The 41,988-nt window shown below is 40.2% G+C and carries 33 protein-coding genes, 1 pseudogene and 1 riboswitch; of the genes and pseudogenes, 4 read left to right on the forward strand and 30 right to left on the reverse strand.

Annotated features, from left to right (window positions below; genetic code table 11):
- Positions 1 to 309 precede the first annotated feature (309 nt).
- From uxuA to Hs30E_RS03025, 5 genes are all read right to left on the reverse strand, one after another.
- Positions 310 to 1,386 carry a mannonate dehydratase gene (gene uxuA / locus Hs30E_RS03005; RefSeq protein WP_172207841.1) on the reverse strand — a complete coding sequence of 359 codons (1,077 nt, stop codon included), beginning with the start codon at positions 1,384 to 1,386 and terminating at the stop codon, positions 310 to 312.
- A gap of 18 nt (positions 1,387 to 1,404) precedes the next feature.
- Complete coding sequence (locus tag Hs30E_RS03010; RefSeq protein ID WP_228461978.1) at positions 1,405 to 3,057, reverse strand: mannitol dehydrogenase family protein; 1,653 nt, start codon at positions 3,055 to 3,057, stop codon at positions 1,405 to 1,407.
- A gap of 67 nt (positions 3,058 to 3,124) precedes the next feature.
- On the reverse strand, positions 3,125 to 4,189 hold the full coding sequence (locus tag Hs30E_RS03015; RefSeq protein WP_172207842.1) for a Gfo/Idh/MocA family protein: 1,065 nt from the start codon (positions 4,187 to 4,189) through the stop codon (positions 3,125 to 3,127).
- Between the two features lie 17 nt (positions 4,190 to 4,206).
- Positions 4,207 to 5,619 (reverse strand): glucuronate isomerase, encoded by a 1,413-nt coding sequence (gene uxaC, locus Hs30E_RS03020; RefSeq protein WP_172207843.1) that lies wholly within the window; start codon positions 5,617 to 5,619, stop codon positions 4,207 to 4,209.
- Between the two features lie 51 nt (positions 5,620 to 5,670).
- Complete coding sequence (locus Hs30E_RS03025) at positions 5,671 to 6,765, reverse strand: Gfo/Idh/MocA family protein (protein ID WP_172207844.1); 1,095 nt, start codon at positions 6,763 to 6,765, stop codon at positions 5,671 to 5,673.
- Positions 6,766 to 7,094: 329 nt separating this feature from the next.
- Between Hs30E_RS03025 and Hs30E_RS03030 the strand changes: the two genes are divergently transcribed.
- Positions 7,095 to 8,270, forward strand: coding sequence for an ROK family protein (locus Hs30E_RS03030; protein ID WP_172207845.1), 1,176 nt, complete (start codon positions 7,095 to 7,097; stop codon positions 8,268 to 8,270).
- Between the two features lie 42 nt (positions 8,271 to 8,312).
- Here the strand turns inward: Hs30E_RS03030 and Hs30E_RS03035 are convergent, their stop codons facing one another.
- Both Hs30E_RS03035 and Hs30E_RS03040 read right to left on the reverse strand, forming a co-directional pair.
- Positions 8,313 to 9,506 (reverse strand): iron-containing alcohol dehydrogenase, encoded by a 1,194-nt coding sequence (locus Hs30E_RS03035; RefSeq protein ID WP_172207847.1) that lies wholly within the window; start codon positions 9,504 to 9,506, stop codon positions 8,313 to 8,315.
- Positions 9,507 to 9,778: 272 nt separating this feature from the next.
- Positions 9,779 to 9,877, reverse strand: coding sequence for a type I toxin-antitoxin system Fst family toxin (locus Hs30E_RS03040; RefSeq protein WP_172207848.1), 99 nt, complete (start codon positions 9,875 to 9,877; stop codon positions 9,779 to 9,781).
- Positions 9,878 to 9,924: 47 nt separating this feature from the next.
- A riboswitch (TPP riboswitch) is annotated at positions 9,925 to 10,026 on the forward strand.
- 174 nt (positions 10,027 to 10,200) lie between these two features.
- Here Hs30E_RS03040 and thiT point away from each other — a divergent pair.
- A complete protein-coding gene (gene thiT / locus Hs30E_RS03045) occupies positions 10,201 to 10,770 on the forward strand; it encodes an energy-coupled thiamine transporter ThiT (protein WP_172207849.1) in 570 nt (189 codons plus the stop codon).
- 9 nt (positions 10,771 to 10,779) lie between these two features.
- On the forward strand, positions 10,780 to 11,076 hold the full coding sequence (locus tag Hs30E_RS03050; RefSeq protein WP_172207850.1) for a thiamine-binding protein: 297 nt from the start codon (positions 10,780 to 10,782) through the stop codon (positions 11,074 to 11,076).
- A 146-nt stretch (positions 11,077 to 11,222) separates the two neighbouring features.
- Here Hs30E_RS03050 and Hs30E_RS03055 read toward each other — a convergent pair whose 3' ends face one another.
- The 21 genes from Hs30E_RS03055 to Hs30E_RS03155 form a co-directional block, all read right to left on the reverse strand.
- Positions 11,223 to 12,224 carry a sugar ABC transporter substrate-binding protein gene (locus Hs30E_RS03055; RefSeq protein ID WP_172207851.1) on the reverse strand — a complete coding sequence of 334 codons (1,002 nt, stop codon included), beginning with the start codon at positions 12,222 to 12,224 and terminating at the stop codon, positions 11,223 to 11,225.
- A 59-nt stretch (positions 12,225 to 12,283) separates the two neighbouring features.
- On the reverse strand, positions 12,284 to 13,249 hold the full coding sequence (locus Hs30E_RS03060; protein WP_172207852.1) for an ABC transporter permease: 966 nt from the start codon (positions 13,247 to 13,249) through the stop codon (positions 12,284 to 12,286).
- On the reverse strand, positions 13,249 to 14,739 hold the full coding sequence (locus Hs30E_RS03065) for a sugar ABC transporter ATP-binding protein (RefSeq protein WP_172207853.1): 1,491 nt from the start codon (positions 14,737 to 14,739) through the stop codon (positions 13,249 to 13,251). Before Hs30E_RS03065 ends, Hs30E_RS03060 begins: the two co-directional genes overlap by 1 nt.
- A gap of 84 nt (positions 14,740 to 14,823) precedes the next feature.
- Positions 14,824 to 16,491: a glycoside hydrolase family 43 protein gene (locus tag Hs30E_RS03070; RefSeq protein ID WP_172207854.1), complete on the reverse strand. Its 1,668-nt coding sequence runs from the start codon at positions 16,489 to 16,491 to the stop codon at positions 14,824 to 14,826.
- 108 nt (positions 16,492 to 16,599) lie between these two features.
- Positions 16,600 to 17,910, reverse strand: a complete 1,311-nt coding sequence (gene xylA, locus Hs30E_RS03075; protein ID WP_172207855.1) for a xylose isomerase — start codon at positions 17,908 to 17,910, stop codon at positions 16,600 to 16,602.
- A gap of 206 nt (positions 17,911 to 18,116) precedes the next feature.
- Positions 18,117 to 20,195 carry a glycoside hydrolase family 3 C-terminal domain-containing protein gene (locus Hs30E_RS03080; protein ID WP_172207856.1) on the reverse strand — a complete coding sequence of 693 codons (2,079 nt, stop codon included), beginning with the start codon at positions 20,193 to 20,195 and terminating at the stop codon, positions 18,117 to 18,119.
- Between the two features lie 19 nt (positions 20,196 to 20,214).
- On the reverse strand, positions 20,215 to 21,039 hold the full coding sequence (locus Hs30E_RS03085; protein ID WP_172207891.1) for a polysaccharide deacetylase family protein: 825 nt from the start codon (positions 21,037 to 21,039) through the stop codon (positions 20,215 to 20,217).
- A 173-nt stretch (positions 21,040 to 21,212) separates the two neighbouring features.
- Entirely contained in the window at positions 21,213 to 23,171 is a 1,959-nt protein-coding gene (locus tag Hs30E_RS03090; RefSeq protein WP_172207858.1) for an alpha-glucuronidase, read from the reverse strand.
- A gap of 93 nt (positions 23,172 to 23,264) precedes the next feature.
- Positions 23,265 to 24,389 (reverse strand): GDSL-type esterase/lipase family protein, encoded by a 1,125-nt coding sequence (locus Hs30E_RS03095; RefSeq protein ID WP_172207859.1) that lies wholly within the window; start codon positions 24,387 to 24,389, stop codon positions 23,265 to 23,267.
- Between the two features lie 45 nt (positions 24,390 to 24,434).
- Positions 24,435 to 25,874, reverse strand: coding sequence for a glycoside hydrolase family 43 protein (locus Hs30E_RS03100; protein WP_172207861.1), 1,440 nt, complete (start codon positions 25,872 to 25,874; stop codon positions 24,435 to 24,437).
- The gene (locus Hs30E_RS03105) at positions 25,874 to 26,572 is read right to left on the reverse strand and encodes a YesL family protein (RefSeq protein ID WP_172207862.1); all 699 of its coding nucleotides are present in this window, start codon (positions 26,570 to 26,572) and stop codon (positions 25,874 to 25,876) included. Before Hs30E_RS03105 ends, Hs30E_RS03100 begins: the two co-directional genes overlap by 1 nt.
- Before the next feature lie 245 nt (positions 26,573 to 26,817).
- On the reverse strand, positions 26,818 to 28,491 hold the full coding sequence (locus Hs30E_RS03110) for an ABC transporter substrate-binding protein (protein ID WP_172207865.1): 1,674 nt from the start codon (positions 28,489 to 28,491) through the stop codon (positions 26,818 to 26,820).
- Between the two features lie 54 nt (positions 28,492 to 28,545).
- Positions 28,546 to 29,409 (reverse strand): carbohydrate ABC transporter permease, encoded by an 864-nt coding sequence (locus tag Hs30E_RS03115; protein ID WP_172207866.1) that lies wholly within the window; start codon positions 29,407 to 29,409, stop codon positions 28,546 to 28,548.
- A gap of 16 nt (positions 29,410 to 29,425) precedes the next feature.
- The gene (locus Hs30E_RS03120) at positions 29,426 to 30,394 is read right to left on the reverse strand and encodes an ABC transporter permease (RefSeq protein WP_172207868.1); all 969 of its coding nucleotides are present in this window, start codon (positions 30,392 to 30,394) and stop codon (positions 29,426 to 29,428) included.
- Between the two features lie 94 nt (positions 30,395 to 30,488).
- Positions 30,489 to 31,799 (reverse strand): xylose isomerase, encoded by a 1,311-nt coding sequence (gene xylA, locus Hs30E_RS03125; protein ID WP_172207869.1) that lies wholly within the window; start codon positions 31,797 to 31,799, stop codon positions 30,489 to 30,491.
- Positions 31,800 to 32,229: 430 nt separating this feature from the next.
- On the reverse strand, positions 32,230 to 33,414 hold the full coding sequence (locus Hs30E_RS03130) for an ROK family protein (RefSeq protein ID WP_172207872.1): 1,185 nt from the start codon (positions 33,412 to 33,414) through the stop codon (positions 32,230 to 32,232).
- 131 nt (positions 33,415 to 33,545) lie between these two features.
- Entirely contained in the window at positions 33,546 to 34,220 is a 675-nt protein-coding gene (locus Hs30E_RS03135; protein ID WP_172207874.1) for a ThuA domain-containing protein, read from the reverse strand.
- Positions 34,221 to 35,225 carry an aldose epimerase family protein gene (locus Hs30E_RS03140; protein WP_172207877.1) on the reverse strand — a complete coding sequence of 335 codons (1,005 nt, stop codon included), beginning with the start codon at positions 35,223 to 35,225 and terminating at the stop codon, positions 34,221 to 34,223.
- A gap of 143 nt (positions 35,226 to 35,368) precedes the next feature.
- The gene (locus tag Hs30E_RS03145) at positions 35,369 to 37,723 is read right to left on the reverse strand and encodes a phosphoketolase family protein (RefSeq protein ID WP_172207879.1); all 2,355 of its coding nucleotides are present in this window, start codon (positions 37,721 to 37,723) and stop codon (positions 35,369 to 35,371) included.
- Positions 37,724 to 37,755: 32 nt separating this feature from the next.
- A complete protein-coding gene (gene xylB, locus Hs30E_RS03150; protein ID WP_172207881.1) occupies positions 37,756 to 39,252 on the reverse strand; it encodes a xylulokinase in 1,497 nt (498 codons plus the stop codon).
- 230 nt (positions 39,253 to 39,482) lie between these two features.
- Positions 39,483 to 39,929, reverse strand: coding sequence for a hypothetical protein (locus Hs30E_RS03155; protein WP_172207883.1), 447 nt, complete (start codon positions 39,927 to 39,929; stop codon positions 39,483 to 39,485).
- Between the two features lie 233 nt (positions 39,930 to 40,162).
- On the opposite strand from Hs30E_RS03155, the pseudogene Hs30E_RS11090 reads away from it, so the two are divergent.
- Positions 40,163 to 40,366: pseudogene (locus Hs30E_RS11090) on the forward strand (IS5/IS1182 family transposase); the annotation flags it as partial.
- Between the two features lie 66 nt (positions 40,367 to 40,432).
- On the opposite strand, the gene Hs30E_RS03160 reads toward Hs30E_RS11090, so the two are convergent.
- Both Hs30E_RS03160 and Hs30E_RS03165 read right to left on the reverse strand, forming a co-directional pair.
- The gene (locus Hs30E_RS03160; RefSeq protein WP_172207885.1) at positions 40,433 to 40,873 is read right to left on the reverse strand and encodes a hypothetical protein; all 441 of its coding nucleotides are present in this window, start codon (positions 40,871 to 40,873) and stop codon (positions 40,433 to 40,435) included.
- A gap of 1 nt (position 40,874) precedes the next feature.
- Positions 40,875 to 41,711 (reverse strand): hypothetical protein, encoded by an 837-nt coding sequence (locus Hs30E_RS03165; RefSeq protein WP_172207887.1) that lies wholly within the window; start codon positions 41,709 to 41,711, stop codon positions 40,875 to 40,877.
- Between the last annotated feature and the right edge of the window lie 277 nt (positions 41,712 to 41,988).

Genomic DNA, 41,988 nt, shown 5'->3' on the forward strand with positions numbered 1-41,988 from the left:
CTTGTGCACTTAGTCGCTGGTTGAGTTAGCTTAACGTTAAGTTCAAAGTGACGATCAACTTGAATAGGGGAAGTATCTGAATATAACCAGTCTTTTTCTTGTAAATGATACTTACTTAGGATATAATCAAACATGTCTTTCCTTTCTTTTGTGTTGCTTAATAACTCACATTATAGAAGGAAGGATTTTTTTTTGCAAAAAAAATCGTCTGGGAATTTTTCCCACACGATTTATTATAGAACCCAAAAAATGCCTTACCCGTCGATAAAACATTTCTCATGATAAAAAATTGAATTTTTTTAAACTAATCTAGTTCACTTGCCGTTTCTCTAAGGCTTCCCAAAGACCAGTCAAATACATCGCACCAAGCGCACGATCATACAAGCCATAGCCTGGACGACCAACTTCGCCCCAAATCATCCGCCCATGGTCAGGACGAATATAGCCGTCAAAGCCATTGTCATATAAGGCTTCCATGATTTTAAACATATCATGCGAGCCATATGGCGAATAATGCGCTGATTCATAACAATCTTTACCCTCGCCAATAAATTTGACGTTGCGAACATGGGCAAAAGGAATGCGGTCACGTTTAGCAAACTCAGCAACAATCGCCACCAAATCATTGTCAGGATCTTCGCCGATTGAACCTGTACAAAAAGTGATACCATTATACGGCGAATCTACCGCATTGCAGATAAAATCCAAGTCCTCACGATTTTTGACAATGCGTGGCAAACCGAAAATCGAATACGGCGGATCATCTGGATGAATCCCCATTTTGATGTCAACCTCTTCACAAACAGGAATGATTTGTTCCAAGAAATACTTGAGATTGGCACGCAAATCATCCTCTGTCACCTCTTGATAAAGGTCAATGAGCTTGGTAACATCAGCTAAACGTTCAGGTTCCCAACCTGGTAAAATAGTTCCTTCATTTTTAGACAGCACATCTTGTGCGACCTCAGCAGCCGATTTTTGCACACCTTCAAGAAAGAAAGCCATGGTATTTGAACCATCTTCAAGTTGGTAAGCCATTTCTGTTTTCATCCAATCAAAAACAGGCATGAAATTATAACAAATGACTTTAATACCGATTTTGGCAAGTCTGCGAATCGTTTCCTTATAATTTTCAATATATTTATCACGTGACGGTAAACCAAGTTTGATGTCCTCGTGAATATTGACCGACTCGATTACTTCGAGTTCTAGCCCTGCCGCAACAACATCAGCTTTGAGCGCTTGAATCTTGTCCTCAGGCCAAACTTCGCCAACTGGCACATCAAATAATGCACCAACAACACCTGTCATACCAGGAACTTGGCGGATATTTTCAATTTTAATCGGGTCATCATTTTTGCCGTACCAACGCATAGTCATTTTCATTTTATCATTTCCTACTTTCTATTTTTGAATATCTTTGGCGTGTGTAGCTAAGGTCGCTTGCAAAACTTTCCTCACGCTACCTGTTTCTTTGATAAGTTGCGCAAAGAAGTTTTCAATCTTGTCAGCCAGACCAATGTCAACTAAATCGAGTCCAAATATCAAGTCGTTTCGCAAAATAGGTTGCAAAATTTGGTGCAAGTCAACATTTTCCGAACCCAACTTAACCGTTGACAACTGCGCTTGTAACTCAGGTAAGAGCGGGTCAGGACTGACTTCAAAGGTAACGCCATTATCATCAAGCGCAAGCAGATACCGACACCAAGCCGCAATCGTAAGCGGTATAAATGTCAAGTCACGAACATCCTTATCAGGTGCAGCAACATAAGCTTTCAAGGTCTCACCAAAACGAATACCGATTTTTTGTGAGGTATCCGTTGCGATCCGCTCTGGCATATCTGGAATATTTGGATTGGCAAAACGTTTATAAATAACTTCGTTGATAAATTGCTCAGGTTGGATAATCTCAGGATTTTCAACGACTGGCAAGCCCTCAATAAACCCAACTTGCTCAATAAGTTTCAGTAAATCTTCGTCTTCGACTTCCTTGTAAATGCGATCAAAACCAAGCAGACAGCCAAAAATCGCAAGCGTTGTATGAAGCGGATTGAGACAAGTACATACTTTCATCAGGTCAGCTTTGTTAATCGTCTCACGATTGCCAAGTAAAACACCACTTGCTTTTTCAAGCGCAGGACGACCATTTGGAAACTTATCCTCAATCGCTAGATAATGTACTTCTTCTGTATTGACAAACGCCGACAACACCATTTTTTGCTTGTCCGTTACAAACGGTTTCATCTTTTCAATGCCTGAATTTTCAAGCTGTTCAGCGATTTCTCCATTTGGCAATGGTGTAATGCGGTCAATCATTGAAAATGGGAAAGAGATTTTTGTGTCATCCGACAAATAAGCAACAAAATCGGCTGACACATGCCCTGCTTTATACCAGCCTTGGGCAATTTCCAAAATGGCTGCTTTCAAACGATCACCATTGTGCGAAAAATTATCAGTTGAGACCATGGCAAGCGGTGTTTGATTGGCATTAAAACGCTCTAAAAGCAAATAAGTCAGTTTAGACATGGTATTAGCCAATTGGTCAAACTCTGGTCCGACTTTGAGGTCTGAGACGACTTGCGCTAGCAATTCTCCCGCCGAATCTTTGACCGCATACCCTTTTTCAGTAATCGTCAAGGTCACAAGTTGCAAACTCTCCGCCTTAAAAATAGTCACCAAACTTGCCACGTCTGTAACATTATTTTTATGAAAATAAAGTGCCTCAGCTGTTGCTGCAACGAGTGTTTTTTCAAAACTGCCGTCCGTTTTCATCTCAACAGTCAACGAACGATTGTCAAAATCATGATAAACACTATCAATCAAGTCCTCGCCAAATGTTTCAACAACAACAATGCCTGTCTTTAAATCGCCAGAATTTAGCAAATCTTGCGCAACCTGAGCATGAAAACAACGGTAGAGATTCCCACCACCAAAATGCACCCACTCTGGATTTTTCAGCGTTTCTGCCCGCATTTCCGCCACATCATATGTTGGCACGACAATATTTTTGTCTTTGAACACTTCTGGCTTATTCAAATAATCATCTGTAATCTTCACTTTTTTCTCCTCGTATTGAACTTCAAGCTAACTTTCTAGGAAAGTTTGCGCCTAGGGCGTATCGCTTTTAAGCATCGTGGTTTATTTGATAATATTTATTAAATGTTGCCATATCTAACGGCAAGTCAACCCAAGACTTCTGCCAAGTTGACAGCCACATCCCATTGACTAATTCGACACTTTTGGTTGCACCAAAAACATCTGAAATCAATGGTTCTTGACTTTTTCCTGTAATATGTGCAACAAAATCAGCTAGCAACAAATCGCGGTCAATTGACCATTGGTTCTCTTCTAATACAATAGGTATTTCCCGACATCCTAGCGCCGTTGTCAGCCAAATTTTCCCCAAACCATCAAGCACAATCGTGCCCTTTTCACCAATAATTTCCAAACGATCTTGCGAAAACGGTTCATTGACACTCGCAATAAATGTGCCTTGGCTACCATTTGGATAGACAAAAGTCGCTGTCACTTCGTCCTCAACTTCAATCTGACGATAAGCGCCAAAGCGACAATTTGCGAAAATACGACTCGGCATGCCAAACAGATATTGCCATAAATCAAGCTGATGAATCGTCTGATTGAGCAGAACACCGCCGCCGTCAAGCGCCCAAGTCCCCCGCCAAGCTGTATCATTATAGTAAGCAGCATCACGATAATACTGTAAAATTTGCCAATGAATCCGCTGAATTTCGCCAATTTCCTGATATGCAAGTAACTTTTTGATTGCCTGAAACGTCGGGTGTACACGCTCTTGATATTGCACGCTGAAAATCAAATCGCTCTGTGTCACCTCAGAAACAAGTGGCAACAAGTCGGCAAGTTTAACACCTAAAGGTTTCTCAACAAAAACATGCTTACCTTGTCGTAAAGCTAATTTTGCAAGCGCAACGTGAGTCATATGTGGTGTCGCAATTAAAACGGCATCAACCTCAGAACTAGCGCATAATGCTTCAGCTGTCAAATAAATTTTCAAGTCAGGAAAGACGGCTTGTTGCGCTTTCACTACCGTTTCGTCTCTGATTGTAACAGCCGTTACAATTGCATCTTCAACCAATCCCGCCTGAATTTCTTCAAAATATTGCCGACCAATTGTCCCAAGACCGATAATACCAATACGAACAGTTGTCATATTACCCCTAGCCACTCTCAGTCAAGCTGATCAAGTTTAAAATAAGCCTTAGCATTATAAAAACTAATGTCTTGAATCATCTGTTTCAACAATGCCTCATCATCTGGATAAAAACCTTTTTCCGTCTTTTCAGCCATATAATTAGCCAAAATTCGACGGAAATAATCATGCCGTGAATAGCTCAAAAAGCTCCGAGAATCTGTTAGCATACCAACAAAATTCATGAGTAACCCATTGTCAGCCAAACTCTCCATTTGACGCGTCATGCCACGATACGTATCATTGAACCACCACCCTGCCCCAAACTGCACACGGCTCTTGATACCGTCGTCATTCATCTGGAAATTAGCACAAGTCGTGACTAGCATATCATTCTGCGCAGGATTCGTGTTATAAATAATCGTTCTCGGCAGTTCATTAGTCTTATCAAGCGCATCCAGTAAGCGATTCAGCTGAATCGCCAAATCAGCTTGATCATAAATTGAGTCGCCACCTGTATCAGCTCCCGTCAACTCAAACAAACGCGTATTGGCAATACGAACCGCACCAAAATGTAGCTGCATTACCCAATCATAACGTTTATAAAGTTTGCCAAGCGCAACCATTATCTGACCTTGCCATTGCGCGATTTCATGATTGGTCAATGTTTGATTCGCCATCGCCTTTTGGAAAATGTTGTCTAGTTCATCAGGTGTCGCTTCTGCATAAACCAAAGCTGTAAAACCATGGTCACTCACACGTCCCCCAACCGCCGTAAAATATGCCAAACGACCATCTAAAAAGTTTACCAAATCAGCAAAACCTGAGATAATATCTCCTGAAAATTCTGAAATTTTTTCAATATAAGGTACAAAGCCAACCTTTTCAATCGCAATAACGGGGTCAGGACGGAAACTCGGCGCAACTGTGCAAGGAAAACCTGCTGCTGCAATCTGTTTATGATAACGCAAATCACTCAAAATATCGTCAGTCGTCCCGATATACTTGACATTTGAGTCAAGAATCAGAGACTGCGCCGTTACCTCATGCACCGCCAAATAATGATTACATGCGTCATAAATTTGCTTAGCACTTTCAGCATTGAGCAAATCAGTCACACCAAAATAGCGTTTCAGCTCCAAATGTGTCCAATGATACAAGGGATTACCGAGCGAACGCTCAACCGTCTGCGCCCAAGCATAGAACTTTTCCCAATCACTACCAGAATCCGTGATATTTTTTTCAGGAATACCACACGCCCGCATGGCACGCCATTTGTAATGGTCACCACTCAACCAAAGCGCTGTAATTGACGTAAAACGAACATTTTCAGCGATTTCTTGCGGTTCTAAATGACAATGATAATCAATAATCGGCAATTTTTCAGCATAATTATGGAATAAGTTTTTTGCCAAATCATTTGCTAACAAAAAATTTTCATGAATAAACATTCTGCCTCCTTTATAATATGTACGAAAATTTAGTGATTTATCACAAACAAATCATTCGTAATCTTTTAACAATTCACTTGTCCAAGGCTGCGGTTGCGTATGAACTGCTTGTTGCGTCTCAATCGACTCTTCAATCAACAGTGTTAAATAAAAATCTTGCGCTGCTTGAGCAAAAGAATAGAACGCTTTACCACCACGACAATAATCAGCCATTTGCCTTAGACAAGTCGCAAGCGCAATCTCATCATCTGATAACACGGTCTCTTGATAAGGATTTTGGTAGAGCCAATCGCCCGCCAAAATAAGCCCCTTGAAACCAACACCCTCCATATTCTCATATTCGCCTTTGTTAATACGCTGAACATGTGAAATAATCGGTGTTTTAAAATCTTTCAGATAACGCAAGTCCTTATCATTTAACTCACCACGATCGCCCTTAACTTGAATATGTTGGGATCGGATAAAACTACGATGTTGATCGTCTTCAAAGTTGTAAATTCCTGTTTTGCCTTGCCCAAAATTAAAGGTCGCAAGTGTCTGATTATAAACTTGAAAACGCTCTAACAAAGCTAGCCCACTACGCTCAAAACCTGGCTGACCCGTGACTTGAAAACGCTGTGCCAAAATCGTCGTCTCATGTCCTGAAACATTGAGAAATTTACGCATTAGAGCAATCGCATGGTAATTATTAGTCAATGACACCAAGGCTAGTTGCGGATGACCGATTTTACCTTTGGCAATGACGGACAGACGTGCAGCCATATCAGGTCTAAGATGATACTGCTCAGCAACCTGATACTTAGCATTTTGAGGCATATTTGCCGCCAAATAAAGTAAGTCATCCAAACTGCTACCTGCTGGCGTTTCTGATAAAACAGGCAAACCCGTTTTCAATACCTCAACTGCGACCTTTGCTGCCACCGTATGTGGCACACAAATCACAACAAAATCAGGCTGCCCAGCTAACAAAGCCCTATCCAGACTTTCGACACAATTAAACCCCCAACTCGCATAGTAAGTTTGTTGCTTAGGGTCAACTGTGACAATCGCCGTAATTTCAAAGCGATTGGGCATTTTTTGCGCCAATCTCATATAAAACTCGCCTCGCCAACCGCCACCAATTAAGATAAATTGCGCTTTCTTCATGTCTAATACCTATATTCCCACTTCTTTTCTCATCTCCAAGTAAGTTGGTACTCCAAACTTACTAACCTTTATAGTTATATTGTAACCGTTTTCCAGTGATTTTGCAAGTCATTTTTAAGAAAATACAAGTATTTTAATATTGAACTGATTTATCTTGAAAATAACAGCTGTTTAAACACCATTTTTAGAAAATAGTTCCGATATTTCAGGTGGATAAATTTTAGTTAATGACAGCATACAAACTAATGTTTAAATTTCAACTTTTTTCTGTTATAATATAGTCAGCTAACCATAAAAATAGTTCTAAAAACTTAGAATGAGGATATTGTGTGAAAACTGATAAATTTAAAGTTCGGGAACAGAATGTCTCGCTTGTGTTACAGGAAATTATCAAGTCAAACGGCATTTCTCGCATTCAACTTGCCAAAATTACTGCCTTGAACAAAACTTCGATTACTTCTATTACCTCCGACTTGCTAGACAGGAAGATTGTCCTTGAAAAAGGGACTGGTGAGGGTGGTATGAGCGGCGGCAGAAAGCCTATCATGATTCATTTTAATGAAAAAGCGGGAATTTGTCTGCTTTTGAATATTGATGCTGGTTATCTGGCATGCACGGCAAGCTATTTGGATCGGCAGATTATTTTTCAAAAACAGCAGACCGATGTCAATATTACCAAAGATAACGTACTTGAGATGATTACTGATAAAATTGAGCAAATGATTGCGCATTTACCAAGTACTGAGCTTGGTGTGATTGGACTTACGATTGCTATTCATGGCTCGGTCAATCATAATAAAATAACTTTCACACCACGCTCAAACATTGATCAGATTGACCTCTATCACATCTTGCAGAAAAAATACGACTTCGCCATTCACATCGAAAATGAGGCCAATCTTTCGGCGATTGGCGAGTATGCTTTTGCCTCGCCAAGCAACTATCTCATCAACCTCAGCGTGCGCAATGGTGTCCGCGCTGGCATTATCCAAAATGGTAAAATTGAAAAAGGGCGAAATGGTAACGCTGGAGAGGTCGGTCATACGATTATCAAGGCACAGGGTCTGCGTTGTATTTGTGGCAATTCGGGCTGTTTGGAGCAATATACCAGCTTGAATGCGATTTATCGCCGTTTTAGCGAGCTGAAAAACATGAATTTTGTCAATATGGTCATCATTCGTGAATATTTCCGCAGTGGCGACCCTGAAACGATTGCTTTCATTGCCGAAACCGTTGATATGCTCAATAACTGTATCAATACGCTCGTAATGATGTTCGATCCTGAAATTATCACACTCAATGGCGATTTGTTCAAGGAATTGCCTGAAATTAGCGAGATGATTACGGCGCAAGTTAAGAGTGCTTTCGCTAAAGATATGGTCATCCGCAATTCCTGTTTTCATGAACAAGCAACGATTTTAGGGGCGATTGCTTTGAATGTGCAACAGTATTTTGATATTCCAAATTTAAAATATAACCGTGATTACGATTCTTGTTTAATCTAATCCGACAAAAAACACTTGATATTTCAAGTGTTTTTTACTTTATTAAAATTCAATCATCTCAGCAAAACAAGCGCGGATGATTTGGGCAACATTTTCTTTTTCAAGTTCAACGAAAGCGCCATTTGACAAGCCACCATGAACGACGGCTTGCGCACTCATCTCATCAACCAATTCGTCAGTTTCAATGCCGACTTCTGGCAATGTCATTGGTATATCAAGCGATTTGAGAAACTCGTAAGTCGCTTTGACTGCTCTATGCGCAATTTCACTGTCATTTTCGCCTTCAAAATGCCAAACTTGACGACCATATTTGGCAAATTTACTAACTGTTGTCTCATCATTATCCAAACAATACTTCATCCAACGCGGTGTCAAAATCGCAAGTCCAATACCATGTGTAATGTCGTAATAAGCTGACAACTCATGTTCAATCGGATGACAGGTCCAACCACCAGCACGACCATTACCAGGAATACCATTAAGCGCAAGCGTTGATGCCCACAAAATATTAGCACGCGCGATATAATCATCAGGTGTTTTAAGAGCAATCGGTGCATTTTTGATGACTGCTTTCATCAACCCCTCGGCAATATTATCCTGAACATCCACACCGTCTGTTCGATTGAAATATTGCTCGAAAAGGTGACTCAAAATATCGGCAGCACCCGCAGCTGTCTGCCCAGTAGGCACTGTGAATGTATTTGTTGGGTCAAGAAACGATGCCTTGGGTAAGAGTTCCCAACCACTTGTCCCAAGTTTTTCATTGATTTCAGGGTTTGAAATCACAGCATTACGGTTCATTTCAGTACCCGTCGCAGCCAAGGTCAAGATGTCAATAATTGGTAATGCCTTGCCCATTTTACTGCCATCTTCGACCAAATCCCACGCATCGCCATCATAATAAACCGCACCCGCAATGACTTTCGCTGCATCCACAACCGAACCACCACCAACAGCTAAGATGACGTTCAGCTCATTTTCACGAACTAATTTAACACCCTCACGGACTGACGAAATTTTGGGATTGGGCTCAATACCAGTCAACTCAACAATATGAAAACCGTTTGATTTCAGCAAGTTGACAACATTATCATAAAGCCCAAAACGCTTGATAGAACCGCCACCATAAGCAAGCAATACACGCTTGCCATAAGCGCCAAGCACCTCTGGCAATTCATTAAGACGGTCTTTACCGAAACGGATGTCTGTTGGCACATACATTCTGAAATTATTCATTGATTTTTCTCCTTTATTTGAACGTCAAGCTAATTTTCTACGAAAGTTCGCGACTTCGTTGCCTCGCTTTCAGTATCATGGTTTTATCAGTAAGTTTGATAATCGAACAATCGATAATTCTATTATACTCTTTTTTTGAAAAAAGATATAGTTATAAAATCAAAAATGGAAAATAGGCAGAAAACTCAAAAATGCTATAATGGGTTTATAAACGTTTCAAACATCAGAAAGAGCTATTTTTCAAGCGTCTGATTGGTTAAGGCACGCCTAGTTTAGCGGTCTTTGCGATTCAACCAATAAGCAAAGACGGCAACAACAACTCCCGCAATAACGGAAATCGCAATTTCTTTTAACGTTTCAGATTTGTTCATTTACCGAATTAACTCTTGCAATTTTCAAAATATTACGATACAATAGGAGATGTTACTAGGGGTGCTCAATTTTGAGCTGAGATGTGCGTGTCACAATCCCTTTGAACCTGTGAGTTAGGACTCGCGTAGGGAAGTAATGAGTGAATCGAAATCTAATTTTTATGTAGCGCTGCGTAAAAATAACATATTTTGTAAATTCATCTACATTTCAAACGCTTTCTAGTCTCATTTTAGAAAGCGTTTTTTGGTTCTGTTTTGTAACATTAAAACATCGCAAACTTTCCTAGAAAGTTAGCTTGAAGTTCAAATAAAGGAGAACACACATGAACACTACAACAACAGCCAAAGTCACTGACATCCGCATTTGGATTGAGGGTGCATTTATGGCATCACTTGCTATGGCGCTCCAATTTATCCCGCACGGCATTGGCTTCTTCTCAATCTCTCTCGGCGCTGTCCCAATCGCCTTGTATGCACTGCGCCGTGGGACTGCTTCTGGCGCAATGGCTGGTCTCGTCTGGGGACTGCTCCATTTTGTCGTCGGAAAAGCTTGGTTTCTAAGCGTTCCTCAAGTTTTGATTGAGTACGTCTTTGCTTACCTCCTTTGCGGGGCAACTGGGCTTTTTGCAAATAAAATCAAGGCAGCTGCTGGTAATAAAAATAAAATCATACTCTATATTATTCTCGGTGCACTTGCTGGCAATATTGCTCGCTATTTCTTACATTTTATCGCTGGCGTGATTTTTTGGTCTGAATACGCTTGGAAGGGCTATGGTGCAGTGCTTTACTCAGTTATCATCAATGGGACAAACGGTCTTTTGACCGCCGCGTTGACAAGCATTGTCTTAATTCTCGTTTATTTGACCTATCCAAAACTATTTTCAACCAAGTAAGGAGCCCACATGAACGCAAGTATCGCTATCCAAATTCTTCCGAAAGTTACCGACACAGATGAGCTTATCCGCATTGTCGACGAGGTTATCGCCTACATCGCCTCAACTGGACTGACCTATCAAGTCGGTGCTTTTGAAACAGCTATTGAGGGCGATTATGAAGAATTGATGTCAGTTGTCAAGCATTGCCAAGAAGTCGCAATTAAGGCGGGAGCACCATCAGTCTCTGCCTATGTCAAGATTATTTACACTCCTGAATCGGATGTTTTGACGATTGATCAAAAAACCAAGAAACATCAACAATAACCACAACATAAACTCGCCAGATTTATAAGTCTGGTGAGTTTTTCATGCAAAAAAACGAGAGCTATCTCCCGATGACTCTCGTTTCTTGATAAAAATATTTTGGAGGATATTACGCAAACAAATGTTTATTTCATTTCAAATATCATTTATTTTTCTTTTTTCTCACCATAAGTGACAATTTCACCAGCTGGTACATAGTTTACATCAATCGGAATAACAGAATCAAGTTTTTCGCCTTTAATCGCTTTATCAAGGTTTGTGATAACTTGAACACCGATATTATAAGCGTCTTGGTCAACAATACCATTGATACGACCTTCTTCAATACCTTTTTCCCATGTTGGTGTGTAGTCAAAACCATAGTGATAGATTTTACCAGCTTTCTTTTGTGACGCAAGAGCTTCCATAACACCTACGTCTGGTCCTTCAGAACCGAAAGTAAAGATAACTGCTAAGTCACTGTGCGCTGTAATCAAACCTTCAGTGATTGTTTTAGATGTTGCTGCTTGGTCATTGTCCATTTGTGGTTCTAACCATTCAAAGTTTTTATAGTCATCACCCATAGCTGATTTAAAACCAGCCTTAAGTCCTTTCAAACGGTCAATATTTGTTGTTTGTGACACATCGGTACACATTGTTTCGATTGAGCCTTTGGTAACACCAGCTGCTTTCATTTCTTTACCAGCTTCTTCACCAAGTTTAAAGCCAGCTTTTTCATTTACAGTTCCAACATAAGCAGTACGTTTTGATGGATCAGCAATTTCCGCATCAAAAGTGATAACTGGAATTTTAGCATTCATGGCATCTTCTACAACAGGTTGGAAGATATTAGGTTCCATTGGCGAAATCGCAATCCCAGCTGCTTTAGCAGAAATTGCCTCTTTCACAAAACCAATATGTTTATCATTTTTTCCTGCCTCTGTTGATGTTGCCGTCTTAACAACCAAGTTGTAGCCAAGTTTTTCAGCCGTTTCTTGTGCACCACGTTTCATCGGACTCCAATAAGCCCCCGTATCAACTGTTGGAATAAAGTAAATTGTTTTCTTGCCGTCAGATGAATCTTTCGATCCACTTTCGCTACAAGCAGTTGCAAATAACAAGGTTGCAGCTGCAGCTGCCAAACCAAGCAATACTTTAGATTTTTTCATGTGTCATCTCCTATTTTGTTTTATATGTTAAGGGAAAAGCCCCTAAATACCAAATTTGATTAAGCTTTTTCAGCTTTACGGCGAAGGTAATCAATGATGATTGCCAAGATAATAACGCCACCAGTAACAGCATTTTGCATGAAAGCATTAACGCCCATAATTGTCAAACCATTTGTAAAGACTTGAAGCGTAAGAATACCAACGATAGCGCCACCAATTGTACCAATACCACCTGAGAATGATGTACCACCCATGATAGCAGCTGCCATGGCAAGACCATCAAGACCTTGCCCTTCATTTGGTCCACCAACATTAAGATTTGACATCATCAAAACGCCTGCTACTGCTGCCAAAATCCCCTCAATAATGAATACTTTAACAACATGCCAGTCAGTGTTAATCCCTGAAAGACGTGCAGCTTCTTGGTTTGAACCAATGATATAACAATATTTCCCGAAACGCGTATTATTCATAATGAAAACAAAAGCAATAATCAAAAGAACGAAAATCAACGTATTCATGAAGAAAATATCACCAATAATGTGCGTTTGCGAAATTTTATGAAACCAATCTGGTGCACCAGTTACGTAAATACCATTCGTTATAAACATAATAATGCCACGGATAACATAGTTAGTACCCAAAGTCAAGATAAATGACGGCAAGTCCAATTTCTTGATAAGTAAGCCGTTGATAGCACCAAACGCGCCACCAATCGCCAAAGCAATCAGAATAACAAGAGGTGCTGGTACATTTTTAGTTGCCAGATAAACCGCCGCAGTACCTGAAAAAGCCGCAACAGATGCGATTGACAAGTCAACATAACCTGTAATCAAAATCATCGTATAAGCAATCGTCAAAATCCCAACCATTGGAATTGATCTAAAGAAGTTACCGATATTCCCAACCGACAAGAAAGCCTCCGTGCCAATTGAAAAGTAAGCGAGCAATACAATTAAAACGACGTACACTGAGTATTTCAGAAATAAGTCTTTCAAACTAAATTTTTTTGCTGTTTTATCCATTATTTTTCGTCCTCCATTGTTGCAAATGTCATAATACTTTCTTGTGTTGCCTCACTTGTTTTGACCTCACCTGTGATTTTACCTTCACGAACGACATAAATTCGGTCAGTTACCCCCAATAATTCAGGAATTTCAGACGATACGATAATAATCGTCTTGCCTTGTTTGGCTAAATCATTGATGATTTGATAAATTTCTGACTTCGCACCAACGTCAATCCCCTTAGTTGGTTCATCAAAAATATAAATATCGCTGTCTGAATTCAACCATTTACCGATAACGACTTTTTGTTGATTACCACCTGAAAGTGACGAGGCAGGCAAAAATTTATCCGCAACTTTAATTGTTACGTCTTTAATATATTTATCAGCAGTCTCAGCCATTGTCTTATGATTCAAAACAAAATTCGGTAAGTTAGTCACGTTAATATTGTCACAAATTGACAAACTAAGCGCCAAACCTTGATGTTTTCTGTCCTCAGTCAAGAGACAAATCTTATGCGCAACAGCATCAAGTGGTGATTTGATGTCAATCTTTTTACCGTCAATTAAAATCTCGCCACTGCCAATGCGGTCAGCACCAAAGAGCAAGCGCATAATTTCAGTTCGACCAGCACCAACCAAACCTGCAAAACCAACAACTTCACCTTTTCGAGCATTGAAAGAAACACCTTTTAAAACGCCTGCACGATCACGAAGGTCTTTAACTGCCAAATGCACATCGCCAATTTCAGTCGGATCTTTCGGATAAAGATTGTCCAATGAACGCCCTACCAACTTTTGAATGATTTCATCATTTGTCAAATCTTTAACATAATCAGTACTGATATAAGTCCCATCACGCATGATTGTAATGCGTTCGCAAAGCTCGAAAATCTCCGCCATACGGTGAGAGATATAAATACTTGAAATTCCTTTATCACGCAAAGCACGAATCACGATAAACAACACATCAACGTCAGCATTTGATAATGACGTTGTCGGTTCGTCAAAGATGATAACTTTGGCATTCAAACTCAGAGCCTTTGCAATTTCGACCAATTGTTTGTTGGCAGTTGACAAGCTCACAACTTTATCAGTTGGCTTGAAATGCGCCCCAACAATATTCAAGTATTTTTCAGTATCAGCGTTGAGCTTTTTCCAGTCAACAATACCAAGCGCTTTATTTTTATAAGGCAAACGAGCAATAAAGACATTTTCTGCAACCGTTACATCCTCAGCCAAATTCAACTCTTGATGGACAAAGCCGATACCTAGCTCTTCTGCAACATTAGGGGTAAGCGTTTCCATTTCTTTCCCCTCAAAGGTAATCGTCCCCGCATCTTTCGGGAACACACCACCTAGGATATTCATCAATGTTGATTTACCAGCACCATTCTCGCCCATGAGTGCGTGAATTTCGCCTTTTTTGACTTCAAGTTCGCAGCCATGCAAGACATCAACTTTACCAAAACTCTTTTCAATTCCTTTCATTGAAAACAAAGTTTCCATAAGAACCTCCTAACTTTCTTTTTATTTTCAAGCTATTTAAGTTCTTTAGTTATTAGCATAACTAAAGAGAGCTAGCTCTCAATTTTATTTCAAACCTGGTCCACTATGACCTTTTTCGTTTGTATCTGGTAATTCTTCATACTTGAAGTAATCAAAATCAGCAGGTTCACGATAACCGTCCATATCCACGGCAGCAAGTCCAACGAATCCACCTGTGAAGAAACCACCCATTGTCAGATTGACATAATCATCTGAAAGAATCGCCGCATCAAGTACAACTGGAATCTCAACAAAATTTTCGCCATCAAATGAATACTCATAAGTATACGTTTTCGTCCGAACTTTCGTGCGGAACCAAACATATTCAGTCCCCTCAGGAATCTTAATCGCATCATCTTTCAAATACGTTGTATAATTTGTTTGGTTGTGTTCAGCAACATCAATAACTGCACCATTTTTTTCATTCCAAGTCACATGTACCCAAGAATAATGATTGTTATTGTAATAATTCGTCAAACCAGCCATCGCACGATACGTTTTTGGCTCAAACTTCACTTTTGTTTCAGCATCAAAATTAAAGGCTTGCCAACGACGCGCAACTAACGATAATTCAAAGAAGTTTTCAAGCGAACCTTGACCATACAAACGCAAATGTCCTGGCACTTCATCATTGATATTCCCCATTTTTTCATCAAATGGCACACGTAAGGTATTGAAGTTAATATCAAGCTCATTTTCATCAAATTCGTTGAATTGGTTATGATTTTCAGGTGCTTCTGTCAAAATCGCATCTTTTGGTGCATCAACTTCTGTCGTACCACCGTGTCCACCAACGATATGCGGCCAACCAGCCTCATCCCATTCAACTTTTTGAATCGCCGTTTCGCGTCCCAAAGTACACCAACCACGCGGATCGTTGATAGCTTCCGTATCATGATGCCAAGGACGACCACACAACGACGCATAGTACCATTCGCCACTTGGTGTCTCCACCAAAGCACCATGACCTTGCTTTTGGATATAATTGTACGGTGTGTCAAAGTTTGTCAAGAACACTTCGCCAGGTTGCGTTTCAAATGAACCAACCTCAAGCGTTTTAGAACGTGCGACAACTTCCTCATGCGTGTAAACAGTCCCACCTTGCGCTGCAAAAATGTAATAATAACCATTGATTTTATAAAGGTGTGGACCTTCAGTTAAGCCAACTGCTGTACCACCATAAATCGGTTTTCTCGTTTCAGGCAACATTTTCTCAGCAATCGGATCATACTCTGTCAAGGTCAAAACATCAAATGGATGTTTATATTCACGATGATCCCAAGTTTGTTGAATCAGATATTTTTTACCGTCATCATCATGGAACAATGACGCATCAAAGCCAACACCATTTAAACGAATCGGATCTGACCATGGACCTGTAATCTCCTCAGCAGTCGTCAAATAATTGACAACGTCCTTAAATGGTCCATCACAAATTTTCGCATCTGTGTAAACAAGCCAAAATTTACCGTCAGCATAAGACAAATCAGGTGCCCAGATACCGCCAGAAGCAACATTACCACGCATATCAAGTAATTTTACAGTATTGAGCGGATGTGCGACTAAGTTCCAATGCACCATATCTTTTGAAGCATGAATCCGCACCCCTGGAAACCATTCAAAAGTTGACGTCGCGATATAATAAGTATCATTAACACGAATAATTGACGGGTCCGAATTAAAGCCCGGCAAAACCGGATTTTGAATCTTCATTTTTTCTCCTTATTTACTAGATTTTTCTAAACATAAGCGAGTAGTTGCGTTTAAGGAGAACCCAACTACTCAATATGTTTAGGAAAATCTAAAAACTATATCGTTATTTTAAACGAGGTAGTCGTTCAATTGAGATTTCACAAGCTCAATATGGCTAGACTCATTCTTGATATTAGCACCGTTTTTGAGTGAATATTCAGTCAAGCTCTCAAGGTCTTCATTGCCAGCAACGATGCTTGCGCCAATACCAGATTCAAAGCTAGCGTAACGTTTGGCTTTCAAATCAGACAAGAAGTTGTCCTTGCGAATCGCTGCCGCACCTTTAAGACCGCGGGCAAATGTATCCATACCAGCGATATGCGCCAAGAACAAATCTTCTTTGGCAAATGATGAACGGCGAACCTTAGAGTCAAAGTTGACCCCACCAGGTGCGATACCACCATTTTCAAGAATTTCAAGCATAACCAAAGTTGTGTCGAAAACGTTCGTTGGAAACTCATCTGTATCCCAACCCAATAAAACATCGCCTTGGTTGGCATCAATTGAGCCAAGCGCATCGTTGATACGCGCAACTGTCAACTCATGCTCAAATGTGTGACCTGCCAATGTCGCATGGTTGCCCTCAAGATTGAGTTTGAAATCGCCCTCTAAACCGTATTTCAAGATGAAAGCAAGCGTTGTTGCCGCATCGAAATCGTATTGATGTTTCGTTGGTTCTTTTGGCTTAGGCTCAATCAAAAATTGTGGTTTATGACCAATTTTTTCACCGTAAGCAATCGCCATTTTAAACAAACGCGCAATATTATCTTGCTCAAGTTTCATGTCAGTGTTAAGAAGTGACTCGTAACCCTCACGTCCGCCCCAGAAAACATAGTTTTCGCCACCAAGTTTTTTGGAAATATCAAGACCTTTTTTAACTTGTGCTGCTGCATAAGCAAAAACATCGGCGTTATTTGATGACCCAGCACCATTAACAAAACGTGGATTTGAGAACATGTTTGCCGTGTTCCAAAGCAATTTAATGCCAGTTTCGTCCATTTTTGCTTTAATCAAATCAGTGATAATATCAAGATTTTCATAAAATTCTTCGAGCGTGTCGCCCTCTGGTGCGATGTCAATATCGTGGAAACAGAAGTACGGTGCATCAAGTTTGACCAAGATTTCAAAGAAAGCCTCAACGCGATTTTTCGCTGTTTCAAGCGGTGTTGCCCCAAACCAAGGACGTTCGTTGGTTGGATTACCAAACGGATCTGAGCCATCTTGTGTCATTGTGTGCCAATAAGCAATCGCAAAACGAAGATGTTCTTTCATCGTTTTGCCCTCAACTACTTCTTCCGGGTTGTAATGACGAAAAGCGAACGGGTTTTTAGTTCCTTTTCCTTCATACTTGATTTTCTCAATCTCTGGGAAATATGCCATGTTTGTGAATCCTCCTACTCGTTTTAACGAGATAAAATTTGATTTTAGCAAGTTCGTTTGACGAACTAACTTACAACACTTATTGTAATCGTTTTCAGCTCATTTGTCAACAACTTTTTTTTAAATAATGTATTTATTTTTATGACAATACGAAAAACACCACTCATAGCAAGCTATCAGGGTGTTTTATAATTTATAGAATAACGTTAATTCAAATCAATTTCAACTTTGAAACTCTCAAGCGTTGGTTGTCCGAAATCAACAGATAAAATTGCTTTTGTCCCATCAACAAGCCATTCGCCGTCAGTATTAACAACTTTCAGATGATTAGCTCTGACTGACAAGTCAAACGTCATTTCTTGATTTTTTGGCAATGCCACACGCTTAAAGGCAACTAATTTGTGATTTTTTGGTGCAAATTCAGAATCAATTTTCGCATAAACTTGTACGACTTCTTCAATATCGTAAGCGCCTGTGTTTTCAGCGGTTATTGTCAATGTCAAGTCGTCCAGTTGAACAGATTTGATTGCCGCATTACCATAAGTCAAACCGTAACCGAAAGGATAAAGCACGTCGAGTTGCGTATTTTGATACGTCCGCTCACTCATATCATAGTCTGAAAAGTCTGGCAAGCCTTGCGTATTTTTATAAAATGTCAGCGGCAATTTACCACTTGGGCTGACCTTGCCAAATAGGAGATTCGCCAAAGCCGTACCGCCATGAGAACCCGGATACCAAGCATGGACAATCGCTTTGACACCTGCGTGTTCCTCTAAGCCGTCCAAACTCATGGCACTACCCGCTGCTACGACGATGATAACTGGTATACCAGTTGCCAAAACTTTTTCAATCAACCGTTTTTGTTGACCAGGCAAAGACAGATTAGGTTTGTCGCCAGAACCATAAACATTGCCAGAATCGCCTTGCTCGCCCTCGATTGTTGGGTCTAAACCGACACAAATAACTGCCAAATCAGCGTGTTCAGCGGCAATAATCGCCTCACTTTCACGTTCATTCGCACGAGATAAGGTACTTTCGGCATGATCATTATAAAGATGACAGCCCAAAGCATAGGTCACTTTGGCTTGATCGCGCAAGGCATGTTGGATACCCGATACAAAAGTCGCATAACGGTTAGCTGTCCCTGCATAATTGCCCTCTAAAGCCCCAATATTGCGCGCTGTTGGTCCGATAACGGCAACTGATTTGAGGTCTGACTTGCTTAATGGCAAAATACCATCATTTTTCAATAACACGATTGATTTTTCAGCTGCTTTGAGTGACAACGCCTCGTGTTCTGCTGAGGCATTGACCTCATAGGGAATTTGGTCGTACTCATTGTCATCGGCGAACATACCTAAACGTACTCGCGTTGTGTAGAGTTTGATAACCGATTCAGTAATTTCTGCCTCAGTCACTAAGCCCTTACCAACTGCCTCAAACAGCGCGTCTGAGATTTTTCCCGCACACAAGTTTGTACCGATTTTCATCGCAAGTGCCATTGTTTCCGCCGCCGTTTTCGTATAATGGTGGTTTTCATGCACATCCTCAAGCGCCATATAATCGCTGACAACATGCCCCTCAAAGCCCCATTTGCCAAGCAAAGTTTTGGCAATCAATTCCTCATTGACACAAGCTGGCTGACCATTGACCGCATTATAAGCACCCATGAAAGACTCAACATCCGCCTCTTTTATCGCCGCCTCAAACTGCGGCAAGTAGAACTCGTTCAAATCTTTGGGCGCAACCACCGCATCAAAGTAATGCCTATCCTCCTCAGGACCACTATGCACAGCGAAATGCTTGGCACAAGCAGCTAGACGCAAATATTTGCCGTCGCCTTGTAAGCCTTTGATGAAAGCAACACCGATTTGCGCTGTCAAAAACGGATCCTCACCATAAGTTTCTTGCCCTCGACCCCAACGTGGATCGCGGAAAAGATTGATATTCGGCGACCAAAACGTCAAGCCTTTGTAAATATCGCGATCGCCATGTTTCGCGTATTCATTATACTTGGCGCGCCCCTCGATTGAGATAACTTCTGCGACATCATGGACAAGTGTTTCGTCAAATGTTGCAGCAAGTCCGATTGCCTGTGGAAATACCGTTGCCACACCCGCACGCGCAATGCCGTGTAACGCCTCATTCCAATAATTATAATGCGGAATATCTAAGCGCTCAATTGCTGACGAATCAAAATCAATTTGGCTGATTTTCTCTGCCAATGTCATTTGTGCAACGATTTTGCTGGCTTGTTCTTTTGCTGTTTTGTGTGTGATTGTCATTTGTTTTTGCTCCTATTTTTTATAATGCTATCGTATTAAGTCCCGACTTAACTTCAATAGCAGTGCCGTTATTGATCTGCACCCAGACTGAAATCGCACTCGGGTTCAAAATGCTGCTACCATTGACCGAAAAAACAAGGCGTTTCGCAGCAGTCATATAGCGCTTGAAGTCGATGTTGGTCACGTACCAAATATCGTTTTTGTTGGCAATGAGTTCAGCGAACTTTTCAATGTGCGCCCAGTTATCATTGCGCTCGAACTCGTAACTATGCCCCCAAACGTACATCAGGCGCATATGGTGGTCATGCGGATTGTCAAAATCGAGAAATTTCTGCGCATTTTCAAGCAAAAGATGGTCGTGATGGCAAGTCGGCTGCCAGTCAAAATAATCTTCTGGCACCTCAAACTGATCCGTATCAGCAACTGGGCGCGCATACTCAAGCCCGACAAAAGGCAACAAAGCCTTGATTTCATCGCTATACGACCCATAAGGATAGGCAAAACCTTGAACAGGGTAGCCAACTGTCGCCTCAAGCGTGTCACGATTTTGCAAAATTTCGCTCGCCAACTTGTCAATCGGCGTTCTCGTCAGCCAAGGGTGCGTAACCGTATGACAAGCAACTTCGTGACCCTTGTAAAGCTCAGCGACCTCATTTTGACGGACAAACTCGGCTTGATTTTTCGCCGTTTCTTCAAAAGTGCCACTAATCAGATTGAAAGTCGCTTTCAGACCATAACGATTGAAAATGTCAACCAACTTCCTATCCGCAATATTACCGTCATCATAGCTCAAAGTCAGCGCCTTGATTTTGCCTTTTGGATAACACACGTAAAATTGATTCATTTGATTCACACTTTCTACCTTTTTAAATTCGTCAGTTAGTTCTGCAAACTTACTTACTAGATAATTCTATTGTAATCGTTTCCATTCTGTTTTGCAAGTTTTAGGGATATTATTTGTGACCGAATAAAAAAAACTCCTCCTGCAACAAGACAAGAGGAGATTCTTATAGTTATCTAAGCATAAATATGCCGACCTTTTTCATCAGCAATTCCTGATTTTCTTAGGAAATAAGTATTGACTTGATCGCGCCAATCCTTAGCGACACGGTGCTGTTCTTGCAGAAGTGTTTTGACATTTTCAAAGTCAGCAGCTGGCATTTCCTCAGATAAAACGTCCCAAGTTGCGATGTAGTTTTCAACACGTGCGACACCCTCAAAATGCGTGTCATAAATGTGCTGAATCAGCGTTTTACCACTATGAAGAACGTGCGTATAAGGCAAATGATGGAAGAATAAGACGAGATTATCTGGGCAAGTCGCAAGGTCGTTATATTCAGCCTCGCGCTGTTTCGCATATTGCCCCGCGTAACCTGTGCCGTCAATCGACGTGCGGTTGACACCTATCCCATTGCGATCTGCAAAATGGTAAGTCCCCCAACGGTCATACTCGTAACCATCAATATCTGGTCCATAATGCAAATGTGGCTTGACCATAAAGCCAATACCTAGTGGCGCTGTGTAAAATTCATAAGTTTCACGAGAAGTGAGCAGAATCGCCAAAACTTTTTCAGCTGCCTCTTGTGACAAGTCAAAGCTCAATGCTAACCATTCTTCAGCAATTTCTTTTGAAGTTAGTTGGTTAGACCAACATAGTCTACCATAGGCAAACAGATTGCTTTGCATGAGTTTATGATGTGTCCAGTTTTTGTCCATACCGACACTACCGACGGCTGCGATTCCCGAACGTTCGGAAATGACTGAATTTTCTTTGAGCAGATTTTTGACTAAGTTCTCTTTTTCATTGACTTTGGTATCGAAGTCCAAAGCCTCTTTCCAAACTGGCGCTAGATAATAGATATGTTTTTGATGCCCAGTGTATTCTTGCGTAATCTGAAACTCGATGATATGATTGGTTTTTTTCAAGCCACCAAACAACGGGGTTACAGGTTCTCTCGTTTGAAAATCAATCGGTCCGAGCTTGATTTGTAAGGTTACATTATCATCAAACTTACCGTCCAAACCGATAAAATGGTCGTAAGCTGCACGCGCACGATCAATCGAGCGATCGCGCCAATCTTGCGCACAATCGTAGACGAAACAACGCCAAATCACATGACCGCCGAAAGGAGCAAGCGCACGCGCGAACATGTTTGCGCCATCATCATGCCCACGACCGTAGGTAAATGGTCCAGGCTCACCCTCGGAGTCGGCCTTGACAACAAAACCGCCAAAATCAGGAATGGCGCGGTAGATATTTTTGGCAATAGCCGCCCAAAAATCGTTGACACCCTCGTCCAATGGATCAGAAGTTGTTAAGCCACCCACGATTTTAGGCGAGGCAAAATTGACAGACAAATACGTTTTGATGCCGTAGCTACTGAAAATATCAGCAATGTACTTGACTTCTGGCAAATTTTCTTCCAAAATCAAACGTGTTTCGTATTTGTGAACATTGACATTGTTGATTGAAATCGCATTAATCCCAACTGATGCCCAAAGACGGGCGTAGTCACGAATCGTCTCAAAATCACGGCGGAATTTATTGTCCTTGAAATAAATTGACTCCCCCGCATAACCACGCTCAATTGAGCCGTCCATGTTATCCCAATGATTAATCATGCGGATAGCTTGATCGGGTACGGATACAATTGTTTGAATTGCCTTATCTTGCGCTAATTGCGTGTAAAGGTGGTAAAAGCCGTAAAGCAAGCCCTTATCTGAGGTCGCTGAAAGTGTCACAACATTTTCAGAAACCGTCATTTCAAATCCCTCAACACCAAGTTTCGCATTGAGAACACGTTCGAAAACAATCGTTGCTTTATCTTTTTCGTCAACCTCGCTTGCATTTGCGAATAAAACTGCAAATTCTGCACGAATCGTTGTCGCTAAAGGCGATTTTTCTGCCAGATAATAGGTCTGATAATGTTTATTTGCAATTTTTTTGTTTAACCAACAGGTGTCTCTTGTAGACATTTTATTTCTTCTCCTAAAATTTTGGGGTATCTCTAAAAACTGCTTGACCAAATCTAGTAAAATTTGGGAAATCTGAGTTTTTAGAGATGCCCTTTATATATTTTCGCCATTAAACAAAGCTAACAAGTCAGCTTTTGGCAATGTTTGCGCTAACTCATGACCACCGGCCTTACTATAATGCAAGCCGTCGCCACGGTCTAGCGAGCTTTTTAAAATGTGCGGTGTTTGTGCAATATGCGCGATTTTATCCAAGTCTAGTACATGGTCATAAAGTGGCGATTCTCGAATCCATGTATTGACAGCTTGGCGTTTAAGCTCTGAACACTCGCTATAAAAATCAGAATGCCCAGCAGGTGTCAAAGTACAGCCCACAGCACGACTGCCATAACGTTTGATTGTGGCAAGATAAGTCGTCAAGCCAGCGATAATCTGGTCAGCAGTTTTGTCGCCAAACAAACAGTCATTTATCCCATGGAAAAGTAACACAGTATCAGGCACATTTAGACTGAAAACATCACGCTCAAATCGCACCAAACCCGCATAACCATGACGGAAATAAGGGTCTGATTGCGGTCTATCCGTCCCAGACAAAATCAGATTGCCACCAATACCAAGATTGACAATGCCAAATTCTGACAGTTTTTCATCACGCAAACGTTGTTTCAAACCATCCATAAGCCAGCCTTGCTGAGTCAATGAATCACCGAAGAAATGAACCGTTTTAGCAGTTGTCACAGCCGTCAAGTATTGAAAACCATAAACAAAATTTAGCATCGCATTTTCTTGTTTGGTACGAAACCGCTTTTCTTGTGGCTCAAAATTCCCTTGATAGACATTTTCAACCTGCATTTCTTGATTAGAATAAGTCACAATACCACTCGTTACAGTTGTCGGATGCGCCAATTGCGTGGTAATCACAAAAGTATCCCCCGCCTTAAAATCAAGCGCAATCGGATCCGTCCAAAGCCGCTCGCCAACTCGAACTGAAATAGCAGCCTGTCGCAAAACTTGCACAGAATAATCCTGTCCTTGATGCGTCAAAGTTACCGAACTAAAATCAAGCGACTCAATCCCATACTCATTTTCCAAAACAAGCCGAACCGTTGTGCCACTCGCATCAACCCTCAGCGTGATAACTTGCTTTTCAGCCTGTAAATCACTCGGCCAAGACCGATAATCCGAACTCAAATAACCAAATATCACTTGCCAATTTTTCATTAGTTTATCCCTCTCACAAGATGTTGAGGCTCAAAGAGCCAAAACTCAGTTCATCTCAAACCGCAACTCGCTAAATGTCGCAACCTTGCCATGACCAAGCGCATAAATGCCCAAAGTCGTCCCGACAAAACCGCCAGCCTGTCTCGTACTCAAAAATGTTGCCGAAACATCTGACAAAATCAGCTCATCTGCCACATAAAACGCCAATTTCTGACCACGACAAACAAGTTTCAGCAAGTCAGCACTTTTCGCAACTTGCACCAACACCGTATCCACGCCATTTTCACGCTGAACCACTTTTATCTTTTTGCCAATAATCGCTAAACGTATCAAAAAGTTGTCATTTTGGAAAACGACTAATCCCGCCTCGCTCTGACTTTGCACTCGGACAGACAAGTCATAATCAATCGTCCGTTGCCGAACAGCAAGAAAAGTCGGCGAAGTTGTCAAATCAGCAAAATCAGCACCACCACGCAAACGAACCACACCATTTTCAAAAGCATAATCAGCGTCAATCGGATTGCGCAAACGCAAAACCTCAAGATTAGCCAATGAAAAATCGGTCATCAGCGTGTTCACTTGTGGCACATTTGCAAAGTCAAGCTGCCCAAGCCCTTCATTGACAAAAGGCCAACCGTCATGCCAAGTCACTTTGGCGATAAAAGTTTCGCGCCCTAAATTGTCCGCACCGTCAAATAAACGACTCGCCAGACAAATCAGATACCAATTGCCCTGACCATCCTCAAACAAATCGCCGTGACCGACATTTACGACTGGGAAATTCGGACCAAGATGACGGTGGGTCAAGATTGGATTGTGCAGACAATTTTCATAAGGACCAAAAATCGACCGACTGCGCGCCGTCATAATGGCGTGGTTCAGACCCGTGCCACCCTCAGCATAAAAAATATAGTAATAATCGCCAACCTTATTGATGTGCGGACCTTCTGGCCAGACGGCATCACGCATGGCTGCCCACCAAATATCTTTTTTCTTACCTAATTGACCTGTTTTCAAATCAATTTCTGCCACGTAAATCGCATTATCGCCGTTCAACTCGCCACCGTCTCGACCATGCGTGCCGCAATAATAGGCACGACCATTTTCAAAATAAAGCGAGGGGTCAATACCGTCTGCATCTGGCAAATAGAGTGGTTCAGACCATTCAGCAGTCGGATCATCAGCGCTGATGATAAAATTACCTCCATGACTCACGTTAGTACAAATGATGTAAAATTTTCCGCCGTCATGACGAATTGTTGGGGCAAATTGACCACGTGATGTATGACCACCTGCATAATTTGCCTGTGAGGGACGTGTTATCGCATTGGCAATTAATGCCCAACTTTTCAAATCACGACTGTGATAAATCGGCAGACTCGGAAAATAAGAAAAGCTGGAATTGACCAAATAATAATCTTCGCCAACACGCACAATTGATGGATCTGGCGCAAAGCCTGAGATAATCGGGTTCTGTACACCCATCACGCTGCCTCCTTTTTGGCAATAAAGTTCGCATTGACCCAATCAAGCATGGGGAGCAACTCGTGTAATACCGCATAAATGTAAAATGTTGAGACGATAAACAGCCACATATTCCCCAGATAAAAGACGACTGCAATGAAAAGAACCGTGAAACTAATCACTTTGACCAAAGCAATGATGTTTAACAGCATATAAGATAGGCTCATGACCGCCATATCGCGGATTCTGAATTTGAATTTGACGTTGATTATCCCCATATAAATCGCAAAAATGAGTGCCAATGCGAGCAAAATGATGAAGAACCACGAAAGAAAGCCGTAAGTCTCAGATGTTTGAAACTTGGCAATGTCAACAATGACAATCGCAATAATGGTACAGAAAATCGCACCGAGTTTGATCGCATCAACAAAATTTTTCTTGTAACTCTGCCAAAATAGAACGACTTGTCCTTTAAATAAATCTTTGGGATTGTCATTTTTATAGAGCATACAGCTGATTTCGGCTGAAAATGCTGGCGCTAATAGGATACTAATCGGCGCCCAAATCAGAACATTACGCATCGAAAATTCTAAGAATAACAAGCATAAAAAGACGGGCGCAATCGCCAAGCAAAAGCAAATATGCCAGATGAACAGATCTGAGATATTTTTAGACAAGACGTAGAGCTTGCCTTCTGTAAATTGTTTATTTTCTACCATTTTAAAATTTCCTTATTGTTAGTGATGTGTCGTAAATTTAGACTTCGCATCATTTTTATCGACACGCTAACAACCTAATATATTAGTTCTTATTTCTATTATACCTTTTCTAGTGTAAAATTTCCTTTTTAAGCCTCAGACGTTTGCGCCTGCGTCACACTTTTTTAAGTATCACGCCTTTTCAAACAAAAGAAAAGATTAGTTTTTTACGCTAATCTCTCTTTATTTTTCAAGCAAACGTCGGCTTATTTACCATATTTTTCTTTATATTCTTTGTAAGCTGCGTTTGTTTTTTCTTCCCATTTCTTCATTTCTTTAGATTCGAGATCTTTGACATACTTGTCCCAGTCAGACAATGGACGTTGACCGAGGATGAATTTCAATGTTTCTTGGTCAACTGTATCTTTCAAGTTTGTTGAAATGATTGCCAATTCTTCAGCATCCAAATCATCAAGTGGTGCTGGTGGATTAACAGCTGCGTATTCAGAACCTGCAACCATCGCTTCGACCCAAGCTTTGTCAGTATCATTGTAGATAGAGTTTACCAACCAAGTTGCATTACCGTGAGCGAAAACACCATTACCGAAACCAAAGTCTTTTTGCAAATCTTTAGTACCCTCTGGGTTCAAACCACGTGTATTAACATCTTTGGCAAGGACAATTTTACCACCGTTTTTAGGATCGCCTTCAGTTGTATAAGTTGTCCCTTCTACACCCCAACGTGCAAAGAGTTGACCATTTTCAGAGAACCACAACCAGTCAATAAATTGAAGAATCGCTTTAAAGTTAGGATTTTCTTTGATTTTAGCTGAGATCATCATGCCGTTTTCATTGATACGTTTGGCATCAATCACACGACCCGCAGGACCTGCTGGAAGCATGATACGGACAACTTCATATTTCCCTTTGCCGATAGATTGATCCATTGTATCAGTCATACCGACCATTTCTTGGGCGTTGGTGCCAATCACAAATGATTTACCATTGACAAATTTTTCAACTGCTGTTGGATCATCTTGTGTGAAACTTTCTTTATCTATCAAGCCCTCAGAAACCATTCCTGCAAAGAAAGTCACGAGTTCTTTGTATTCATCAGTTGCCCCTTGGTAGACATATTTGTCAGCCTTTTCGTCAAATTTGTTACCATTGTAACCCCAACCAGCTGCTGTATCAAACTCAGTACCAGTCCAGTTCAATGTTGCATTCATGCTCCAACGATCTGAATAAAGCAAGTTATCAGGATATTTCGCTTTCAACGTTTTAAGCGCTGCTTTCAAGTCATCCCAAGTTTCAGGCACTTCGATACCTTCTTTATCGAAAATATCTTTACGAATGGCCAATGAATAATCTGGATTTGGTGTTTCAAACATCATTGGCAACATGTAGAATTTACCATCTTTTTGACGAATAGAGTCGATTGAATCAGCCAAGCCCCAGTCGTCCATATGTGCTGAGAAGTTCGGCATATATTCAAGATAATCAGAAACTGCCAAGATTTGACCAGATGCGACAAATTGTGCCTCTTGACCAGCATTTGTGTTAGTCATGATTGTTGGCGCATCACCAGAACTGATCATGAGCGACCGTTTTTGCTCCAAGTCAGACATTGGGGTAACGACTGGTTTGACAGAAACATTTGTCAATTTCTTCAACTCAGTATTGAACAACCAATCATCTTCCCAAGGATAGTTAGGATGATCACGATACAAGATGTCAACTGAAAATTCTTCAGTTGCTTTAAATTGATCACCAACTTCAAATGTGTCCATTGCAGCTTTTGAAAAATCAGCTGAAATTTTTGTCGAGCCATCTTCGGCACCATCAGCGCCTTTGTCTTTCTTGCTACCGCAAGCTGTCAAAGCTGTTACCGCTGTCAAAGCAACTGCGCCGACAAGCAAGCTTTTTTTCCAAGATTTCATACGTTTCTCCTTTTGGCTTTCGCCATTAATAAATATAATAGTGTTCTTTTAAATTTATTTCACTGACCCAAGCATAATACCTGTTACAAAATGTTTTTGTACAAATGGATAAACACAAAGGATTGGTAAAACAGTTAAGAACATTGTTACCGCTTTGATATTGGCAGAAATTGTTGGGGCATCGCTTGCAGCCCCTGCTGTTTGGTCAGCTTGACCTTTGATGATATTACGCAGATAAACTGTTACTGGGAACAATTCTTTCTTGTCAATATACAAGAAGGCATCAAACCAAGCATTCCAACCACTTACCGCATAGAATAAAAGCATTGTTGCGATGATTGGTTTAGATAATGGCAAGATAATTGACCAGAAGATTTTATAAGTATTAGCACCATCAATCGTTGCCGCTTCTTCCAATGCCTCAGGAATGCCTTCAAAGAAAGATTTCATGATAATCATGTTATAGATTGAAAGCGCAGACGGAATGATAATAGCCCAAATCGTATTCAACCAGCCCAATTGGCGAATCAAGAGATAGTTAGGAATCAAACCACCCGCAAAATACATCGTAAAGACTGCCAAACCAACAAAGATTTTAATTCCTGGCACATGCTTTTTAGACAAGGCGTAAGCCAAAGTTGTTGTCAAGAAAATCGACACCGCCGTACCGACAACTGTATAGATAAGCGTGTTTTTATAGTTTATCCAAAACATTTTATCGCTCATCAGATATTTGTAAGTATCCGTATTGAAACCTTTTGGCAAAATGCTGACTTGCCCTGCATCAATCGCTGCTTTACTTGAAAATGACTGCGCAATGACGTTCAAAAACGGAAAGACAGTCACAAAGACAATGAGTGCTAAAATAAGAAGATTGACATATTTAAACACTTTATAAGCTGTTGTTTCATGTTTCATAAGTGCTTCTCCTTTCTTACCACAAACTTGTATTTGTGATTTTCTTACTTAACCAGTTAGAGAACAAGACTAAGACAAGACCAATGACTGAGTTAAAAATACCAATTGCTGCGGCGTAACTAAAGCTACCACTCATAATCCCCAAACGATAGAGATAAGTTGAGATAACATCTGCTGTTGAATAGATTGACGGATTTTGCAAGAGCAAAACTTTTTCAAATCCGACAGCCATAAAGCTACCAATATTCAAAACAAGCAATGTGATAATTGTTGGCAAGATACCAGGAATCGTTACGTGAAGCGTTTGTTTCCAACGGTTAGCGCCATCAATAACGGCAGCCTCATACAAGGCAGGGTCAATATTTGTCAAAGCCGCCAAATAAAGAATCGCACCCCAACCTAAGCCTTGCCAAGCCTGAGAAATGATATAAATCGGATGGAACCATTTCGGATCTTGGAAGAAGATGATTTTATGACCACCCAACGCCTCAATAATGTTATTGAACGTGCCATTCGTACCAGTCAATTGCAAAATCATCCCTGAAATAATAACCATTGATAAGAAATGAGGTAGATAGCTTGCTGTTTGCACGAATTTCTTGAATTTTACACCTGTTACTTCATTAAGTAAAAGAGCAAAGATAATCGGAAGTGGGAATGTGAAAATCAATGTTTCAAATCCTAGGAAAACCGTATTTTTGAAGATTTTCCAAAATGTTGGATCTGACATGAAACGTTTGAAGTAATAGAACAAGTCGCCGTCGCCAAGTTCGCTCATCCATTTATCCCCGAACATTGAACCGCCTGGTGTGAAATGCCGCAAAGCGATAACATTTCCAAGCATTGGAATGTAGCGGAAGATAATCAGATAACCAACTGGCACAACAAGCAGTGAATACAACTGCCAGTTTTGCTTAAACGCTCTCACAAAGCGTGTCCCTAGCGGCTGTTTCGGCGCTAGCGTTAAAGTTGTGTTTTTTGCCATAGTTTAACCTACCTTTTTAAGTTTGTCGTTTTCTGTCAAATCATTAACTCGAATTTATTTGACAAGATAATTTAATTCTGATACTATCAGAAATTTAAACGAGGTAGTCGTTCAATTGAGATTTCACAAGCTCAATATGGCTAGACTCATTCTTGATATTAGCGCCGTTTTTGAGTGAATATTCAGTCAAGCTCTCAAGGTCTTCATTGCCAGCAACGATGCTTGCACCGATACCAGATTCAAAGCTAGCGTAACGTTTGGCTTTCAAATCAGACAAGAAGTTGTCCTTGCGAATCGCTGCCGCGCCTTTAAGACCGCGGGCAAATGTATCCATACCAGCGATATGCGCCAAGAACAAATCTTCTTTGGCAAATGATGAACGGCGAACCTTAGAGTCAAAGTTGACCCCACCAGGTGCGATACCACCATTTTCAAGAATTTCAAGCATAACCAAAGTTGTGTCGAAAACGTTCGTTGGAAACTCATCTGTATCCCAACCCAATAAAACATCGCCTTGGTTGGCATCAATTGAGCCAAGCGCATCGTTGATACGCGCAACTGTCAACTCATGCTCAAATGTGTGACCTGCCAATGTCGCATGGTTGCCCTCAAGATTGAGTTTGAAATCGCCCTCTAAACCGTATTTCAAGATGAAAGCAAGCGTTGTCGCCGCATCAAAATCGTATTGATGTTTCGTTGGTTCTTTTGGCTTAGGCTCAATCAAAAATTGTGGTTTATGACCAATCTTTTCACCATAAGCAATCGCCATTTTGAACAAACGTGCAATATTATCTTGCTCAAGTTTCATGTCAGTGTTAAGAAGTGACTCGTAACCCTCACGTCCGCCCCAGAAAACATAGTTTTCGCCACCAAGTTTTTTGGAAATATCAAGACCTTTTTTAACTTGTGCTGCTGCATAAGCAAAAACATCAGCGTTATTTGATGACCCAGCACCATTAACAAAACGTGGATTTGAGAACATATTTGCCGTGTTCCAAAGCAATTTAATGCCAGTTTCGTCCATTTTTGCTTTAATCAAATCAGTGATAATATCAAGATTTTCATAAAATTCTTCGAGCGTATCGCCCTCTGGTGCGATGTCAATATCGTGGAAACAGAAGTACGGTGCATCAAGTTTGACCAAGATTTCAAAGAAAGCCTCAACGCGATTTTTCGCTGTTTCAAGCGGTGTTGCCCCAAACCAAGGACGTTCGTTGGTTGGATTACCAAACGGATCTGAGCCATCTTGTGTCATTGTGTGCCAATAAGCAATCGCAAAACGAAGATGTTCTTTCATCGTTTTGCCCTCAACTACTTCTTCCGGGTTGTAATGACGAAAAGCGAACGGGTTTTTAGTTCCCACACCCTCATACTGAATTTTTTCTACTTCTGGAAAGTATACCATTTTCTTTCTTCCTCCCTCTCGTTAGTCACGAGATATTAAATTTTGAGTTAGGTTGTTTCCTAAACTAACTTATCAAACTTTTAATGTCAAGAATCTTTAATCGACTGACTTATCAAAAGTTATCTGAGTTAGATTGTTCAGCGAACTAACTTATATATCTTATTGTAATCGCTTTCAGTCATTTTGTCAATAGTTTTTCGATAAATTTTTAAGTTTATTTTCAGCTTTAAGGTCTAAAGCCTTTTAAATATTGCTTTTTTAGGCATACAAAAATATTTAAATTTTTCAAAAAATGCCAAAAAAGCAACTTCAGCTAAACTGAAATTGCTTTTTTAATATTAAGACTGACAAGCACTTATTGGCTAGTTGCCGTCAATTTGTTATGCGCCCTCGGAAATGAGGCGTTCACTAGTTGAGTTGATTGAACAGACTAAAGCGAAAATTTCAATTCATAGCCTTTTAAGCCCAAGACAACTCTTGAAATCAACGCAACACCGCCAAGCATTGATGAATCATGGACAGATGAATTGGAAACAATCAGTTTTGGCTTGTGTACGCTGTCTAATCTTTCAACCTTATCCAATGTTTCAGCTGCGATTTCTGGGAAATTATCAAAGATTCTTGATGAGATAAAAATCGCTTCTGGCGCATAAATTTGGTTAATATTGTAAATAAAAGCTGCAATTGCCATCTGCCACTCGGCTAAAAGTGGTAATATAGCCGTATCTTTAGCCTTGATTAAATCTAAAAATTCTTTTCTGGAAATGTGCGCAACGTTTTTGAGTTTTGCTGCCCGATCAATAATCGCATTTTCCGAATAAAGATCTTCAAGTCTCGGCGTTTCGCCGCATTTTAGGATGTTAGTTCCTTCGCCAAACATAATTGTCCGACCGACCTCGCCTGCCAAACCATCAACACCACGGAAAATATGGTTTTCACAAACAATGCCGACCCCAATACCATTGTGAATATTGAGCGCAAGAAAATCTTTGTAAGATTCCTCTTGTTCATAAACATGATAATCACGATAGAAAGTTGCCGCCAAATTGGCTTCATTTTCAATCACAACAGGCACGTTTGCCACTTTTTCAAGTTCGCTGACTAAGTCAAAATTAGCAAACTCGAAAAATGGGCTATAAACAATTTTATTTTCAAAAACTGGCGCATGAACAGCGACCGCAATACCGACTAAGCCGTTAATTGTATCAGAAATTTCAATCTCATTGATAATTTTTATCATCTCGTCAAAAACGATCGAAACATTTTTCGACTTAATACCAACAGCACCATCACTGATAATTTCACCACTCAAACGATTAACCGTGTAACGCAAGTGCCTAACACCCATATCAAATGCCAAAACGTAGCCATAATTCCGATTAAAACGAATCACATTTGGTTTACGACCGCCGAGATTTGACGACTCACCGATACCCAATTCTTGCACAAAACCTTCTTCTTCCAAATCAACAAAAATGGATGAAACGGTTGAGCGCTGCAGTCCGACTTCTTTAGAAATCAAACTTCTTGCTGTCTGTTCAGCATTAAAAAGTGTCTGTAAAACTAATTTTCTATTATTTTCCCGAACCAATTCGAGATTTGCTTTCGTAGCCATTCAATTACCTTCTCTCACTTTTAATTATAACAATAAGAGTTAGTTTGGTCAATGAACTTTCACAAAAAAATTTAATTTATTTCAAAAACATTGATCACTTTATAAGTAGTCAATGTTTTAAAACAACCATATTACAAATAAACCTTCCATTTACAAGTAGACTGATGTACGAGTGACCAAGCAATCACTTTTTTGAAAATGGCTAAATTTACCTCATCAAGCATTTGCTCAGCATTGTGCGCTGGTACATAACCTGTTACCTTACCAATGCCGTAAAAATGCCGCCACCCTGCGACTGATTCGCCATAATCAGAGAAACTGCGCATGAAAATGTGCGTATTTTCATCAACCATACCAACTTGATAATGTTCATCAAGAATTGTAAACTCACTTGAGTCATCGCCCAAGTCAAGTTTATAAGTTACTGCCAACTGTTCAGGATGGCTGATAAAATAACCTTTGAGCATTTGAACATAATCTGAATCGGTCGGATAATTTGACATCCCTGAATGCAGGGCAATCCAACTGCCACCACGGTTGTGAACATAATCAACAATCAGTTGTTCAAGCTCTGGTGTCAACCATTCAGAAAGATTAGCCTCTGTCGGTGTTTGCTGATTTTCCGTTGAAAAGATGACCAAATCAGGATTTTTAGCCAATTCAGCTGGCAAATTTTCTAAGGAAACCGTTTGATACATCACTTCTTCGTCTAATTGTTCAAGCGTTTTCTTGATATACTGCTCGGTAGCTGAACCTTGATGATAGTAATCTCCAACAACACCGATAACTTTCTTATTTTTAGACATTTACTTCACTCCAAACTTATAGTTAATTTTTTTCGAGACTGGCACATTCGGTAAAAGCGCAACACTCCCCCACTCAGGATGATTGGGCGTATCGGGAATTTCTTGGAACTCAATCGCCAAACCTAGCTCTTTTACCATTGGCTTGTTATTGACCTGCGTATCGCGATTCCAACCACTCGCACTGTAAATGATGACTGACCTTGCAGCACTCGTTACTTCCAAAGTTCGACCACTCATCTCATCAAATAGACTGACCGTATTTTCAGCAGCATTTTCAGCAAAAACAAAAGCTGTATCTAAACCATTTGGCAATTCTGACAGACAAGTTTCTAGCTTTTTAGCGCTTGTAAAATCGTAAGCAGTTCCCGCAACAGCAAGCAATTCGCCAGTCGGAATCAATTCGACATCTGTCGCCAAAATATGTTCGGCTGTGATTTGCAATTCTTGCTGACGAATATTAGCTTTCAACTCGCCACTCAAGTTGAAATAACCATGATTTGTTGGATTGAAGTAACTAGCAACTGGCGATTCGCCAACAAATTCAATAGACAAATTAGCACCGCTCAAACGATAAATAACTTTGGCATCAATTGGACCTGGGAAACCGGATTTTTCATCCGTGTAAGTAAAAGTCACGGTTATAGCCTCAGCAGTTTCTTGCGTCTCAATCGCCCATTCTTGGAACGACCACCCTTGCGATCCGCTATGCAAAGAATTAGCATTTTCATTGGCCTCAAGTTTCAAGTCGCCAATTTGGGCATTTTTAATTCGCCCTGCGACTGGCCCAACCGTGACCCCAAAATATTGTAAATCAGTCGCCAAATCTGAAATCGGTGTCACATTTAAGACAACATTTTCAAGCAAACCATTTTTATCTTTTGCAAGCACACGATAAAGATGTGCGCCAAAAGACACAAGTTCAACTGTCAACTGCTCATTTTGTAAGCTGATAAGCTGCGTTGTTTTGTTACCACCAAGACTTACGTTTTCAATTTTTATGCTCATTATTTTAGCTCCTTACCCTATAAATTATATAATAAAATATGTACAAAAGTACATATCTTATATCATATTTTAAAGATAATTTTTAATTTAGACAATTCTAAACGCAACATTGCGAATTAAATTATCAAAATCTCATCTATTTCTTAGCTCCATTTCCAGTTTTCAACTTCTGGAATATCTTCGCCATTGGCACGGATATAATCGTGGTGTTTAGCGATAATGGCATCCATTTCAGCAGAAAAGTCTGCTGCTGCATTGCCATAAACAGCATTTGCTGCATCTTGCGCCAAATGGAAACGATCCATTTCGCTAAAGACACGCATGTCAAATGGCGTTGTGATGTCACCATTTTCACGATAACCGTGGATAAAGACGTTGTGGTTGTGGCGATCAAAGAAGATGTCACGAATCAAGCCCTCATAACCATGGAAAGCAAAGACAACAGGTTTGTCTGTCGTGAAGTAAGCGTCAAATTGTTCGTCAGTCAAGCCACGTGGATCAACATCTGGATGACGGAGTTTGAGCAAGTCAACAACGTTTATGAAACGGATTTTAAGCTCAGGTTTTGCAGCTTTGAGGATTGTCACAGCAGCCAAGGCCTCCAAGTTAGGCTCAGTACCCGCTGCAGCGATAACCAAATCTGGTTCTTCATCAGCCCCAACAGTTGACGCCCAGTCAATGATTTTCAGACCTTCTTTGACCAAAATTTCAGCCTCTTTGGCAGAATAGAATTGCGGACGTGGTTGCTTAGAGCAGACAATCAAGTTAATCAATTCTTCTGATGCCAATGTTTCAGCCATAACAGCAAGCATTGTATTGGTATCAGCTGGCAAATATTCGCGGATAAACTCAGGTTTTTTCTCAGATAAATGTGTCAACAAACCTGGATCTTGGTGCGTGTAACCATTGTGGTCTTGTTGGAAAACAGTTGATGTCGCAAGCAAGTTGAGTGACGGATAATGTTTGCGCCAAGATTGTTCTTTGGCTTTACGCAACCACTTGAAATGTTGTGTAATCATAGAATCAACCACACGGAAGAAAGCCTCATAGCTTGCAAAGAAACCGTGACGACCTGTCAAAACGTAACCTTCAAGGAAACCTTCACATTGGTGTTCAGACAATTGACCGTCAATCACGCGACCAACTGGCGAAATCCATTCATCGTAATCTTCTTTTTTCGCCCCCAACCATTGACGGTTAGTGACGTCAAAGATTGCATTAAGACGATTTGATTTTGTTTCATCTGGTCCAAAAATACGGAAGTTGTCGGGGTTTGCGACAATCAAATCTTTGGCAAATTTACCAAATTCGACCATATCTTGCGCAAGAACTGCACCTGGTGCGAAGTCAAGGGCATGTTGTTTCCAATCTGTGATGACCATTGGTTTTGGATCAATGCCACCATTTGTAATTGGGTTGGTTGACATCCGACGATCGCCTTTTGGAGAAATTTCGCGAACTTCATCACGAATTGTGCCATTTTCATCGAATAATTCTTCTGGTCGATAAGATTTCAACCAGTCAACAAGTGCATCAATTTCTGCCATGTGATGGGCATCTACCGGAATTGGCACTTGGTGCGCACGGAATCCGCCCTCGATTGGTTCATTGTCCCATGATTTTGGACCAGTCCAACCTTTTGGTGTCCGAACAATCAAGACAGGCCATGCTGGCATTGTCGCATCTTCGGCTTTACCTTTGCGTGCCTCAGCTTGAATGGCTTTGATTTTTTCAATCGCTTGGTCAAGTTTTTCAGCCATAACTGGATGTAAGGCTTCAGCATCTGTTCCCGCAACAAAGATTGGCTCCCAACCTAGTCCCTCATAATATTTTTTCAAATCTTCATCTGATTTACGTTCCATGATTGTTGGGTTTGAGATTTTACCACCATTGAGGTAAAGAATTGGCAAAACAGCACCATCATTGACAGGATTGATAAATGTATTTGAGAACCAACCTGCTGCAAGCGGACCTGTTTCAGCCTCGCCGTCACCGATAACTGTGGCTGCAATCACGTCAGGATTGTCCAAAATCGCACCTGTTGCATGAGAAAGCGCATAACCAAGCTCGCCACCTTCGTGGATAGACCCCGGTGTTTCGGGCGCAGCATGCGAGGCAATACCACCTGGGAATGAGAAGATTTTACAAAGTTGTTTGAAACCAGCCTCATCTTGCGTGATTTCTGGGTAAATTTCAGTGTAAGAACCATCAATATAAGAGTTCGCAACCATGACTTGCCCGCCATGACCAGGACCCTCAATATAAAACATGTTGAGGTCGTATTTGTTAATCACACGATTCAAATGCGCGTAAATAAAGTTTTGACCCGAAATAGTCCCCCAGTGACCAATTGGATGATTTTTAACATCTTCTTTTTGAATTTCTTGTTTCAACAAGGGGTTATTTTTGAGGTACATTTGCGCAACTGCGATGTAGTTGGCTGTACGCCACCAAGCGTCAACTTTGCCGAGATAGGCTTTTGAGTTAAAATCTGTCATTTTTTCTACCTTTTCTTTTTATAATATATTTTTTAGTTTAATGCCAATAAATCGTGGCTGAGTTCTTTTGTTGCACCATAAACTTTTGTATAGAGTTTATAAAGTTTTGCATAGGTCGCAACATTTTCAGCGTTTGGCGTAAATTCGTCTTTGTAATGAACAAAGACTTCTGCAGCTGCTGCCGCATTTTCAAACCAACCAGCACCAATCGCCGCTAACATGGCTGCACCTAGCCCTGGCCCTTGCTCAACCGTCAAGTTGACGATTGTGGCATTGAAAATATCAGCCTGCATTTGGAGCCAGTCTGGATTTTTCGCACCGCCACCGACAGAAACGATACGGTCGAACTTGCGGCCAGCAACTGTCTCCATCATGACTTGCGAATCTTTGAGTGAAAATGTAATGCCCTCAAGCACGGCTTTGGCGAAATGTGTCAGCGTGTGGTGCGTGTCAATGCCAATGAATGACCCACGAATCTTGCTGTCAACGTGCGGTGTGCGCTCGCCAACGATATAAGGTGTAAACAAAAGACCGTCAGCGCCAGGCGCAAGTTCAGAAATGCCGCCGAGTAATTCTGCAAAACTCTTGCCCTCAGCAAATGTATTTTTGAACCAATCCAAGCTGTTACCCGCTGCAAGCGTCACACCCATTGAGTAGTAATCGCCTTTTGCCGCATGGTTGAAGAGATGAAGTTTGCCCTCGTAATCAGCAGACGCATCATTTTCAAATGACAAGAAAACACCACTTGTTCCGATAGAACACATGCCCGCACCGTCTTTGATAATGCCCGAACCAACAGCGGCACAAGCATTGTCAGCGCCACCTGCAAAGACTGGAACATTGACCTCAAATCCGAGCAAATCTCTAATCTCATCTGTCAAAATGCCGATCTGTTCTTGCGACTCAAAGAGTTTTGGCAGACGTTCTGCTGGAATATCAAAGGTAGCCAAGATTGGTTTGGCCCATTCTTTTTTGGTAATATCAAGGAGTAATGTTCCCGCAGCATCTGAAAAATCAGTCGCAAACGTATCTGTCAACCAGAGACCAAGATAGTCTTTGGGCAACATCATATAACGCACTTTTGCCCAATTTTCTGGCTCGTTTTCTTGTAGCCAAAGAATTTTCGGCAAAGTAAACCCTTCAAGCGCGATATTTTTCGTCAAGCTTAGGACTAAATCTCCAGCTTTTTCCGTGATTTCTTGACACTGTTTGGTTGTTCTCACGTCATTCCAAAGAATCGCTGGACGAATTGATTTTTTATTGTCATCCAGAACAACTAAACTGTGCATTTGACCCGAAAAACTAATGCCTTTGAGTCCCGTTTTGATTTGCGGATAAGTACGCACGAGAAGTGTAATCACTTTCTTTGCTGCCTCAATCCAAAGGTCTGGATCTTGCTCGCTGTACCCCGTTTGTGGTGTTGAAATCGGGTAGCTAGAGCTTTCTTCGCCAATTACCTCGCCTTTTTCATTCATCAACAAACCTTTTAGAGAGCTTGTACCTAAGTCAATCCCTAATACGTATGCCATTTATTTTTCCTTTCATGATGCCTTTTTATATAGTTCGTTTATCAAACTAACTTACATAGTAATTGTACCCCGAGCTTGTGATTTTGTCAAGGGTTTCAGCGCATTTTTTTATGATTTTTTTCGCAAAATCTGTCATTTACGCCATAAATTAAAAAAATTTCAAGGACTTGACTTAAAATCTTTGAAATTCTTATTTTTTCAGACGAATTTATTTTTCAACTTTCGCTGATTTAATAAAAGATACCCCATTTTTTGAAATCCTTTACGCATCTTGATAAAATACCAAAGTGCCACTGACTTTTCTTGCCATAATTGCCCATAAAATTCAAATTTTGACCATTCTGACGGGATATAATTGGGAAATTTGTCTCAGATAAAATAACCAGATTAACAAAATAATAACTCAGAAAACGCAATGGCACTAACATCAATAAGGTCACAAGTCCCGTCATCAGTGGAAAATCAACGATTTCACCTGTCAGCTGTAATTGACTGCTCACTTTACTTTTTAGCGTATTATCTGAAATGAGTTGATTGGGTTTTCTAATCAAACTATTATCAAATAAAGTATGACTCGCTACTTTTGGGCGCATAATAAGACGTTTGTCGGTCACATTTGTCAAAATTGCACGCACTGTTAGCACATTTCCATCTAACAGACAAGGTTTTGCCGACAATTTTTTTATCTCGAAAAATTTCTTCTGCTAAGCTAACTGAAATAAGACAGCCGTCCAAATCAGCCGGCGCTAAATAGGTTTGTGTAGCTGAAAATAATAGACTTGTTCCCAAACCGTACAAAAAATGTGAAACTGATGTTATGGAAGATATTTACTCATATTGCTTGAAATTTTGAACAAAGCTTATCAAGCAGAACATCTGACTGGTGGGCGCCCACGTTGCCTAAGTTTAGAAAATCAGCTTTTGCTCACTCGCTGAAGGGCATTGTCATGATTTTAAGCTTTTCAAGAAAAGCATAGGTGGCACTCTGCCAGAAGACCTTCTTATTTGTTGTAGATTTAGGTTATCTAGGCATTCTTAATTTTCATGAAAATACTTTTATTCCTGCAAAAAGCGTTCTAAAAATCATGAGTTGAATGAAGAGGAGAAGGCGCTTTGATTATCGAGCTGAATTAATTTGTGGCATTATCAATTTTGAAAGAGAACGGGTTTAGGAACAAGTCTATTTACTAAATGTCTCATCAATGATTTTATCATCACGATAGTAAATCACAATATGATCTGTCATTTTTTTAGCTTCATTACTATCGTAAGTTGTTTTCAACCACTCTTCAATTCCAGAATCTAGCTTATCTCTATCAATAACTTGCGTTGCTAATTTTGTATTTTTTCCTGTATCATCATTAACTGAGGCAAAACTAGGAATAGTTATCTCCAACTTTTTATAAGTTTTTTCCGAAAAATAATTATCTTGTAATTCACTTTTGATTACTACACCCTTAACATTTGGAAAAAGTTGTAATTTAAGTGTTTTATCTTCAACGTAGCGATTAATAACATTGTTACGTCCTTTGGTGTAATAAACAGTTATTCCAATAAGCAAGACAACAACTAATAACAGTTTACTTTTTTTCCATTTAATTTCAACGTATTCACTATTCATTTTATTTTTTACTCACTTTCAAACTTCCGGATATAAATTCAAGTTTATTGTCTGTATGCTTAAATTCTGCTCTAACATGATAAATTGGCTTACCAAATTTAGGCACCCAATTTGGTGTGATATTTTTATCAATAAAATAGCCGTCTACAGTGACTATATTCTTGTTTTTTTCAAACTTAACATCTTCTCTTTTACCAACCACGTCCCATTTTTGAAATTCATATTTTGTTTGATGTTTGATTTCCGATTTCAATTGCTGAGTAATTTCTTTTTTATCAATAGCATTTAAATCACCATTCTTAGTTTCATTTCCTTTGTTATCACCAGTTATAATTACCGAGCCATTATACATAATTTCATAATATTTCGCTTCTTTAGTTAGCTTATCAGAATTAACAGATTCAATCCAAGCATTCCTCAATAAATCCTGTGACTTTTCAGTGTCATCATTGAATATTGGACTTATATTCAATACTTTTGGAATAGAAATAATTATCGTATCACTTGAAGTCGGACTTTGCGAAAATAATTTTTCAATACCATTAAGCGGAACTTTGGCAACTTTTGTTCCCTCAATTGTTGAATAAGCATCTTTTGAATTGTTAAAATCTGCTATAACTTGTTTTTGTAGATATGCTGGATTCAAAGTTTGTAAACTCCAACCCATAATTTTTATTGCAAAAGGTCCGGCAACTACCAAGATGATTATCGCAATGATCACAACTACATATCGACCAAAAAATTGTCCAATAACCTTAGCTGGTGTCGCACCTACAGTTTTAATTACTTTTACAGAATCTAACGATTCCTTATGTGTTCGTTGATTTTTTTCTGTCATATTCTACTCCGTCTAATCTATTATCAAAATACACTTTATATTTAATATATAACAATCTATTTTTCCATACAAACCTATTATAATATATATATATATATATATATATATATATATATTGTCAAGCCCTTTTTAAATAACGTTTTCAAAAAATATCATTCGAAAGTGATAATGTCCTAAGTAGGTCGAAACATAAAATGTCCCAAATGTTAAACTAATACTTATGAAAAGGATATTACTCACTGTGAATGAATTGAAAAAGTATCGTGTTATCAAGTTA

The organism is Pseudolactococcus hodotermopsidis, assembly GCF_011170085.1.
Lineage (GTDB): Bacteria > Bacillota > Bacilli > Lactobacillales > Streptococcaceae > Pseudolactococcus > Pseudolactococcus hodotermopsidis.

Coding starts and splice junctions, on each gene's coding strand:
- Hs30E_RS03055 (WP_172207851.1), bottom strand. CDS start 12,224: ATGAAAAAATCTAAAGTATTGCTTGGTTTGGCAGCTGCAGCTGCAACC.
- uxuA (WP_172207841.1), bottom strand. CDS start 1,386: ATGAAAATGACTATGCGTTGGTACGGCAAAAATGATGACCCGATTAAA.
- xylB (WP_172207881.1), bottom strand. CDS start 39,252: ATGGCATACGTATTAGGGATTGACTTAGGTACAAGCTCTCTAAAAGGT.
- Hs30E_RS03095 (WP_172207859.1), bottom strand. CDS start 24,389: ATGAAAAATTGGCAAGTGATATTTGGTTATTTGAGTTCGGATTATCGG.
- thiT (WP_172207849.1), top strand. CDS start 10,201: ATGAACACTACAACAACAGCCAAAGTCACTGACATCCGCATTTGGATT.
- Hs30E_RS03090 (WP_172207858.1), bottom strand. CDS start 23,171: ATGTCTACAAGAGACACCTGTTGGTTAAACAAAAAAATTGCAAATAAA.
- Hs30E_RS03025 (WP_172207844.1), bottom strand. CDS start 6,765: ATGAAGAAAGCGCAATTTATCTTAATTGGTGGCGGTTGGCGAGGCGAG.
- Hs30E_RS03135 (WP_172207874.1), bottom strand. CDS start 34,220: ATGTCTAAAAATAAGAAAGTTATCGGTGTTGTTGGAGATTACTATCAT.
- Hs30E_RS03140 (WP_172207877.1), bottom strand. CDS start 35,225: ATGAGCATAAAAATTGAAAACGTAAGTCTTGGTGGTAACAAAACAACG.
- Hs30E_RS03060 (WP_172207852.1), bottom strand. CDS start 13,249: ATGGATAAAACAGCAAAAAAATTTAGTTTGAAAGACTTATTTCTGAAA.
- Hs30E_RS03165 (WP_172207887.1), bottom strand. CDS start 41,711: ATGACAGAAAAAAATCAACGAACACATAAGGAATCGTTAGATTCTGTA.
- Hs30E_RS03080 (WP_172207856.1), bottom strand. CDS start 20,195: ATGACAATCACACACAAAACAGCAAAAGAACAAGCCAGCAAAATCGTT.
- Hs30E_RS03130 (WP_172207872.1), bottom strand. CDS start 33,414: ATGGCTACGAAAGCAAATCTCGAATTGGTTCGGGAAAATAATAGAAAA.
- xylA (WP_172207855.1), bottom strand. CDS start 17,910: ATGGCATATTTCCCAGAGATTGAGAAAATCAAGTATGAAGGAAAAGGA.
- Hs30E_RS03035 (WP_172207847.1), bottom strand. CDS start 9,506: ATGAATAATTTCAGAATGTATGTGCCAACAGACATCCGTTTCGGTAAA.
- Hs30E_RS03100 (WP_172207861.1), bottom strand. CDS start 25,874: ATGGGTGTACAGAACCCGATTATCTCAGGCTTTGCGCCAGATCCATCA.
- xylA (WP_172207869.1), bottom strand. CDS start 31,799: ATGGTATACTTTCCAGAAGTAGAAAAAATTCAGTATGAGGGTGTGGGA.
- Hs30E_RS03065 (WP_172207853.1), bottom strand. CDS start 14,739: ATGGAAACTTTGTTTTCAATGAAAGGAATTGAAAAGAGTTTTGGTAAA.
- Hs30E_RS03115 (WP_172207866.1), bottom strand. CDS start 29,409: ATGAAACATGAAACAACAGCTTATAAAGTGTTTAAATATGTCAATCTT.
- Hs30E_RS03015 (WP_172207842.1), bottom strand. CDS start 4,189: ATGACAACTGTTCGTATTGGTATTATCGGTCTTGGGACAATTGGTCGG.
- Hs30E_RS03120 (WP_172207868.1), bottom strand. CDS start 30,394: ATGGCAAAAAACACAACTTTAACGCTAGCGCCGAAACAGCCGCTAGGG.
- Hs30E_RS03070 (WP_172207854.1), bottom strand. CDS start 16,491: ATGAAGATTCAAAATCCGGTTTTGCCGGGCTTTAATTCGGACCCGTCA.
- Hs30E_RS03040 (WP_172207848.1), bottom strand. CDS start 9,877: ATGAACAAATCTGAAACGTTAAAAGAAATTGCGATTTCCGTTATTGCG.
- Hs30E_RS03145 (WP_172207879.1), bottom strand. CDS start 37,723: ATGACAGATTTTAACTCAAAAGCCTATCTCGGCAAAGTTGACGCTTGG.
- Hs30E_RS03050 (WP_172207850.1), top strand. CDS start 10,780: ATGAACGCAAGTATCGCTATCCAAATTCTTCCGAAAGTTACCGACACA.
- uxaC (WP_172207843.1), bottom strand. CDS start 5,619: ATGTTTATTCATGAAAATTTTTTGTTAGCAAATGATTTGGCAAAAAAC.
- Hs30E_RS03105 (WP_172207862.1), bottom strand. CDS start 26,572: ATGGTAGAAAATAAACAATTTACAGAAGGCAAGCTCTACGTCTTGTCT.
- Hs30E_RS03160 (WP_172207885.1), bottom strand. CDS start 40,873: ATGAATAGTGAATACGTTGAAATTAAATGGAAAAAAAGTAAACTGTTA.
- Hs30E_RS03085 (WP_172207891.1), bottom strand. CDS start 21,039: ATGAATCAATTTTACGTGTGTTATCCAAAAGGCAAAATCAAGGCGCTG.
- Hs30E_RS03110 (WP_172207865.1), bottom strand. CDS start 28,491: ATGAAATCTTGGAAAAAAAGCTTGCTTGTCGGCGCAGTTGCTTTGACA.